At 39.0% G+C, this 57,671-nt stretch carries 53 protein-coding genes, 1 tRNA gene and 2 pseudogenes (2 of these 56 cut by a window edge); 17 read left to right on the top strand and 39 right to left on the bottom strand.

From position 1 onward, the window contains the following. Positions 1-769 (bottom strand): annotated as a pseudogene (locus tag C3V44_RS11445) (Gfo/Idh/MocA family protein) (it extends 655 nt beyond the left edge of the window). Between the two features lie 354 nt (positions 770-1,123). On the opposite strand from C3V44_RS11445, the gene C3V44_RS11440 reads away from it, so the two are divergent. After that, a complete protein-coding gene (locus C3V44_RS11440) occupies positions 1,124-3,367 on the top strand; it encodes a helix-turn-helix domain-containing protein (RefSeq protein ID WP_106096546.1) in 2,244 nt (747 codons plus the stop codon). A gap of 46 nt (positions 3,368-3,413) precedes the next feature. Here the strand turns inward: C3V44_RS11440 and C3V44_RS11435 are convergent, their stop codons facing one another. From C3V44_RS11435 to C3V44_RS11380, 12 genes are all read right to left on the bottom strand, one after another. After that, positions 3,414-3,923, bottom strand: a complete 510-nt coding sequence (locus tag C3V44_RS11435; protein ID WP_106096545.1) for an outer membrane beta-barrel protein — start codon at positions 3,921-3,923, stop codon at positions 3,414-3,416. 118 nt (positions 3,924-4,041) lie between these two features. Next, on the bottom strand, positions 4,042-4,521 hold the full coding sequence (locus C3V44_RS11430) for a biopolymer transporter ExbD (protein WP_002673265.1): 480 nt from the start codon (positions 4,519-4,521) through the stop codon (positions 4,042-4,044). A 12-nt stretch (positions 4,522-4,533) separates the two neighbouring features. After that, entirely contained in the window at positions 4,534-5,148 is a 615-nt protein-coding gene (locus tag C3V44_RS11425) for a biopolymer transporter ExbD (protein ID WP_002673266.1), read from the bottom strand. Positions 5,149-5,154: 6 nt separating this feature from the next. Then, entirely contained in the window at positions 5,155-5,586 is a 432-nt protein-coding gene (locus tag C3V44_RS11420) for a hypothetical protein (protein WP_009410901.1), read from the bottom strand. 28 nt (positions 5,587-5,614) lie between these two features. After that, positions 5,615-6,346: a MotA/TolQ/ExbB proton channel family protein gene (locus C3V44_RS11415; RefSeq protein ID WP_106096544.1), complete on the bottom strand. Its 732-nt coding sequence runs from the start codon at positions 6,344-6,346 to the stop codon at positions 5,615-5,617. Positions 6,347-6,417: 71 nt separating this feature from the next. Beyond that, positions 6,418-6,505: transfer RNA gene (locus tag C3V44_RS11410), tRNA-Ser, on the bottom strand. 69 nt (positions 6,506-6,574) lie between these two features. Continuing rightward, positions 6,575-7,603 carry an asparaginase gene (locus C3V44_RS11405; protein WP_106096543.1) on the bottom strand — a complete coding sequence of 343 codons (1,029 nt, stop codon included), beginning with the start codon at positions 7,601-7,603 and terminating at the stop codon, positions 6,575-6,577. Further along, complete coding sequence (locus C3V44_RS11400; RefSeq protein WP_106096542.1) at positions 7,590-8,723, bottom strand: 1-acyl-sn-glycerol-3-phosphate acyltransferase; 1,134 nt, start codon at positions 8,721-8,723, stop codon at positions 7,590-7,592. Before C3V44_RS11400 ends, C3V44_RS11405 begins: the two co-directional genes overlap by 14 nt. Positions 8,724-8,795: 72 nt before the next feature. Further along, positions 8,796-9,557, bottom strand: coding sequence for a TatD family hydrolase (locus tag C3V44_RS11395; protein WP_106096541.1), 762 nt, complete (start codon positions 9,555-9,557; stop codon positions 8,796-8,798). Positions 9,558-9,806: 249 nt separating this feature from the next. Beyond that, positions 9,807-11,027, bottom strand: a complete 1,221-nt coding sequence (locus C3V44_RS11390; protein ID WP_106096540.1) for a DUF6051 family protein — start codon at positions 11,025-11,027, stop codon at positions 9,807-9,809. A gap of 67 nt (positions 11,028-11,094) precedes the next feature. Then, complete coding sequence (locus C3V44_RS11385) at positions 11,095-12,603, bottom strand: RagB/SusD family nutrient uptake outer membrane protein (RefSeq protein ID WP_106096539.1); 1,509 nt, start codon at positions 12,601-12,603, stop codon at positions 11,095-11,097. Positions 12,604-12,612: 9 nt separating this feature from the next. Then, entirely contained in the window at positions 12,613-15,669 is a 3,057-nt protein-coding gene (locus C3V44_RS11380) for a SusC/RagA family TonB-linked outer membrane protein (RefSeq protein WP_106096538.1), read from the bottom strand. 396 nt (positions 15,670-16,065) lie between these two features. On the opposite strand from C3V44_RS11380, the gene C3V44_RS11375 reads away from it, so the two are divergent. Together C3V44_RS11375 and metK are read left to right on the top strand one after the other, a co-directional pair. Further along, on the top strand, positions 16,066-16,680 hold the full coding sequence (locus C3V44_RS11375) for a hypothetical protein (protein WP_106096537.1): 615 nt from the start codon (positions 16,066-16,068) through the stop codon (positions 16,678-16,680). A gap of 277 nt (positions 16,681-16,957) precedes the next feature. Continuing rightward, positions 16,958-18,211, top strand: coding sequence for a methionine adenosyltransferase (gene metK, locus C3V44_RS11370; RefSeq protein WP_106096536.1), 1,254 nt, complete (start codon positions 16,958-16,960; stop codon positions 18,209-18,211). Between the two features lie 162 nt (positions 18,212-18,373). Here metK and C3V44_RS11365 read toward each other — a convergent pair whose 3' ends face one another. Together C3V44_RS11365 and C3V44_RS11360 are read right to left on the bottom strand one after the other, a co-directional pair. Then, positions 18,374-19,630 (bottom strand): hypothetical protein, encoded by a 1,257-nt coding sequence (locus tag C3V44_RS11365; protein ID WP_106096535.1) that lies wholly within the window; start codon positions 19,628-19,630, stop codon positions 18,374-18,376. 48 nt (positions 19,631-19,678) lie between these two features. After that, positions 19,679-20,818: a TlpA disulfide reductase family protein gene (locus C3V44_RS11360; protein ID WP_106096534.1), complete on the bottom strand. Its 1,140-nt coding sequence runs from the start codon at positions 20,816-20,818 to the stop codon at positions 19,679-19,681. Between the two features lie 713 nt (positions 20,819-21,531). On the opposite strand from C3V44_RS11360, the gene carA reads away from it, so the two are divergent. The 9 genes from carA (at position 21,532) to C3V44_RS11315 (ending at position 29,337) form a co-directional block, all read left to right on the top strand. Further along, positions 21,532-22,632, top strand: a complete 1,101-nt coding sequence (gene carA, locus C3V44_RS11355) for a glutamine-hydrolyzing carbamoyl-phosphate synthase small subunit (protein WP_106096533.1) — start codon at positions 21,532-21,534, stop codon at positions 22,630-22,632. 108 nt (positions 22,633-22,740) lie between these two features. Next, a complete protein-coding gene (locus C3V44_RS11350; RefSeq protein ID WP_106096532.1) occupies positions 22,741-23,211 on the top strand; it encodes a DinB family protein in 471 nt (156 codons plus the stop codon). Positions 23,212-23,300: 89 nt separating this feature from the next. Next, positions 23,301-24,593: a phosphopyruvate hydratase gene (eno, locus tag C3V44_RS11345; RefSeq protein WP_106096531.1), complete on the top strand. Its 1,293-nt coding sequence runs from the start codon at positions 23,301-23,303 to the stop codon at positions 24,591-24,593. Between the two features lie 72 nt (positions 24,594-24,665). Continuing rightward, positions 24,666-25,424 carry a carboxypeptidase-like regulatory domain-containing protein gene (locus C3V44_RS11340; protein ID WP_009421677.1) on the top strand — a complete coding sequence of 253 codons (759 nt, stop codon included), beginning with the start codon at positions 24,666-24,668 and terminating at the stop codon, positions 25,422-25,424. Positions 25,425-25,528: 104 nt separating this feature from the next. After that, a complete protein-coding gene (gene rpmH / locus C3V44_RS11335; protein WP_002669412.1) occupies positions 25,529-25,687 on the top strand; it encodes a 50S ribosomal protein L34 in 159 nt (52 codons plus the stop codon). A gap of 83 nt (positions 25,688-25,770) precedes the next feature. Continuing rightward, complete coding sequence (locus tag C3V44_RS11330) at positions 25,771-26,532, top strand: MBL fold metallo-hydrolase (protein ID WP_106096530.1); 762 nt, start codon at positions 25,771-25,773, stop codon at positions 26,530-26,532. 71 nt (positions 26,533-26,603) lie between these two features. After that, complete coding sequence (locus C3V44_RS11325) at positions 26,604-27,098, top strand: lipocalin family protein (protein ID WP_009421674.1); 495 nt, start codon at positions 26,604-26,606, stop codon at positions 27,096-27,098. 23 nt (positions 27,099-27,121) lie between these two features. Further along, positions 27,122-27,814, top strand: a complete 693-nt coding sequence (locus C3V44_RS11320; RefSeq protein ID WP_106096529.1) for an OmpA family protein — start codon at positions 27,122-27,124, stop codon at positions 27,812-27,814. Between the two features lie 272 nt (positions 27,815-28,086). Continuing rightward, positions 28,087-29,337: an aspartate kinase gene (locus C3V44_RS11315; RefSeq protein WP_106096528.1), complete on the top strand. Its 1,251-nt coding sequence runs from the start codon at positions 28,087-28,089 to the stop codon at positions 29,335-29,337. Between the two features lie 109 nt (positions 29,338-29,446). Here the strand turns inward: C3V44_RS11315 and hisS are convergent, their stop codons facing one another. The 17 genes and pseudogenes from hisS to C3V44_RS11230 all read right to left on the bottom strand — a co-directional run bounded on the left by hisS (position 29,447) and on the right by C3V44_RS11230 (position 43,317). After that, positions 29,447-30,823 (bottom strand): histidine--tRNA ligase, encoded by a 1,377-nt coding sequence (hisS, locus tag C3V44_RS11310; protein ID WP_106096527.1) that lies wholly within the window; start codon positions 30,821-30,823, stop codon positions 29,447-29,449. 8 nt (positions 30,824-30,831) lie between these two features. Beyond that, complete coding sequence (locus C3V44_RS11305; protein WP_106096526.1) at positions 30,832-31,440, bottom strand: nucleotidyl transferase AbiEii/AbiGii toxin family protein; 609 nt, start codon at positions 31,438-31,440, stop codon at positions 30,832-30,834. 7 nt (positions 31,441-31,447) lie between these two features. Beyond that, entirely contained in the window at positions 31,448-31,750 is a 303-nt protein-coding gene (locus C3V44_RS11300) for a hypothetical protein (RefSeq protein WP_106096525.1), read from the bottom strand. A 56-nt stretch (positions 31,751-31,806) separates the two neighbouring features. Further along, positions 31,807-32,589, bottom strand: a complete 783-nt coding sequence (gene mazG, locus C3V44_RS11295; protein WP_106096524.1) for a nucleoside triphosphate pyrophosphohydrolase — start codon at positions 32,587-32,589, stop codon at positions 31,807-31,809. Continuing rightward, complete coding sequence (locus C3V44_RS11290; RefSeq protein WP_106096523.1) at positions 32,586-33,794, bottom strand: ROK family transcriptional regulator; 1,209 nt, start codon at positions 33,792-33,794, stop codon at positions 32,586-32,588. The genes mazG and C3V44_RS11290 overlap by 4 nt, the downstream gene beginning before the upstream one ends. Positions 33,795-33,910: 116 nt before the next feature. Continuing rightward, the gene (locus C3V44_RS12085; RefSeq protein WP_164996616.1) at positions 33,911-34,063 is read right to left on the bottom strand and encodes a hypothetical protein; all 153 of its coding nucleotides are present in this window, start codon (positions 34,061-34,063) and stop codon (positions 33,911-33,913) included. A gap of 52 nt (positions 34,064-34,115) precedes the next feature. Continuing rightward, the gene (locus C3V44_RS11285; protein ID WP_106096522.1) at positions 34,116-34,790 is read right to left on the bottom strand and encodes an SMI1/KNR4 family protein; all 675 of its coding nucleotides are present in this window, start codon (positions 34,788-34,790) and stop codon (positions 34,116-34,118) included. A gap of 6 nt (positions 34,791-34,796) precedes the next feature. Further along, positions 34,797-35,345, bottom strand: coding sequence for a hypothetical protein (locus tag C3V44_RS11280; RefSeq protein ID WP_106096521.1), 549 nt, complete (start codon positions 35,343-35,345; stop codon positions 34,797-34,799). Between the two features lie 9 nt (positions 35,346-35,354). After that, complete coding sequence (locus tag C3V44_RS11275) at positions 35,355-35,909, bottom strand: alpha/beta hydrolase (RefSeq protein WP_254425438.1); 555 nt, start codon at positions 35,907-35,909, stop codon at positions 35,355-35,357. Between the two features lie 212 nt (positions 35,910-36,121). Continuing rightward, positions 36,122-36,760: a peptidase E gene (locus tag C3V44_RS11270; RefSeq protein ID WP_106096669.1), complete on the bottom strand. Its 639-nt coding sequence runs from the start codon at positions 36,758-36,760 to the stop codon at positions 36,122-36,124. A gap of 181 nt (positions 36,761-36,941) precedes the next feature. Then, complete coding sequence (locus C3V44_RS11265) at positions 36,942-37,694, bottom strand: DUF6261 family protein (RefSeq protein WP_106096519.1); 753 nt, start codon at positions 37,692-37,694, stop codon at positions 36,942-36,944. A 134-nt stretch (positions 37,695-37,828) separates the two neighbouring features. Next, positions 37,829-38,368, bottom strand: coding sequence for an NAD(P)H-dependent oxidoreductase (locus C3V44_RS11260; RefSeq protein WP_106096518.1), 540 nt, complete (start codon positions 38,366-38,368; stop codon positions 37,829-37,831). 69 nt (positions 38,369-38,437) lie between these two features. Further along, a complete protein-coding gene (locus tag C3V44_RS11255) occupies positions 38,438-39,178 on the bottom strand; it encodes a hypothetical protein (protein ID WP_106096517.1) in 741 nt (246 codons plus the stop codon). A gap of 73 nt (positions 39,179-39,251) precedes the next feature. Continuing rightward, positions 39,252-39,991, bottom strand: a pseudogene (locus C3V44_RS11250) (hypothetical protein). A 116-nt stretch (positions 39,992-40,107) separates the two neighbouring features. Then, complete coding sequence (locus C3V44_RS11245; RefSeq protein ID WP_106096516.1) at positions 40,108-41,505, bottom strand: efflux transporter outer membrane subunit; 1,398 nt, start codon at positions 41,503-41,505, stop codon at positions 40,108-40,110. A gap of 136 nt (positions 41,506-41,641) precedes the next feature. Further along, complete coding sequence (locus C3V44_RS11240; protein WP_002673355.1) at positions 41,642-42,742, bottom strand: efflux RND transporter periplasmic adaptor subunit; 1,101 nt, start codon at positions 42,740-42,742, stop codon at positions 41,642-41,644. A 242-nt stretch (positions 42,743-42,984) separates the two neighbouring features. Further along, positions 42,985-43,317 (bottom strand): hypothetical protein, encoded by a 333-nt coding sequence (locus C3V44_RS11230; RefSeq protein ID WP_106096515.1) that lies wholly within the window; start codon positions 43,315-43,317, stop codon positions 42,985-42,987. Between the two features lie 414 nt (positions 43,318-43,731). Here C3V44_RS11230 and C3V44_RS11225 point away from each other — a divergent pair, with 414 nt between their 5' ends. Then, positions 43,732-45,126 (top strand): DUF5723 family protein, encoded by a 1,395-nt coding sequence (locus C3V44_RS11225; RefSeq protein WP_106096514.1) that lies wholly within the window; start codon positions 43,732-43,734, stop codon positions 45,124-45,126. Positions 45,127-45,216: 90 nt separating this feature from the next. Here the strand turns inward: C3V44_RS11225 and C3V44_RS11220 are convergent, their stop codons facing one another. The 3 genes from C3V44_RS11220 to C3V44_RS11205 all read right to left on the bottom strand — a co-directional run bounded on the left by C3V44_RS11220 (position 45,217) and on the right by C3V44_RS11205 (position 51,955). Then, positions 45,217-48,204, bottom strand: coding sequence for a VIT domain-containing protein (locus C3V44_RS11220; protein ID WP_106096513.1), 2,988 nt, complete (start codon positions 48,202-48,204; stop codon positions 45,217-45,219). Positions 48,205-48,291: 87 nt separating this feature from the next. Beyond that, the gene (locus C3V44_RS11215; RefSeq protein WP_106096512.1) at positions 48,292-50,574 is read right to left on the bottom strand and encodes a GH92 family glycosyl hydrolase; all 2,283 of its coding nucleotides are present in this window, start codon (positions 50,572-50,574) and stop codon (positions 48,292-48,294) included. Positions 50,575-51,088: 514 nt separating this feature from the next. Next, positions 51,089-51,955 (bottom strand): lysophospholipid acyltransferase family protein, encoded by an 867-nt coding sequence (locus C3V44_RS11205; RefSeq protein ID WP_106096511.1) that lies wholly within the window; start codon positions 51,953-51,955, stop codon positions 51,089-51,091. A gap of 202 nt (positions 51,956-52,157) precedes the next feature. On the opposite strand from C3V44_RS11205, the gene C3V44_RS11200 reads away from it, so the two are divergent. Further along, complete coding sequence (locus C3V44_RS11200) at positions 52,158-52,958, top strand: DUF4476 domain-containing protein (RefSeq protein ID WP_106096510.1); 801 nt, start codon at positions 52,158-52,160, stop codon at positions 52,956-52,958. 107 nt (positions 52,959-53,065) lie between these two features. Next, complete coding sequence (gene trxA, locus C3V44_RS11195; protein WP_002673363.1) at positions 53,066-53,386, top strand: thioredoxin; 321 nt, start codon at positions 53,066-53,068, stop codon at positions 53,384-53,386. An 83-nt stretch (positions 53,387-53,469) separates the two neighbouring features. Here trxA and C3V44_RS11190 read toward each other — a convergent pair whose 3' ends face one another. Genes C3V44_RS11190 through greA form a run of 3 tightly spaced genes read right to left on the bottom strand, consistent with a single transcriptional unit; the run spans position 53,470 to position 54,550 of the window. Further along, positions 53,470-53,856 carry an HIT family protein gene (locus C3V44_RS11190; protein ID WP_009410100.1) on the bottom strand — a complete coding sequence of 129 codons (387 nt, stop codon included), beginning with the start codon at positions 53,854-53,856 and terminating at the stop codon, positions 53,470-53,472. Between the two features lie 31 nt (positions 53,857-53,887). Next, positions 53,888-54,028, bottom strand: coding sequence for a hypothetical protein (locus C3V44_RS12080; RefSeq protein WP_009410099.1), 141 nt, complete (start codon positions 54,026-54,028; stop codon positions 53,888-53,890). 48 nt (positions 54,029-54,076) lie between these two features. Then, positions 54,077-54,550, bottom strand: coding sequence for a transcription elongation factor GreA (gene greA / locus C3V44_RS11185; protein WP_002673366.1), 474 nt, complete (start codon positions 54,548-54,550; stop codon positions 54,077-54,079). A 362-nt stretch (positions 54,551-54,912) separates the two neighbouring features. On the opposite strand from greA, the gene C3V44_RS11180 reads away from it, so the two are divergent. Both C3V44_RS11180 and C3V44_RS11175 read left to right on the top strand, forming a co-directional pair. Further along, positions 54,913-56,235, top strand: a complete 1,323-nt coding sequence (locus C3V44_RS11180) for a lytic transglycosylase domain-containing protein (protein WP_106096509.1) — start codon at positions 54,913-54,915, stop codon at positions 56,233-56,235. A gap of 29 nt (positions 56,236-56,264) precedes the next feature. Beyond that, positions 56,265-57,131: a geranylgeranylglycerol-phosphate geranylgeranyltransferase gene (locus tag C3V44_RS11175; protein WP_106096508.1), complete on the top strand. Its 867-nt coding sequence runs from the start codon at positions 56,265-56,267 to the stop codon at positions 57,129-57,131. A 176-nt stretch (positions 57,132-57,307) separates the two neighbouring features. On the opposite strand, the gene C3V44_RS11170 is transcribed toward C3V44_RS11175, so the two are convergent. Continuing rightward, positions 57,308-57,671: the final stretch of a tetratricopeptide repeat protein gene (locus C3V44_RS11170; protein ID WP_106096507.1), read on the bottom strand. The gene runs 2,072 nt beyond the window's last position; the window shows 364 of its 2,436 coding nt (coding positions 2,073-2,436); its start codon lies beyond the right edge, outside the window — the gene reads right to left on this strand; the stop codon is at positions 57,308-57,310.

Below are 57,671 nucleotides of genomic sequence, written 5' to 3'. Positions count from 1 at the left end.
GGACCTATACCGTGCGTGGGGTATATATCTCCACGATTTTTAGCATTGTAGTCTAAACGCCAGTTGTTCCAATACTCAGTCCAAAAGTCGTCTAAGTTATGAATATAAGAGCCTTCGCCGTGAATCACTTCTCCCAAGAGGCCTTGTTGTGCCATATTAAGAGTAGTAATTTCAAAGTAGTCATACACGCAGTTCTCAAGCATCATACAGTGTAGGCGTTTCTTTTCACTCATATTAATCAATGTCCAAATCTGTTCCATATCAAGAGCTGCGGGCACTTCTATCGCCACGTGTTTACCGTGTTCCATAGCATAAAGCGCCATTGGTACGTGGTGTTTCCAGTCAGTTACTATGTACACGAGGTCTACATCTTTGCGCTCACATAGCGCTTTCCAAGCATTTTCATCACCTGTGTACTGGGCTACACGCTTATGCCCTGCTTTTTCAATTACTTGTTGCGCTTTTTCTACCATTTCAGGACGTATATCACAGATAGCTGTAACTTTCGCTCCGGGCACGTGCATATAACGTTCTACCGCACTATGTCCGCGCATTCCAAGACCGATGATTCCTATACGCACCGTATCCATTTTAGGTGTAGTAAGGTTTAGTACATCTGTTTGTCCAGCTGGACGAGGGGGGTAGTTACTTTAATTTGATAAGAACTTCTACTCTTATTCTCATTAGAAGTAGCTTGATTGCAGTTACAAGCCACAAAGCCAAGACATACAGCAATGCCTATGGCTACTTGATAGATTTTTTTAATCATAGCTGTGAATATTTTTAAAGGTTGATTATTAATGTGACAAAAGTAGCAAAAAAAATTAATAGTAACAAAAGAAAAGTAAAAAAGATTTATTTATCCACTCCTTTACAATTACTTTTCAGTACCTTTTTTACAAAAAAACGTTCACTCTTAACCATTCACTTTCAACTATTTATATACCCTTTCTATACCAATCGTCCAAGATTCGTATAAGCTTCCTATAAGCTTTCTATAAGCTAAACCTACCCTCCTTCCTACCAAAATTTGGCTGTGTAGTTCACACCTAATTTGTTAATTTGCTAATTAAAATAAGTTTCGTATCTTTGCGTTTTAAATGATAACAACCAAACAAATGGTATGGAAGAGTACATACTTACACTTGTAAATCAAACAAATAGAAATATTTTTCTCACAGGGAAAGCAGGAACAGGTAAAACTACTCTGCTACACAAAATCATCAATACTTGTTATAAAAATACGGTGGTAGTTGCCCCTACGGGTATTGCTGCTCTCAATGCTGGCGGGGTAACTATTCATTCGATGTTCCAACTCCCTTTCGCTTCTTTCTTACCAACACTGAGCAATCCCCCTATTGTGAATGAATTCTTGCGCTTTGAAAACCGATTTTCTTTGCGGAAACACTTCCAAATGCACAAAAATAAACAGCAGGTTATCCGCAATATGGAGTTGCTAATTGTAGATGAAGTGAGTATGCTCCGTGCCGATGTGCTCGATGCTATGGACTATATGTTGCAGTTTATCCGAAAAGACAAACGACCCTTCGGAGGCGTACAAGTACTCTTCATCGGCGATTTGTTACAGTTGCCCCCCGTAGTAAAACAAGAGGAATGGGAAGTGCTTAAACATTATTATAAAGGAATGTATTTCTTTCAGTCCGAAGTCATAACTCAAAATCCTTTGCTATATGTAGAACTCGAAACCATTTACCGACAAACCGATAAGCTGTTTATTTCCATTTTAAACCACTTGCGTGAAAACCAACTTACCTCTGAGGATATCAAACAGTTAGAAAAGTATGTACAGCCAGATTTCCCTAAAAAACACCTAAAAGATTACATCACCCTCACCACTCACAACGCCAAAGCCGATGCAATGAACCAACGCGAAATGAGTAAACTCTCTTCTCCCCTATTCTCTTACGAGGCTGATATTGTTGATGATTTTCCGGAATACCTCTACCCTATCGAAAAAGTCATTCAGCTAAAAGAAGGCGCAAGAGTAATGTTCATCAAAAATGACATTTCAGGAGAACATCTGTTTTTCAACGGAAAGATGGGTACAGTAGTCTCTCTTTCCGAAGGTGAAATTACCGTGAAATTAGACGGTGGAAGGGTCATAAACGTCGAACGCTACGAATGGGAAAACGTACGATATAAACTGAATGAAACAACCAAAGATATAGAAGAAGAGCGCCTGGGCTCGTTTACCCAATACCCATTGCGTTTGGCGTGGGCAATTACCATACACAAAAGTCAAGGGCTCACTTTCGAGAAAGCCATCTTAGATTTGGCAAGCGTATTTGCCTCAGGTCAAGCCTATGTAGCATTTTCGCGCCTGCGCTCGTTAGACGGCTTGATTTTGCTTTCCTCAGTAAGTGCTAATGGTATCAACAACAATGGTGAAGTGATAGGTTATGCCGAGAACAAAGCCTCCGAAAAAGAAGTACAAACCGCTTGTTATACAGGAAAAACCGAATTTTTGCAGGAGAATATTCTAAACACTTTCCAATGGAATACTCTTTTAGAAGAATGGGTGCTACACCGCAATAGTTATTCAGGTGAAATTGGCAATAAAAACCTATATAAAGATTGGGCATCACAGCAGTTGGTAAGAGTGCAAGAACTCGTTACCGTCTCCGAGAAATTCATCAAGCAACTCAAAACACTTTTCAATAATGCAACCGATGTTCAGCATATTTTCGAACGCGTAGCCAAAGGTATCACTTATTTTACACCGCTCTTAGAACAATTGTGGTATGAAGTGCTATTAGTTGAAGGAAAGATAGCTAATCAGAAAAAAGTCAAGCAATTTTTCACCGAACTAAAAGAGTTAGACAATAGCCTTTCCGAGACGCTAAAGAAGCTCTTCCGCTTAGAACAAATGATACAATTAGCACAATCCGACCAACCTTTTGATAAAGAAAAGATACATTCAGCCAAATTAGAAACTTTGTATACTGAACTCACCGGAAAAATTAATAATATTTTAAAGAACGAAAAACTCTTTATAGGCGAATATCCTCTCTCCAAAGATGATAAACCCAAGAAGGAAAAACGCTCTACTTATGATATTACACTCCAGCTTTGGAAAGAAGGCAAAACAGTAACCGAAATAGCCAAAGAGCGTACACTATCACAGGCTACTATCTATTCTCACATAGCCAAATGCATAGAACAAGACAAAATTGCTATTACTGAGGTACTTCCTGAGGAAACTATCAATGAACTGAATACAATTTTTAAAGAAAACGAAGAACTTACTACCCTGAAAAGTCTTTATGAAAAGACAGAAGAAAGATACAGTTGGGACGAATTGCGTTTATTCAGAGCCTACTTACTAAAAGAAGCTAAAAAAGCATAATAAAAAAGGGACTTCCTCAGAAGTCCCTTTTTTCATTTTTAAGTTATTAAAATCTATAAGTAACACCTGCTTTAAAACCTCCTGTTGCAAAAGAGTTGTGTTCTACAAATAACTCAGCATTCACACCGAAGTTTTCTGTAAAGAAGTAACGCCCTCCTGTTTGAAGACGCACTGCAAGCCCTGAGTCATATTCGGGATTATTATTGTACCAATTATCTCGGTCATTATTCCAATTGTAATATCCCAAACTTAAACCACCGTACAAATCTACGTTTGAAGGAAGTCTTCTTATAAGTTTATTGAAGTGGTAATTACTCGTAGCTAAAACACCTATATTATTGTATTTTACGCTATTGTAGTTTCTACCACGGTAAAATAACTCACCTCCTACAGTTATTCGGTCGTTAATTCCAACGTCCACTGAACCATATATCATAGCTCCTGGACCTGAAACACCAAGACCTCCATTAATTTGTACATCACCAGCCCCAAACGACTGTGCTGAAGCTACTCCTACACTGAGGAGTAATCCAAAAAGTAAAACGATTTTTCTCATAAATAATTACTATTAACTTGTTTTAATAATGCAAAGGTAATATTTTTATTGATAATAACAAAAAAAGACTACCTTAAAAATTAGGGTAGTCTTTTTAACACAGAAATATGTTTCTTATTTATTTTTGATTTAAAGGAGAACCTTCACGAGCAATATAAGTCAATTTCAAGGCATTAACATCTTGCAATTTCTCACGAATATCACTCACTAATCCCATATTGGTATCAGCATCTACTTTCAAAGCGGTCATAAATACATCTTTTAGTGCATCGCGTAAACCTTCTCTATAATTCAATATATAGTGGCTTACCTCCGAAACATCAATGAATTTATCGTTCACTTGGATTTTAGCGTTTACACCAAACTTAGCCTGATACTTAGGAAGTGGTTTCCCTGCATAAATGTACACAACTGGGTCTTTCTTGTCCAATTTTTGTACCTGGTCTGCCACTGGCAACTTATTTTGTACCATCAAATCACTGTCTTTAGATTCTGTTACTGTCATAAAGAAGAACAAAAGCATAAAGATGATATCTGGCAAAGAAGCCGTAGAAACAGCGGGCGTTTCGCCACTTTTCTTTTTTGTAAATTTTGACATATCCTTCTAATTTTAGTGTTTCTTAGGTGCTGTTTCAAGCAATTTTCTTGGGAATAGCTCCTGTAATTTCACGATTTTAGGTTCTAACGCATCTTTCCTGTCTTTAGGAGTACGAGCTGCGTTAAATTCTTCCTCTATCTGAACGTAAGGTACTTCGTTAGGGAACAAACGTCTGCGTTCACGCTCACGTAACTCATTATATGCCTTAATCAATTCATTTTGTACAGCTATATAAGTGTGATATGAAGTTTCACGGTCGTTGCGCAAAGAAATAACTGCTTTATCTGGGTTGTCAGATGATAGAGGGTCTCTTTTACCTTTACAGTAAGTACAAGAACCATCTCCATTGTTATCCAAGAAATTAAGCGCTGTTTCTTTTACGTCTTTAAGTTCCTTAACTTCGTTGTTTATTAACAACTGGTTGTACTTGTTCACTACCACTACCAATACGTTTTTCTCTTTTACTGGTGGAGGTGGTGGCGTATTTTCTTGTGGTTTAGGAGGTAACTTTACAGTAATCCCTGAGTTACTCTCAATAGTTGTTGTTACCAAAAAGAATATCAACAACAAGAAAGCAATATCAGCCATTGAACCTGCATTTACCTCGGGTGCGGAACGTTTTGCCATAATTTCTTATTTCATTAGTGCTTTTTTCACATTGGAAGCTATAAGAGCTACTACGGCTACCGCTACCAATATGTACAAAGCGATTAAACCTGTGCTTACCCATCTTCTTACAGATTCGCTGGCTTTCTTCACTTCGTCACTGGCATTAGCTTCTACAGCTCCTGATGAGAAGATATAAGCTAAAAGAAGAACTACCACAAATCCTCCTGTATAGATAAGCGTTTTCTTAAGTGCTTTTGGTGAAGCTAAAATGTTTTGTGCCGCTGATATGATTACTGCTAACAAAGCTATTCCTAAAAGAACATATGTGAGCACAAACAAAGCTTGCATAGTACCGTTATTGGGATCCTCTGCGTTTGTAAAGAAAGACAAAACAATCCATAGAACTACCCCAATTACGCCCAAAGCAAGAGCTCCATATTTTGCTATTTTATACATACTTAAAGTTGTTTAATGGGTGAATAAATTATTTCATTTTTCTTGCTACTAAAAGGTCTATCAATGAGATAGAAGCATCTTCCATATCATTTACGATAGCGTCGATTTTAGCAATGATGTAGTTGTAAAATACTTGTAGAATCATCGCTACAATCAAACCAAACACTGTAGTAAGCAAGGCAACCTTGATATCACCAGCAATCAATGATGCGTCCAAACCACCAGCTGAACTAATCTTATCGAACGCTTCAATCATACCAATTACCGTACCCATAAACCCTAACATCGGTGCAATAGCAATAAAGAGCGAAATCCAAGATACGTTCTTTTCTAATTGACCCATCTGTACACCTCCGTAAGATACTACTGATTTTTCAACCATATCAATACCTTCTGATGAACGGTCAAGACCTTGATAGAAAATAGATGCAACAGGACCTTTTGTATTACGGCACACTTCTTTAGCTGCCTCAATACCTTTGCTATCCAATGCCTCTTCAATATTGGCAATTAGCTTTTTAGAATTGGTAGTCGCCATATTGAGATAAATAATTCTCTCAATAGCTACTGCCAAACCAATAATCAAGCAGAGCAAGATTGGAGCCATATAGGCAGGACCCCCTTCAATGAAACGCTCTTTAAATACTTGGTGGAAGCCTTTGCTTTGTTGCATCGCTTCAGTTGCTTCCTGAGCGCTAACCATAGCCACGTTTAAAATTAACATTGCTACTAGAAGTAGCTTAGATGACATTTTTTTCATTTGTTTAATCTTTTTAAATTGTTAGTTAATAATTTAATGTTTAATAATTATTCTGTTTTTTTAGAAAGAAGCAGAGAGGAAGGGATTCGAACCCTCGATACGCTTGTGGCGTATATACACTTTCCAGGCGTACTCCTTCGACCACTCGGACACCTCTCTCTATGCTGTTTCTGAATGCCAAAGTAACAAATTATTTTTCTATCCCACAAGTTTTTTCTTAATTTTTTGCTAAATTTCTCCAGCTATATTTTCTTCAAACTTGATTTTGAATAGTTTATGAGAAATATTTTTTTTAAGCAAAAGCATCAATTTTGTGATTGCCGACTCGGTTGTGAGGTCTTTTCCGTCTATCACTCCCATCTTTTTGAGGGCTTCACTCGCTTCATATTTGCCCATCATCACACTACCTCCAGAACACTGGGTAACATTCACTATATGTATTTCTTTATCAATAGCACTCTGCAAACTCTCTACAAACCACGCATCGGTAGGAGCATTACCTGAACCGTAGGTTTCTAACACTACCCCTTTCAGATTTGGGATATTGAAAATACCATTCAGTATAGATGCAGTAATGCCTGGGAACATCTTGATAATCGCTACGTTAGTTTCAAAATCTTTCCACACTTCTAAATGTTGCTTTTGCTTACGGGGTAAAAGGTTCTCTTTCATTACCTTTAAATGTACACCACTTTCTACCAACAGCGGGTAGTTCAGCGAGGCAAAAGCTTGAAAGTGCTCGGCATTTATTTTGGTAGTGCGGTTACCTCGGTAGAGCTTGTACTCGAAATAGAGTCCTACTTCTTGTATCACCGGCTCGCCATTCTCTTTCAACGCTGCCAGCTGTATAGAGGTAATGAGGTTCTCTTTGGCATCGGTGCGCAAATCGCCTATCGGCAGTTGCGAACCGGTAAATATTACAGGTTTAGTAAGCCCTTGTAGCATAAAGCTTAAAGCCGAAGCCGAGTAGCTCATCGTATCACTGCCGTGCAACACTACAAAACCATCGTAGTGATTATACTCTCTTTCAATCACCTCAGCAATTTCAATCCAATGCTGGGGGTTCATATCCGAGGAGTCTATCACTTTCTCAAACGAGTGCACCGAGATTTCACAATCTAAGTGCGAGAGCTCAGGAATACGCTTGTAAAGATTATCAAACTCGAAAGCACGCAAGGCTCCTGTTTGGTAGTCCTTTATCATCCCGATAGTCCCCCCCGTATAGATGAGGAGCACTTTTGAATTATTGGTTTCCATCGAGTTTGTTCTTTACAGGATTAGCGTACATCTCTAAGAACTTCTTTTGTGAAAGGTCTTCAGAATTGCTTCGGTTGTTCATTCGGCGTTCAAAACGTCGAAAATCTTTTTCGTTGTAGTATTCCTTATATATAGAGGTGTCGTTCAGCAAATCATAAGCAATATAATTCGCAGGAAACAACTTGTACTGTTGATGAATAGCTCTGTCCAAACATTCAGCTAAGGCTTGCAATTGCTTGTTAAGATGCTGATGTATGGCTTCTATTGTGTCTATCTGGTCGTACAGCGGTTGTCCTACCGAAATATGCACACGCCCTTTTTGTCCCAACAAGCCTTGAATGATGTTTTCAAAATCCTCTTTTTTAGATTTCACGTATTCTACCCCGTTATGTTGGGCAATAAGAGCAGGCAACTTCAACAGATCAGTAGGGTCAAACTCATAGGAAATCGACATCGGTACTAAATTAAGTGTTTTCAGGTACTGCAAAGGTGATATATCTTCGGGAGCATTAAGGGTGAGCATCTTCAAAACCCCTTGCTGGGTACGGTCGTCGCCGTTCTTAGTACGCCCTTCTCGTTGCGCAATCCACACATTGCGATGCTCTTCTGTAATGCAGTGGTAAATATATTCCGATACCAATTTAGAATGCTCCAAAGCCTCTCGTGGGGGCAGACTCCTATATATAATAATATTTCTGTTGAGCATCGCCAATATCTTCAAATACTTTTTCCTAAGCAAATTGTCGCCCATCGCCGAAGCCGTCATCGAAAGGTGATTGTCGTATAGGGCAACGTTTAATAAGGAAGTATCTAAAACAATATCGCGGTGATTGGAAACAAATACATAAGCTTTGCGGGGGTCTAAACCGTCAAACCCATCACAGGTAAATTCCGAAATACTTTTCTCAATCGCCTTAGTAACCACTTGATACATTATATCCTCCTGAAAATCGGACACCTTTTGGCAAGCAAGCAGTCGTCGCTCTCGCTCCTCGGGAGTTTCATCAGGAAATGCATAAGCCATCATCGCTCGAATCAAAGGATTATCTTTAATTTGCGACAAGGCACGTGCTACTTCGTTGTCGTTAAACGGACGTATGGACTTGAAATAATCGGTCATTTCAGATACTCTATATTCTCTTGTTTTGGATAACGAAAGGCAAAGTAACGAAATATATTTGATAATACCTAATTAAATCTTAAATATATTTGTAGCATTTTCGTCAGTAAGGCGTATAATCTCGCTTTCGGGCAAAGCATATATATCCGATAATTTCTCTACAACTTTCACTATATAAGCACTTTCGTTGCGTTTCCCGCGGTAAGGTACTGGTGCCAAATAAGGTGAATCGGTTTCTAAAACGATATGCTGTAAATCTATATTTTTTAAAAACTGGTCTATCTTTCCGTTCTTAAAAGTTACCACTCCGCCAATACCTAAATGTAAGCCGTAGCCAATAGCGCGCTGAGCTTGCGCTTCTGTACCCGTAAAGCAGTGAAAAATGCCAAAAAGTTCGTCACTTTTTTCAGTTTCTAAAATCTCAAACACTTCGTCAAAAGCCTCTCGACAGTGAATAACAATAGGCAACTGATGTTTTTTAGCCAACTGTATTTGCCTTTGGAAAGCCTCTTGTTGCTCTTTGAGAAAAGTTTTATCCCAATAAAGGTCGATGCCTATTTCGCCAATAGCACAAAAGAAATGCGATTGCATCAAATTCTCAACGTGCGCAAGTTCCTCCTGATAGTTTTCTTTCACACTACAAGGGTGCAGACCGTTCATTAGGAAAACGTAGTCAGGATAATCGTTTTTCAGCTGAAACATTCGCTGGGTATAGCTCGCATCAATAGCTGGGATAAAACAACGGGTTACGCCAGCTGCTTTGGCTCGTGCGATCATCTCGGTACGGTCAGCGTCAAATTCTTCTGAATATAAGTGTGTATGTGTATCTATCATCAGTTGTTAGCCGTTAGTGTTTAGTAGTTATTTACAATTATATAGGTTAAATACATCACAAGTGCAACTCCTAATAGCCTATATTTCTATAATCTTTCTTCACCTTATCTTCGGTATAGATTCGTCATTTGTTCGTCTTTCCTTCGTCTTTTGTTCGTCCTTTAGCCACTGTAGACCCACTGTAGACCCACTCTTCGTTCACCTTCCCTTCGTCTTTTGTTCGTCATTCGTTATTCCTGTACTTCCCTTTTACCTTTTACCTAAATAAAACGCTACTGCCGATGTTACAAACCTCTCAAAAGCCTCGGTTACTTGAGGAGCGTTCTTGGTGGTGAGGGCAAACGGACTCATATGGGTATACGGATAAGGAAAATCTTCTATTTGTACCTCTATATTGATATTTCTGTAGCCTCCTTTAAGGGTGTTGAGTGCCTCAATAGGAGGTGTTACCTCGTCCTTCTCCAATACTAAAGCTTTGATTTGCTTCTCCAACTGCAAAAAGCGCTGTTCACGTTCTTTCTGGTAATAGTTGTAGCGCAACATCGTTTTGAACCAACCTTCACCAAAATGAAGGTTACTGTCTTGATAATGTCTTAGGCGGTCGTCGTTCTTGAAATTGGTGCTGAGCAGTTCGGCAAAGGTTTTCTGCATTGTTATCGCTGCACGTCCGTCCATTATGTATTTAGAGATGGGGAACATACGGTCGATAGTCATACCTCCGCAGAAGCAAAAGAGCTTGGAATTAGTAAAATAGTCTTTGGGATTTGCCATCATCAATATTACAGAAAGGAAAGAACCTATGGAATACCCAAAGAGGTCTACCGTAGCCGTAGGTGCAATGGTAGGGAGCAAGCCCGCTTTCAGGTCGGTGATGAGCTGTACTATGTCGTTATACGTTTGCAAACCCGACCAAAAGAGACGTTGAGGAAAGGCATCTAAACGCGTAGAAGTCGCCGCATTCACATAAGAGGTTTCCGAATTATCCGGAAACTCATTCATACGCTTTTGTGCAATAATGTACATTTCTTGGCGAGAGCTCCATCGCTCAGGGGCACGACTCATATGGAAGGCTATTGGAAAGAGCATTACTGCCTTACCTGTTTGTGTTGCCAATCCATAAGCCCACGGTAAGTATTTATCCCATTTCTTTTCGTTCAGTCCGTGGAATACAATAATCACCCCTTCAGCTTTTGGAGTACCCAAAGGTTGTATTATATGATACTGAAAATGAATATTACAATCCACATCATAGTCAGCCCAATGGAGGTCGTCTTGCGCATCATTAAGCTGAGAAGGAAACGATAAGTTATGTTCTTGACAAAACAAATGCGGACTTCCTGGCAAGTAATACTTAGCCCCTTCGGAGAAGAAGCTATTATGCAAAATACGAATACCCAGCTCGGGTAATTCGGTATCACGCTGGGTATCGAAAACTGTTTTTAGTTTTTTGTATAATTCGCAATATTCCATATTTTTATAAATTAGAAAATTAGCAAATTAGCAAATTTCCACATTTACTAATTTGCTAATTATAGGATTACCAATTAGGATTTTGTTTCCAATTGCCTTGTTCGTAGTCTATATCATCTACTGGTACAGGCCATACTATTTTGTAATAGTAATTACTTCCTACCTGAATATTGAGTTCACTATAATCAGAGGCAGGAGTATTCCTAATAGCCGTTACATCCTGAGGAGTGCCTCTTTTTACAGGCAATCCCCAGCGATTAAGGTCATACAGGCGGAAATCTTCAAAAGCTAACTCTCTATTGCGCTCGTTTTGTATGTCGGCAAAAAGGTTGCTTCCTGAGGTAGTAATAGCACTGAGCCCTCTTGCAGCACGTAATAGGTTTAAGTACTTTTTAGCATTAGTTTCATCATTGTTTTTATAGGCAGCTTCGGCTGCTATAAGGTAAGTTTCAGCTATGCGAAAAAGCTTAGCCTTATGCCCATAATAAAAATTATAACTATCAATAGGTTCTAATTCTCTATTTCGAGGGTACTTGTTTACAGCATAAAGAGAGCTAAACCCTACGGTTATTTCTTTCAAGAAAACATCTTTTCGCCAGTCGTCAGTAGTAAATAAATCTATAAAATCCTGAGTGGGCAATACATTAGGATTGGCGTCTATCTGTCCTGGGAAAAAGAAACTTTCACTTTCGCCTAAATAGAGCTCATTGGTATTATCAGAAGTTTCATAAACTCCTGCATTAACAGCTGCGTATAACTGAATAATACTTTCGGCATTATCATCTTCTGTCCATATTTTTTTGAAAGCATCGGCAGAGGCAGCCAATGGATAGCGATTAGTACTGATAAGTGCTACTGCTACTTGGTAGGCTTGTGCCCAATCATTTTTATAGAGCAAGACCCTTGCTTTGAGAGCTCTGGCAGCATCGAGGGTGAAAGTATCAGCTCCTGCTGCTCCTGTTTGGTTTGCCAATAAGGTTTCGGCTTTCTGAATATCACTGAGTATAAAATCATAGGTTTCGGCTACACTACTGCGCGGAGGGAAGTTCTTGAGCGTAGGAGCTGTAAGCAGAGGTAAACCTAAATCGGTAGTTGCTGTACTACTGTTATAAGGCTTGCAGAAGTGCGTAACCAAATAGGTATAGCAATAGGCTCGCCCTAAGTAGAGAGCTCCTGTAAGTTCTTGTATTTCTGATTGCTCAGGTATATTAGGGAAGCCCTTAATACCCGTGTTTATATCTTGAATGATAAGAAAGCGTTCTTTCCATATAGAGGCAGTAGCGTGCTCTGAAGAAGCAAACGTAGACCACCGATGCATATCGGGCAACTTTTCCATCGCTCCCGCAGCTGCGTTGAGATAATCGGCTTGGAGGTCTGAGGCATACATCTGTTGCCCCTGATTGTAATCACGCAAAGCGTTATACATCCCGTTTACCCACATCTCGGCATCGCGCTTATTCTTAAAGCTGGTATTCTCACTGGCGTAATTATAGGGGTCTAAGTCCAAACGAGCACAACCCGTAGGCAACGACACCAAAAAAGAACATAAAAGTGATATATATATTATTTTTTTCATTTTCCCTTTTTAGAATTTAAGTTCTACACCTATAGTAAATTGACGAGCAGGCGGATAACCTCCTCTTGATAACGTATTAGAAAACTCAGGGTCGGCTCCTGAATATTTGGTAATAGTAAAAATATTACGTGCCGATGCATATAGGCGCACTCCTGAAAAGAATCTCATTTGGTCTATTACCTCCTGAGGAAGCGCATAACTTAAACTTATACTCTTCAAGCGCATATAAGAGGCATTTTCGAGTAAGCGAGTGTCTTTGCGCATATAATAAGCACTGCTGAGTTTAGGCAACTCTGTATCATCACCTTCTTGTTTCCAATAGTTAAACAATTCTCTATTAAAATTCTTACCTCCAAAAGTGCTTTGGTTTAAAGTATAGTATCGGTCTTCATTGATAAGCCATTTGCCCAAAGCATAAGAAAATGCCAAATCGAGTGATACATTCTTATAAGCAGCGCTTAGCCCAAAACCACCATTGATAGGTGCAAACATTTTCTTACCTGTAGTTTGTATTAGGTCTTCACTGAATTGGGTTGTAACTTTGGAGTCGTCTTTTTGTTGTATCATAGGGTTATCTTCGTTTCGTTGATACCATTCGGCATCTCCGTCTTTATTGATACCCTTAAATATTGGCAATGCCCATTGTAATGGTTCATTTAGCCTATATCCATTATTAAAAAGTCTATTCACAAAATTATCTTTGCTCAAGAATAGCGAAGTTACCTTCTGTTCATTGTAATTCATATTGAAATAAGGACGTATGCTTAAATCATTGTTCTTACTTCTATATGTAATCGTTGAAATAGTAAGGTCAAAACCTCTATTTTGCATATCACCTATATTATCCGGAATAGAAGTAAAGCCCGACGCTGAGTTTATATAACGTTGTGCAAGAGTTTTATGGGTATTGCGCTCATACACTTCAAAATTGATAGTAGTACCTTTGGCGATACCGATGTGCAAGCCGAGTGTTGTTTTCTGTTGTTCTTCCCACATAATATCGGGATTACCGAGCATCGCGATAAAATAACCTGGGGTTTGTTTATATAATTTTGAAGCATCTACCAAGGTTCTATTGCGATAATCACCAATAGAAGAGTTGCCCGAAATACCAGTGCTAAAACGCAAATCTAAGCTGGTAAGCCATTTTACCTTTTGCAAAAACTTCTCCTCTTTGAGTTTCCACATTCCTCCTATCGCCCAGAAATTGGCATAGCGATTATTTGAGCCAAAGGCTGATGAACCATCACGGCGTGCTGATAGGTCTATAAAATAACGGTATTTATAAGAGTATTCCAAACGGGCAAAATAGGAATTAAATCCTGATTCAGACTGACTATCTCCTACATTATATTCTTTAGTTCCGTGACTGAGCATTGATAAAGCATCAGAAGGTTGCCCCTTAGACGATGCGTTGAATGAGCGCCACAGCGTTTCGATAGATTCTTGCCCCAATAAGAAATCAAAATCGTGTAAGTTCTTTATATTCCATTTGTATTGCAATAGGTTAGTATAAGTACGCTGTATGTATTTATTGAGATAGCGAAAGGTTTGTGCTACCGTTTTGCTACTATCATTACTATAACGATAATCTATATAAGAAGGTAGAGGCCCTTTGCTTTCAGTTTCATTTACATTATACTGTATCCCTACTTGGCTTTTAAATGTCAGGTTCTTGATAGGTTCTATTAATAAATACCCTATAGGCAATATATCCTCAGTATAATCAATAGAAGGGTATTTTTCAGCCATATAATCAGGGTGAAAAAAGCCATTTTGACGATTAATAAAAGAAGGAATGTAATTCTTTCTCTTCCCATCGCTCTCTTTGGGAGAATAAATAGGGAGCGACAATATATCGGTTTCACTACCAGCATTCGATACTCCTTCGGCAGTAGTAGTTCCTAAGGAGATTGAAAGCCCTGCTTTAAGCCAATCGGTTACTTGAGTGTCTAAATTAGTATTGAGATTATAGCGCTTGTAGTCCGAACGCGCCTTGATACCCTGTTGGTCTAAGTAGCCCAACGAAATGTAATAAGAGGTCGTATTACTTCCTCCCGAAATAGACACATCGGTGCGTGAGATAGGAGCGAAATCGCGAAAGAAAACTTTATCCCAACGTGTATTATAAGGATTTGCCGCCAAGATACTATCGGCGATAGCTCTTGCCGTAGTTTGAGTGTAGCCCGAACGCCTACCGAAAGCCACAATAGCATTGGGGTCTTTTTTTACCCAAAAGTCCATATACTCTTGTGGGCTCGCCATATTATCAAAGAATTTGCGAGTTACATTGGTGCGCATTGAGAAGCCCAACTGATGATTAATAGTAATATGAGTGCGCTCATTGCGTTTACCTCTTTTGGTAGTAATTAAAATCACCCCATTGGCAGCACGAGCTCCATAGATAGAAGTAGAAGCAGCGTCTTTGAGTACTGTTACGCTTTCTATATCGGTAGGGTTATACATCGTCATTATATCGCCACTTACAGGGGCACCATCTATTATATACAAAGGTTCTGAGACTATCGTCTTATCAAAAACTGACATAAACGTGTTGAGCCCGTGAATGAGTACCGAAGAGCTTGCCCCAGGTCTTCCGGACTCGGTAGTTACCACCATACCTGCCACTTTACCTTGTAGCGCATCGGTGATATTAGCATTAGGGGTTTCGGCAAAATCTTTGCCTTTTACAGTAGCTACCGAAGCCACTGTGCGACTGGCTATTTTCTTGCCTCCATAGCCAGTTACCACTGTACCCTCTAATTGCTGAATATCGTCTTCAAGGACGATATCTATTTGGGTTACACCTACCGTTACTTTCTTTTCGACAGATTTCATTCCCAAGAATGAATATTTGAGTACATCGCCTACTTGGGCATTGAGAGTATAGTTGCCATCAAAGTCAGTAGAAGTACCGTGTTGGGTGCCTTTTATAAAGACAAAAGCACCCATCATAGGTTCACCCTTCGTGTCTTTCACCGAGCCCTTAATCGTTACATTTTGCGCTAAGGAAGGTAATACCCAAAGGAAAATACCTACAAAAACTAATAAATTTTTCAAATTCATAAATCGCTTTATTTTTCAGTGCAAAGTTTTCTAAAAAAAAATGAGAAAAACAAACAAAAGAAAAAAGAGATTCCTCTTTTAGAATATTTTTCTAAAAATAGAACTCAAAACAGAAAATAAATATGTTTTATAGCCTCTTTATTGACAAAATGGCGTTTTTAGAACTTTGAGAGTTTATATACTGAAAATGTGATGAATATATTTTTTATGAGCGTTTTTTTGGGTAAAAAAATTTTTATATGGAGCTTATAGGAAACTTAAACGAATCTTGGACGATAGATATAGGAATGTTAATGAAAGCCTTTGTACACCTTGGCTGAGCGCTATAAGGTAGTTACACTTATGTTCTGTTATTGGTTTTTCTAAAAAAGTATTATCTTATAGAAAAATACGCCATTGCTTATTGATAAGGTAAGATTTGGCTATTTGCAATTATTTATTATCTTTGCCGAAAAATATAAACATATGAATATGAAGCGCTTTTTATCAGCCATCACACTCCTTGTTATGAGTCACTTAGCTTGGTCACAAAATCCTAATATTTTAGACCCTGATTACCAAAACAGCCGTCCTAGCCCTTGGACTTATGGGGGAAATATAGGTATTGGCTACTCTACTTATGGATTGGGAATTGATGTATCGCCACGCTTGGGGTACAAAATCACTGAGGATTTGGAGCTTGCTGCTGTAGTGAATGGTTCTTTTCAAAACTCGGAATACTACCGTAGTTTGCTAGTGGGCGTAGGTCCTGCTTTAACCTATTACATAGGTAGGGTGGCGTATGTGAGTAGTTCTTATCAGCATTATTTTATCTCTCAGAAGCATAAAAGCTCCAATTACAAATACAATACTGAGGAAGATGTCTTGTATGTGGGAGCTGGTTATATGCAAAATGTGGGGGGTAATGTGTATATACAGATAGGTGTGAGCTACAATGTGCTCTACAAGAAGGACAAAAGTGTTTTCAGCAGTGGTTTTATACCGAGTGTTGGGATAGTGATAGGACTTTAGTGTGAGCCACACAGTGAAGTGCGAGTCGCACAGGCAATTAGCACGACAAACAGGTGTGAGCGAATGAACAGTAGAGAAATTTATTTATTTATAATTGTTCATTTATAATTATTTTATACCTTTGCACCGAAAAACATAACAAGAGGACAAATTTGTACTGATTGCAACCTCTTGGGGTACTCCCCGAAAAATGCTAAAACAGTAATCTTTACTTGCTTTTCACGTCGGTTCCCCATTCTTCTTTACAATTGCGTCCTCTACTAAATCATAATTACCAATGGGATATTTATTCACCTCTGAGTCCGTTTCTGAAGGACACCCCGACAAAATCGCAGACCAAATAAGCGATGCTCTAATCGACAACTTTCTTGCTTTCGACCCTCATTCGAAGGTGGCGTGCGAGACTTTAGTTACTACCGGTCAGGTAATATTGGCTGGGGAAGTAAAATCGAACACCTACATAGATGTACAGCAAATTGCGCGCAACGTAATTGAGAAAATTGGCTATACTAAAAGCGACTATATGTTTGAAGCCAAATCGTGTGGTGTGCTTTCGGCAATTCACGAACAATCGCCCGATATCAATCAGGGGGTAGACCGCGGTAACCCCGAAGAACAAGGGGCTGGCGACCAAGGAATGATGTTTGGTTATGCGGTAAACGAAACCGAAAACTATATGCCTCTTGCCTTAGACCTCTCGCACGCTTTGCTGAGAGAATTAGCTGATTTACGTCGTGAAAACAAAGAGATTACCTATTTGCGCCCCGATGCGAAAAGCCAAGTAACCCTTGAATACAGCGATGACAACAAACCGGTGCGCGTGAACACGATTGTGATTTCTACCCAACACGACGAATTCGACACGGAAAAGAAGATGCTTCAAAAGATAAAAGAAGACATTGTGAACATTCTCATACCGCGTGTGATTAAAAAGTATCCTCAATATGCGCCATTCTTTGACGACAAGATTATTTACCACATCAACCCTACGGGTATCTTCGTGATAGGAGGTCCTCACGGCGATACAGGCTTGACTGGTCGTAAAATTATCGTAGATACATATGGCGGTAAAGGGGCTCACGGCGGAGGCGCTTTCTCCGGCAAAGACCCGAGCAAGGTAGACCGCAGTGCAGCTTATGCTATGCGACACATCGCTAAGAACTTAGTAGCCGCAGGAGTAGCCGATGAGATATTGGTGCAAGTGAGTTACGCCATAGGGGTAGCCGAACCTACGGGCGTGTACGTAAATACTTATGGTACAGCTAAGGTAAACCTCACCGATGGTGAAATAGCGAAGAAGATACAAGAAATCTTCCCTTTGCGCCCGTATGATATAGAACAACGCTTGAAACTACGCAATCCTATTTATAGCGAAACAGCATCTTACGGACATATGGGACGTACTCCTAAGGTAGTAACCAAAGTGTTCTCATCACCTTATCACAAGACAAAAAAGATAGAAGTAGAGCTTTTTACTTGGGAAAAGTTAGACTTTGTAGAGAAAGTAAAAACCACTTTTTTTAATGATTAATGATTAGCAGTTAATGTTAATATTAATATAAAGAAGGCTGTCTGATAGAAAACAGACAGCCTTCTTTTATTTGTTTAGAAGATGATATACAATGCAAATTAAATAGTTGGAAGGGTGAAGAGTTTGATAGAAAAGCGACTTTTCACTATCCAATATTCTCTCTTAAAGCTCTATTTGGTATTGCAATACAAAAGTACCTAAGCGAGTACTTACCTTTTTATCAGTAGCATCGAAGATAGGGCGGTTCTCATAGCCTAAGGAGAGTTTGCTCTTTTGTCCGTTAAAATAAGTATTCACACCTACTGAATAGATATTCACGTTGCTGTTGAGGGCTTTATAGTTAGCAAATCGCCAGCCTGCATTGGGTTGTACACGGATATTACAATTTTCCCATTTAGGAAGCAGATAGCCTAATTGCAAGAATAAGGTACTACCTGTACCTATGGCGGGAGTAGCATTGCCAGCCCCATTAAGAGAGGTTCCTCCTCCAAAAATGCTATTAGCACCCACACTTCTCACATAATCACTACCAAAATGAGTGCTGTTAAAGCCTAAATAAGCGGTAATAGCGTCGTTGCGTTCAGAAATAGGAGTATCTATAAAGAAGTCGATTCCTAAATTGAAGTAATCGCGATAGGAAGTATTAGTTCCATCAGTGATTTCTCTCATTTTAGCTTGATATTCATAGCCAATACCGAGATTCATTATATGTTTAGTTCCTAAATAAGTGCCATTACCTCCGCTAGTAGGCAATTTGTTGCTCTCATCGTCCCAAAACTCATATTTTAGGTAAGAGGAAGTAAGCACTTTGGGTTGCCCTTTGCTATAATTAAAAGCTGTACGAACATTATCAGAGGGGGCAGGTGAATTTTGCAAAGACACGAAATAATCAATCTTTCCTAACTGACCTTTGGCGTAAACACCTATCCTACGCCCCATATCATCGAAATGATTAAGGGTGTTAAGGTAATAAACGGAAGGGTCGAGAGTGAGCATAGAGCCATTAGAGAAGGTGTTGGAAAAACGACCAGCTCCTGCAAAGGTGGTCTTGGCTACCCCAATGCTCAATTTTTCACTAAAAGTATACTGACCGAGCACGTCAAGCAGACGAAAATCGGAGCTTTGGAGGGTACTTTGGTTGAGATTGTTATTTCCCATTAGGATATAGAACAACCATTTCTTTTCTACTTGGGCGAAGAAGCCTAAGCGATAACGCCTTACAGAAAGGTCGAATACCTTATCGGCAGGTTCACCTTGTACGGTAGTACCAGGGTTTGTTTCGGTAAGGCGAGCCCAAAACTGTCCACGCACAATACCTTGAATAAAAGTGTCGCCTTCTTCATCGAAATTATGACGAAGCAACTGAGCTGAGGCAGGAATTGCCATCAATAAAGCTACTAAAAATAGAATTCTTTTCATTTTATGGTATAATATTGGTTTAAAAAATATATTCTTAACGCAAAGTTTTTATTTAGCTTTGGGATTGGTAAGAGCCATTAAACTCACATCTATCAATTCCTTCAAGTTTTTATCGGAAGGCATTGGTGCATTGCTGTTGATGATATTACCCTGCGCATCGATAAGCATATAACGAGGAATACTTCGCAAGTCGTACAAAAACTTATAAGTATCTTTCACTTCTGGGGTGGTATACAGATGAATACCACTTAGTTTATCATTCTTTACCATCTCTTTCCACGCTTCTTTATCACGGTCTACTGAAATACTGAGAAAGACAATAGGCTTACCTTTATAGGATTGCTGTAAGGCTTCTAAGGCGGGCAACTCTTTACGGCAATCAGGGCAATAAGTAGCCCATATATCTACAAATAACAATTTGCCTTTGAGGGGTAAACTCTCATATTTCACTTCTTTATCGTTCAAGTCGGTAAGACCTTTAAAAAGAGGGAAAGGTTGTCCTGCTTTAAGTCGGTTTACTGTAGCAATGCGTCCTGAAAGAGCGTTTAACAGTTCGTTATCTTTCACTGCTTTTTGCACTAAGGCTATAATCTGTTCATTGGTAGTCTCAGCGGAGGTAGCCGATACGCCTTCGATGAGCAAAGGGGTGAGGTCTTCTTTAATATTTTGTGATTTGAGCGTATTGAAATCGGCTAAAATCTTACCCCACGGGTCGTTGAACTCATACTGCACTTGATAGCGATAGATTTTCAGTTGGAAGCAATTATGCACTAAGGTTTTATAAGCATTATACGCATCGAAATCGGTAGCGTTATCTAAATCTACATCTTTAAGAGATTCTTCCAAGGCTTTGATAGCAGGGGCTTCTTCTTCGGTATATTTGCGATGATTCAGTAAATAAGCAGAAGTAAGAGACAAAAGTTCGTATTGGTTCTCTTTCTCTTCTTTAACTATAAAATCAGAAGGTAATCCTTTAGCGTTAGTTAACACCTCAGCGCATTGTTTACTTATCGCTTGTAGGTTCTGCTGAAAAGCAACGGGGTTCTGCCCTAAAAGTTCATTTTGCTTTTCGGGAGTTTGCAAACCTATAGCTTCCTTTTGTTGCTGATACGCTTTTATAGCTTCTTCAGGATTGGTACAAGCACTCAATCCTAACACAATGAGAAATGCAATAAATAGTTGTTTCATAGCTTTAGAATTTAAAATAATGACAAAGGTATAATATTTTTTTGGAAATAGGAACTTTTTTTATGAATATTTAAATAATGGTTAATGATTAATGAAGGGGTTAAAAGGTAAAAGATAAAAGGTAAAGGGTAGTACAAGGGTAGGTACTATTAGCAAATTTGAAAATTAGTAAATAAGAAATGAAGTGTGAAAAGTTTTTAGAAGAAGGGAATAAGGTTGCAAATTGAAGATTATTGGAAGCTAGGAGGAACAAAAGACGGTGCGAGCTGCACGGGCAAATGAACAAAGAACGAACAAAATATCCTCTCCCCAACCCTCTCCCAAGGAGAGGGAGTGTTGTAACGGAAAAGTGAGACGAACAAATGACGAACAATGAACGAACAAAAGACGAACAAAAGACGAACAAAAGACGAACAATGAGTGGTCTTTCAGTGGCTCTACAGTGGCTCTACAGTGGCTCTACAGTGGCTCTACAGTAGCTCTACAGTGGCTCTACAGTAGCTCTACAACGAACAATGAACGAACAATAAACGAAGAATGAACGAACGATGAATGGAGATAAGGTGAAGATAAGATGGAGATAAGATGAATATTGATTGTATTTTAGGGTAATATTGAAATAATTTTAATAGGTTTAGGCTAAAAAATATCATTGATTATTTATATTTCAAAAATATTTTGTACCTTTGCAGTCGATTTAAGGAAATAGCACAATGAAGTATCAACAAAAGAAAAAAGCGGTATTACTCCTTGCTGATGGCACTGCCTTTTATGGTAAAAGCGTTGGCTATGAAGGTACTGCTTTTGGCGAAGTGTGTTTCAATACGGGTATGACGGGCTATCAGGAAATATTTACTGACCCTTCGTACTTTGGTCAGATTATGGTGATGACCAATGCTCATATCGGCAATTACGGTATCTGTGAAGACGACAACGAATCGAATGGTATGAAAATTGCAGGGCTGGTATGTAGAAATTTTAGTTATGATGCCTCCCGTGCTGTTGCCGAGGAAACCTTGAAAGACTTTTTAGACCGTAACCACTTGGTAGCCATTTGTGAAGTAGATACTCGCGCTTTGGTGAGTTATATTCGTGATAATGGCTCGATGAACGCTGTTATTTCCACAGAAACTGACGATTTAGCACTGCTCAAAGCTCGCTTAAATGAGATTCCTAATATGAAAGGTTTAGAATTGGCATCGAAAGTGTCGGTTACTGAACCTTATTTTTTTGGCAATCCAGAAGCGAAGTACAAAGTAGCAGCGCTCGATTTCGGCATCAAGAAAAACATCTTACGCAACTTGGCAGCCCGTGATATGTACATCAAAGTATTTCCGTACAACACGCCTTTGGCTGAGCTTAAAGCGTGGAACCCCAATGGCTATTTCTTGTCTAATGGGCCTGGCGACCCCGAACCGCTCACCGAGGTAATTGCCCACGTAAAGCAGATGATAGCAGAAGATTTGCCTATCTTTGGTATTTGCTTAGGACATCAGATTATTGCACTGGCAAACGGTATTAGCACTTATAAAATGCACAACGGTCACCGTGGTATTAATCACCCTGTGAAGAATTTGCTTACAGGTAAGGACGAGATTACCTCTCAGAATCACGGTTTTGCTGTGAATAGAGCAGAGGCAGAAGCTAACCCTAATGTGGAAATCACGCATACCCACCTAAACGACAATACTGTGATGGGTTTACGAGTGAAAGGCAAGAAGTGTTTCAGTGTGCAGTATCACCCCGAAGCCGCACCTGGTCCTAATGATGCGACGTATTTGTTTGACCAATTTGTGGAACAATTGGGGAATTAGAAAATGTAAAAATTGCCCCCGAACCCCCGAAGGGGGACAAGCCGTGAAAAGGATAAGAAGAGTACAAAATATAGGCTAAAAACTAAGGACTAAACACTAACAATTAATATGAAAGAATTACTTACACCCGAAGCACTGCTCACTAATTTAAAAGATGTACGTGCCCTCACTCGCAAGGTGATTGAGGCTTTTCCCGAGAAAGACCTCTTTGAGTTCAACATTGCAAACCTGCGTCCGTTTTCAGGAATGGTAGAAGAGTTTTTGAGAGTTATGGACTATCTTTTTAAAGAAAGATTTCAGGAGCAACACACGCTTTTCTTGGAAGGAGCCTTTCCTACTACCAAAGCGGAAGTATTGACTTTGTGGGATAGAGCTACTGAAATTCTCGACCGTGAATGGCAAAAAGTAGGTGATTATACCCAACCATTCACTATTTATCAAATGACTTTCAGCTTTGCCCAATGGATATTATACTTCATTGAAAACGAGAGTCACCACCGCGGACAAGGGTATACTTACCTCCGTGCTTTGGGTATCGAACCGCCTTTCTTTTGGGGAAGAGAAAGCTTTAACAATTGATAATTGACAATTGACAATTAGCATTATAAAGTCGATAAGTCCGATATCCCTAACCCCTAAACAAAGTAAATAATTAAATAACAAAATATATGAGTATTATTGTAAGCGTGCACGCACGTCAGATTTTGGATTCAAGAGGAAATCCAACCGTAGAAGTAGATGTAATGACCGAGAATGGTTTCCTTGGTAGAGCTGCTGTTCCATCAGGAGCATCGACAGGTGAATACGAAGCCGTTGAATTGCGCGACGGTGGTAAAAGTTATATGGGTAAAGGCGTACTCAAAGCCGTTGCTAATGTAAACGATATCATCGCAGAAGAAATCGTAGGTATGGACGTTTTCGAACAAAACCTTATCGACAAAACAATGATTGGGCTCGACGGTACTCCTAACAAATCTAAATTAGGAGCTAACGCTATTCTTGGGGTATCATTGGCAGTAGCAAGAGCCGCTGCTGAAGAGCTCGGGTTGCCTTTGTACCGTTATGTAGGTGGGGTAAGTGCTCACACTTTGCCTGTACCGATGATGAACATCATCAACGCTGGGGCACACTCCGATGCGCCTATTGCTTTCCAAGAGTTTATGATTATGCCTGTGAACGCTAAGAACTTTTCACAAGCTATCCAAATGGGTTCAGAAGTGTTCCACAACCTTAAAAAGGTATTGCACAAAAAAGGATTGAGCACTGCCGTAGGTGATGAAGGAGGTTTTGCTCCTAACTTTAAAGATATCGAAGACGCTCTCGATTCTATTAAAGAAGCTGTAAAAGAAGCAGGCTACAAATGGGGTGAAGATATCAAAATCGCCTTAGACTGTGCTTCTTCTGAGTTCTACAAAAATGGCAAATACGATTATACTATCTTTGAAGGTGCTAAAGGTAAAGTACGTACTTCAGCTGAACAAGCTGACTACTTGGCAGAATTGGTAGCTAAATACCCTATCATCTCTATCGAAGACGGTATGGATCAAAACGACTGGGACGGATGGAAACTCCTTACTGACAAATTGGGCAAAAAAGTACAATTGGTAGGTGACGATTTGTTCGTTACTAACGTATCTATCCTTGAAAGAGGTATTGCCAAAGGTATTGCCAACTCTATTCTCATCAAAGTAAACCAAATCGGTACTTTGTCTGAAACTATCGCAGCCGTAGATATGGCAAACCGCGCTGGTTATACTGCCGTAATGTCTCACCGTTCAGGAGAAACAGAAGACAACACTATTGCCGACTTGGCAGTAGCTTTGAACACCGGACAAATCAAAACAGGTTCGGCTTCACGTTCTGACCGTATGGCGAAGTACAACCAATTGCTCCGCATCGAAGAATCTTTGGGTTCAGTAGCTTACTATCCCAAAGAAAAAGCCTTCAATGTAAAGAACTAATGTTTTAATATGATTAGGGTGTTCGAGGGCACTCCTCGAACACCCATTTTTTTACCCTTAAAAGAAGTAAGTATGATGAAGAAGATATTATGGTTTTGTATGTTTTTATGTGTGACGACACTTGTAGCTCAGGAAACAGTGTTGCACGGACATATTTACAGTGTGCAAAACAATAAACCAATGCCTAATGTACACATCTTAAACCTCAATAAAGTAAGAGGTACTACTACCAATGACAAAGGTGATTTTAGTATCAGAGTAAGTGCTAACGACACGCTATACATTTCTTTTTTAGGGTATAAATCTACCAAGATACGCATAACAAACGATATGATAAAATATCAAGGGTTGAAAATAGGAATGACAGAGCTTGCTTATACTTTACAAGAAGTGGTTGTAACTCCTTATAAACTCACAGGTTATTTGGATATTGACGCTAAAAATGCACCTATCAATGACAATACGCGTTATAGCATTTCGGGGTTAGATATAGGTTATGAAAGTAGAGCTAGTGCAAGTGCTGTGGGTAGAGTGCTAAGCGCTGTAATGAACCCTGCCGACTTGCTGAGTCGCTCGTTTGGTGCCAAAGGGAAAGAAATGCGCAAACTGAGAGAGATGCGCAAAGACAACGAATTGAGCGATGCTCTTTCCACCCGTTACGACCGCGAAACCCTATTAGAACTTTTGCAAGTAGACCGTAGTGAATTAGAAGATATCATTCGCTCTTGCAACTATTCTAACGATTTTATAATGACGGCAAACGACCTGCAAGTGCTTGAAGCCATCAGTCAGTGTTACGAAGAATATAGGGTTTTGCACAAGAAAAAATAAAAAATATTTTGTCATTCCAAAAAATTGACGTACTTTTGCCGCGCTATTGATAAAATAGAGAGATAAAGTATCATTTTTAATAAGATTTTAAAGATTAACAAGCAATGAAAAGAACATTTCAACCTTCAAAGAGAAAAAGAAGAAATAAACACGGATTCAGAGAACGTATGGCAACTGCCAATGGTAGAAAAGTGTTAGCACGCCGTCGCGCTAAAGGACGCAAAAAACTTACTGTATCCTCTGAGCCAAGACATAAAAAATAACAATTTTAATTGTTTAAAGATTAGTGGTTAATGATTAATGACTTGTGAAATTAATCATTAACCATTAATCATTTATCATTATTATGAAGATTACTTTCCTCGGTACAGGTACTTCACAAGGGATTCCCGTAATAGCAAGCAACCACCCTGTGGGGCAAAGTACCAACCCCAAAGATAAGAGGTTGCGCACTTCGGCACTTATCAGTTGGGAAGATACCAATATTGCAATAGATTGCAGTCCTGATTTTAGACAGCAAATGCTCACCAACGATGTACAGCATTTGGAGGCTATACTGTTCACTCACGAGCACGCCGATCATACCGCCGGAATGGACGACATACGCCCTTTTGTACGCTTGCAAGGCGATATGCCTATCTACGGACTAAAAAGAGTAATCGATGAGCTGAGAGTGCGTTTTGGTTATATCTTTGCCACTGAAAACCGATATGAAGGAGCTCCCTCGGTAATACCTCACGAGATAGACGAAGCACCTTTTACTTTGTGTGGTAAAACAGTAGAACCTATACACATAATGCACGGCAATTTGCCCATCGTAGGCTATCGGATAGAAGACTTGGGTTATATTACCGATGCCAAATATATAGACAAGAGCGAAAGAGAAAAACTACGAGATTTAGATGTTTTAGTATTGAATTGCCTAAGAGATGATGTGCACCCTACACACCTCAATTTAGCGGAAGCTTTGGAAATTATAGGAGATGTACAACCTAAGCGCACCTATCTCACACACGTGAGCCAAACCTTTGGTTTTCACGATGAGATACAAAAAAGATTGCCTAAAAACGTATTTTTGGCATATGATAACTTAGTAATAGAATGTTAATATTTAGTTAATTATTAGGTGGGCGAGAAAAAAAAGTTTATTTTTGCCCTCGTAATCAAAAACAATTAAAGATGAAAAAAATTGCACTTTTACTTGTAATGGCAGTATTGGTAATGGCTTGTAAGAGTTCTTCAGGCTCAATGACTGCAAAACCCAAAGAAACAAATATAGCTAATAAAGCTATTAAAGGTGAATGGACATTGCAATCCATCACATATAGCGAGAAAGGTAAATATGAAGTTACCTTGTTAAACGATACTTCCAAAGAATGCTTTGAAGGCAGCACTTGGAAATTCGTTCCGAATAACAATCGTGGACACTATACTATCAACGCGAGTGGTTGTTCAACAGGACAAAGAAACTTCATTTTTATTGTACAAGAAGTAGATAAATCAACAGGATACTATGATTTTCTCTTGAAACCTACTAATGAAAAATACGTTTCAGAAACTAGACAAGGTATTCGTTTGCATTTAGCAAGTATTTCTGACGACTCAATGGTATGGGAACAAACCGTGAGAGTAGATGGCAAACCTTTTGTTATCTCAATGAATTTTGTAAAATAATTAAAGATTAATACAAACAGAAGATGAAAAAAATCGTAGTTTTAGCCTTATCGGCAGCTGTATTGCTTACTGGTTGCGAGGCATACAACAACTCTAACAAAGCACAACGCGGAGCTGTAATTGGTGCTGCTGGTGGAGCCTTATTAGGAGCTATTTTAGGGAACAACGTAGGTAACGGACAAAACAGCGAACTCGGTGCTGTACTCGGTACAGTAGTAGGAGGTGCTGCAGGAGCTGTTATCGGTAACCAAATGGATAAACAAGCTAAAAAAATAGAAGAAGAAATCCCAGGTGCCGATGTTAAACGTGTAGACGATGGTATCGTGGTTACTTTCGACGAAAATAACGGAGGTGTATACTTTGATACTAATAAGTATAACATCAACGACAAATCAAGACAAACACTTGATAAACTATCTGCTATTCTTAAAGAATATCCTGATACTAATGTGATAGTAGCCGGACACACTGATAGTGTGGGTAAAGATGAGTACAACTTAGGTCTTTCACAACGCCGTGCACAAGCCGTTACTAACTATTTTAAAAGTAAAGGTTTAGCAGGTAGCCGTTTTACTACCAAATGGTATGGCGAAAGAAACCCTGTTGCAAGTAACGAAACTGCTGATGGACGAGCTAAAAACCGCCGTGTGAATGTAGTAATCGTTCCTAATGAAAAGATGAAAGCAGACGCTAAAAAACAGGCTGGAAACAAATAAAAATAGTTTGATACTTGACTATACAAATGAGTGTTGAGAAGTACTTCTCAACACTCATTATTTTTATTAAATATCTAAAACGAGAGATAAAAAAGAACGTTAGAAATATAACAATATCACTTCCAAATGACATTTTTTTAATCTTCACTTTTCTCTTTTCACTAAAATACACTACCTTTGCACTGTTAATCTTGGTATTTTGGGTATTTAGGTTTATTACTTACCTCTTACCATACTCTGCTGTCGCAGACTTTACCTCATATCTAAAAGAAATGCAGATATTTAAATTTGGAGGCGCCTCAGTAAAAGATGCTGCAGGTGTACGCAATGTCGCTAAAATATTAGAAACGGTAGGCTATGCTAATACGCTCATCGTGATTTCAGCAATGGGAAAAACCACTAATGCTTTAGAAGTAGTGGTAAATAGCTATTTTAAGGAACAAGAAAAACTTTCGGAAAGCGTTCAGCTGATAAAAGACTTTCATTACCATATCATTCGCGAACTATTTACCGATGAAAATCACCCTGTGTATTGGAAAGTAGATGGCTTATTTGCAGAACTCACTTCGTTTTTAGAACGCAACAAATCGCCGAAACACAGTTTTGTATATGACCAAGTGATTGGCTTTGGTGAACTCATTTCTACTACTATTATCAGTCAATATCTGAATGACAATGGTATTAAAAACACGTGGATAGATGTCCGTAATCTCGTAAAAACAGATAGTAATTACCGTGATGCCTCTATCGACTGGGAAGAAACACAAAGTAACATTCGCACGCATATTAACAAATCATTACTGAACATCACACAAGGTTTCTTAGGAAGCGATGCAAATTTTTTCACTACTACCTTAGGACGTGAAGGTTCAGACTATACAGCGGCTATTTTTGCCTATTGTTTAAACGCTGAAAGTGTAACGATATGGAAGGACGTACCTGGCGTTCTCAATGCCGACCCTCGATATTTTCAGCATACAGAGCTCTTGCATAAAATCCCTTATAGGGAAGCTATAGAACTCGCTTTTTATGGCGCTTCAGTAATACACCCAAAAACCCTACAACCACTCCAACAAAAGGAAATCCCTCTTTATGTACGTTCGTTTTTGAATCCTACTGCTGAAGGAAGCGCTGTGTGTAACGTAGCTGAATTATCTCCAAAGGTGCCTTGCTTTATCCTCAAGAAAGAACAAATACTGCTTTCTCTCTCTTCACTTGACTTTTCATTTATAATGGAAGAGGGTATTAGCTATATTTTCAAGAATTTGCATAAGACTAAGATGAAAGTAAGTGTGATACAGAACTCGGCTATTAGTTTTTCAGTATGTGTAGACAACAAATTCGATACCTTAACTGAACTTTTAGAAAAGTTGGAAGAACGCTTTAAGGTATCGGTAACTGAGAACGTAACACTTTATACCATTCGCCACGCTACGGAAGAGGCTATTAAAGAAGTGGAAATGAACAAAGAAGTGCTGCTTAAACAAGTGGCTTCAGATACGGTTCAGATAATAGTAAAGTAAATCTATCCTCTTATTATCAGTTATTGTTTAAACAACAATCAAACAAAGCATACAATAAAAAAGGGACTGATGATATATCAGTCCCTTTATATATATTCTATGATTCATATTATTGAAATAATGCTTCATTTACCTCATTAAAATTATATTCTTTTTGAGTGCCTTTAAACATATCTTTCAATACAAAAGTATTTTTGGTAAGCTCGCTTTCCCCAATCATCACTACAAACGGAATGCTTCGCTTATTAGCATATTCCATTTGCTTTTTAATCTTAGCTGCATCGGGGTAGAGTTCTGCTCTTTTTCCGAGTTTACGCAACTCTTTCAATAGTTTCATACTCTGTAAAGCTTCGTTATTGCCAAAATTTATACAAAGCACTTCTATGCTATTGCTTAGTGATTCAGGAAAAAGATTCAGTTCTTCCATCACCAATCCTATGCGGTCTAAACCAAACGAGATACCTATACCACTTATCCCCTTCAATCCAAAGATGCTCGTAAGGTCGTCATAACGTCCACCTCCACCAATAGAACCCATTTGTACTCCCGCTGGAGCAGCAACCTCAAAGATAGCTCCTGTGTAATAATTCAGTCCACGTGCGAGGGTAACATCGAGGTCTAAAATAGCTGTTTGTAAGGTAAGCCGCTCTATTTGTTGTGCTATAAACTCCACCTCTTCAATACCTTTCAACCCCGTTTCAGAAGTCTTTAGTATCTCTTTCAGAGCAGTGAGCTTTTCAGCAAGAGCTCCTTTAAGTACAAAGATAGGTTGTAACTTGCTAATAGCTTCGTGGCTGATACCTCTTTCCATCATTTCTTTGATAACACCCTCTTCGCCTATCTTATCGAGCTTATCGAGAGCTACGGTAAAGTCGATGAGTTTGTCACTCTCCCCTATCACTTCGGCAAAACCGCTGAGAATTTTGCGGTTGTTAATCTTAATAGTCACCCCTTTAAGATTGAGCGCTGTGAACACGGTGTCGTAGAGCTGTACGAACTCCACTTCCTGCCACAAGCTGGTACTGCCTACTACATCGGCATCGCATTGGTAAAACTCTCTGAAACGTCCTTTTTGCGGACGGTCAGCGCGCCAAACAGGCTGAATTTGATAACGTTTAAAGGGGAAAGTCAGCTCATTTTGGTGTTGTACTACATAGCGTGCAAAAGGAACTGTAAGGTCATAACGGAGTGCTTTTTCTGATATTTGGGGAGTGAGCTTCTGAGTATTCTTAGTTTCCCAATCGTCTTGTTTAACTCCTTGTGTAAAATCACCTGAATTGAGTATCTTGAAGATAAGACGATCGCCTTCTTCGCCATATTTACCCATCAATGTATCGTAATTTTCAAAGCTGGGCGTTTCGATAGGCTGAAATCCAAAAGCGTTAAAAGTATTTTTAATAGTGTTAATAATAAAGTTGCGTTTGGCCACATCGGCTGGTGAAAAGTCACGAGTGCCTTTAGGTATGCTTGGTTTTTGTATTGCCATTATCGTTATTATATTAGGGGAGTGTTTTTCTTTAATAAGTCGTTATAAACTGTTTCTATATTCTCTTTGATGGTGTCCCAATCTTCATCTTTAAGACTAATTACATCATTATTTTTAAACTCTTTGTCATCGGCATCATCAAAATAAATAAGAGAACGCATTATCATTTGCATATTATCAATATGATATTTTTTCTTATACAACTCAATTAGTTCATCAAGGGTATATTCTTTCAATAATTGATGCAAATCATAAAAGTCTTTTCGGCTACCTCTTCCTATGATAGCATTTATTTTCATCGCACAAATATCTTCTTTTGAAGCCAAACGTATGCCGTCAATAGTCTCTATGTTAAAAAAAGAATAGGGATATTCTATGATATCCACTTTAACATCGTCGATATACATAAAAATACCTATTTTAGAGATATCATTCAATATAACTAAATCACCAAAAACATCTTTTATCTCACCAAAAAGAGCCATATTGGCATCTTTATTAGAGTTCTTATTGAACCTAAATATATCTAAATCTATTGAAATGCGATGCTGATACCGAAAAGCTAAATTAGTACCTCCTGCTAAACAATAATCATCAGATAAGATATCTAATGTCATTAACTCTCTAAGCAATTTTTTCTGAGGTTCTCCTATCGCTTTGCTTTCTTTTAGTAACATAATTATAAATGTATCTATAATAATTTCTGCATACGGCATCAGCTTCGGGAGACTTCTCTACTGCTTTTAAAATATCCTCTAACGAAAAATGAGTTTCGATGAATTGTATTTCTTTATCTGTACCTCGCATTAGGGTACGAGCAATCATAAAGTACTTACTTTTTTTAAGACTTAACTTATCGAAATGGCAGTCCCAAAACACTCTTGAGTGTACATTTGCTTTGAATTCTTTATCTAAATCAGTGTTCATAGTTTAGTTTTTTCTTCACAATACAAAGATAAGATTTATTAACAAACATAGAATATTCAATCACTATTCTTAGCGTCTCCTTTAGCTTCTTGCCAATAAGTTTCCATTTCTTGTAAGGTCATATCTTTGAGTGATTTTCCCTTTTCATTGGCTCGTTGTTCCAAGTATTGAAACCGAGTTATAAACTTACGATTAGTGCGCTCCAAGGCATCTTCAGGATTTACTTTCAAAAATCGGGCATAGTTAATAAGACTAAAAAGAACATCGCCAAACTCACTCTCAATATTTGTCTGTTTTTGCGCTTTTACTTCGGCGTGTAGTTCATCTATTTCCTCTTTTATCTTCGCAAAAACATCGTCTATATTATCCCAATCGAAGCCTACACCTGCCACTTTGTCTTGTATACGAGTAGCTTTTACTAATGCAGGCAAACTTTTAGGCACACCTCCCAGTACGCTCTTGTTACCTTCTTTGAGTTTTATTTTTTCCCAATTGCGCTTTACATCGTCTTCGTTGTCTACTTTCACATCTCCATAGATATGCGGATGTCGTTCAATGAGTTTTTCACACACACCATTTGCCACATCAGCAATATTAAAATCACCCGTTTCACTACCTATTTTGGCATAGAAAACGATATGAAGTAACAAATCACCGAGTTCTTTTTTCACTTCTTGCAGATTGCCACTGAGGATAGCATCGCCCAATTCATAAGTTTCCTCAATAGTGAGATGGCGCAACGATTGTATTGTTTGTTTCTTATCCCACGGACATTTCGCACGCAGGTCGTCCATTATATCGAGAAGTCTCCCAAAAGCCTGAAGTTGTTGCTCTCTCATATCAATCCTATAAATTTACTACGGGCGAGGAGACTTGCACCTAATAGACCCGCCTTATCACCTAATTTTGATACTTTTATCGAAGAGTCTTTATTCACTAAATTCAAAGAATACTTCTTGATAGCACTGCGCAAAGGCAATATCAAATAGTCGCCTGCATTGGCAAGAGTACCACCAATAATCACCAATTCAGGATTAAATAGGTTGATGAGACCCGCCACGTGTTTACCTAACGTATTTCCCACCTCTTCAATAAGTTCTATAGCCAATATATCTTCCTGCAAAGCTACATCTATGATATCGTTGAGTGTAATTTCGTCTTCATTTTCCTTCTGTTGAGTAAGTAAAGACGATTGACCGTTATGAAGTTTTTCCAAGAATTTACGATAAAGAGCAGAGCCCGAAGCCTCTGTTTCTAAGCAACCTTTCTTACCACAGTGGCATAATATCTCGTTTTCAAAGGCAGTAATATGCCCAAACTCACCTGAAAAGCCCGATTTCCCATAATATAGCTGCCCATTAACGATGATTCCTAAGCCTAATCCCCAACCTACATTCACGTAGATGATATTTTTTTCAGCCTGTACGCGTCCTTTAATATATTCACCATAAGCCATCGCACGCGAATCGTTATCAATAGAGACATCTATACCCAATTTTTCTTCAAACATTTCAGTAAGCGGACGTTCATCGAAATAAAAGAAACTATAACTATGCCCCGTTTGAGGGTTCACACGCCCTGAAATATTAATGCCAATACTCAGTATTTTGTCCCTAGGAACCACTGTATGGCTCATAAAATCTTCAATTATTTCACATAAACGTTCAAAACGCTCGTGAGGATGCGCTTCCTCAAAAGAGATATCCATCTGTTCATCTATCAAATCTCCCTTAAAATTGACAAGCCCTATATGAACGCGTTTTTGAGAGATATCTACACCTATAAAATATCCCGAACTTTGGTTCAATCCATAGATATTAGGACGTCTACCTCCTGGGGTTTCCATCTTCCCAAAGTCCATCACTATACCATCTTCTATCAGTTCGCCCACCATTTTAGTAACGGTAGGAACACTGAAGTTCAGTTCCTTGCCAAGGTCAGCAAGTGTATCATCTCCGTTATTGATGTAATAACAGATAATATCCTTTTTCAATGAGGCGCTTCTGATGCCTTGTTTAATTTCTTCTAAAAATTTTAGTCCCATAGCATTTTAATCTTAATCATTATTGTAAAGGTAAGGCAAAATTACTAAAAATATTTTAATAAGAATGCAATAATAAAAAATAATTGATGTTTGTAATTAGTATTTAATGCTTTTCTCTACGGATTAATAGTAACGATTTTACCCTCACGGCGCACCACAATCTTTTGATTATTCTTCCGCTTTTCGGCTATCATTCGTTCGTAAGCAACGTCTAAACCTTTTAAAAGTTTGTCTCGAAATAACTTTCTTTCTGTATTTCTATCTTCCATAGCTGTTTTTCATTTGATTATAGGTAGCATAAAGATGCATAATCACTTCTTATTACTCATCTGTCATCTCATAAAACCAATTTAAAAAAGGGTCATCGGTCGCTTCGTCGTCCATACTATGAGGGGTTACCACTTCTAATCCTATTGCGGGGATAGTGGTATGAAACGTATTTTGCACCCACTCTTGGTATTGTGTATTGGGGTGGACGAACATTTCGTTCTTATCACTGTTAGGAGGGAGTGGATAATACTCGTCCCAACAAATTTCATCATAGCCAATGGCTAAAAGGCGCAAGAAATCCAAGGCGTTTTTCACCAATATACAGGTCATCATAGAGCCTGAACCCGACCCGATATGCACGATTTGGGTACGCCCTTCATCGTCGAGCCACAAGGCACATTCCGAACCATCGGCACCACTGCGTGCAAAGACGAGCAAACGGCGCTTTATCTTCTCGGCGTGCTGTTTGTATTGTATTTCTAATAGCTCATTACGATAGGATTCTTCATCTACATTGAAAGTAATAATGGTACCTCCTTCTCGCTCATCATCTGTCCAGCTTTCTTCTAATTTATCCCACGGATATAGATAGCCATAACGCACGCCATCTCTGTCCTCATAATAACCATTGTCCTCTATCCACTGATAGAGTTGGCGGAGTTCCTCAGGGATTTGCATTCCCTCAGGGAGGGTATTTTCTAATTGTTGTAATAAAATATTTTTCATTTTTCTTTACGGTTCATACATCATCGCATCATACCAACCTTCAAAATCATCATTTAAGCCACTATCCTCTGAGCCCATTGGTACAAAAATATCTATTCCTTTTGCGCGAATAGATACTTTATTGAAATTCAATTGCTTTTTTACCACTTCCCAGTTGCCTGTCTCTTCAACCGTATTCACACAACGGACTATTTGGGTTGTTCCTCTGTAGTCCAACCACAAAGCTACCATAGAACCATTATATATATTTTCGGCTATTTGCAAAAAACGCTGAGCGGCATCGTCGGCATTCTTACCAAAAGAAATGGTTAAGAGTTCTTTACGAAAGTTTTCTTCTTCCATATAAAAGGCAATATCGATATCTACGTTTACGTCATCTAGGTATGTATTCCTAAAAGGATTTTTAGGATACAGATATCCGTAACGTACACCATCGTCTCTGTCCTCATAATAGCCTTTACCTTCTATCCACTGATAGAGTTGGCGGAGTTCTTCGGGGATTTGCATTCCTGCGGGAAGTGCGTTTTCTAATTGTTGCAATAAGATGTTGGGCATAATTTGTTGTTATTTCTCCTTAAAGATATCTAATACTTTATCTCTCACTAATGGAAATTCAGTATATCCTCCTCGGTCAAGAAAGTGTTTCCCTTGTGGAAGACGAATAAACTCACAATTGAGCAAGCGAGAGAGATTATCACTTAGCTGAGTGGGTACTATATCGTCATCTATAGCTGAAATAACCACTGCTTTACCTACCATTGGCAAATGTTTGAAACTTGAAAACTTCTCTACAAATGAGTTTAAGCTCTCGAAATTGGGTACTGGTTCATAAAATCCCGATACGAGTACGATACCTTTAGGTTCTTTTTTGCTCTCCAATAGGAAATCCAGAGTAGTAATCGTACCCAAGCTATGCGCTACTATTACTGTTTGAGGTGTTACATTCACCTGTTTTTTAAGTGTTGCTATCCAATCATCAACGTTTGGATTATCAGGAGAAGGCATTGCAATACGATAAGCTTTAATTTTATGCTTTTTTAATTCTTCTTCTAACCACTTAAACCAATGATTATCAGTCGTGGCGCCATATCCGTGTACTATATACACTTGTTTTTCCATTTTTTTAGTATTTTTATTCTGTGCATAACTTAGAGAAAAGACACTTAAAACTAATATTAATAATATATTTTTCATATAAATTATTTATTTAATAGCAATTTTTGACTTTTTTCTACGCTTTCATTTTAGTAAAGTGTAAAGGAATATATTAAAAAACCTTCCTCTAATAAATTTCAAAGGGGAATATTGAGAAACTAACACAACAAAACTTTCTATTTCTTAGTTGCTCGTTTAGGTTTTTCAAGTGTTTTTATTTCATTACCTAAAACCGTAATTACTTGATTGTTAGAAATAGGTCGCAAATCTACTTTCTGTGAATATTCATTTACTATTTTTTGAGTAACTTCCTTATATGGAAAGTTCAAATAATGAGGCAAAAAGTAAAAATCTACCAAATGTAATCCTGAATAATCAGTTAATTCTGGAGCTTTTTTAGTTTCATCCATATCACTAACGAACTCAATATTAGGAGAAGCAATGATAGAACCTGCCGAAGTACCTATGTACAACTTTCCGTTATTAATTTGTTCCATAAGTAGTTTGTCAGCTCCTTTCTTTTTTAGTTCCTGCATTAGGTAGAACGTATTCCCTCCAGAAATGAAAATATAATCATTTCGTTCTAATGCTGTGGCTATTTCTTCAGTAGTAGCGGTAGAAACTTCTAATTCTTCTATGATAATCCCTAATTTTTCAAAGGCTTTTCTATCATCATCGACATAAAAACGCACTTTTTCTACCAAACTTGCTGTTGGAATAAATACGATTTTCTTTCCATTTACTGGTTCTCCTGCAAAATCTTCAAACAATTTGGCTACTGAACTGAATGATGAGGTTAAAAATAATCTTTTCATATTTTCATTTTCGTTATTCGATAGTGTATTTTGTCCCATAGAAAGATAAAAAACACCACATAATATTGTTGTTAGTATTAATTTCATTACTATTTTTACAAAATCAACGTATCGTAAAGGTACGTAAATTACTCCTTGTTGAATAATTTACGTACCGTTGATACGTGTAAATGAGTTATTTTTAACTCTCTTTGGTGCCATTGCTTGCCGTTTTTGGATTCTTTTTGGCACGTGTAGACCTACTTGCTTTCAGCGCTACGAGCTTATCAATATGAATATTGATACGTGCAATAAGCTGATTAAGGGTTTCAGTGGGTTGTATCACAGCAAGAGCATTGAGATGCATAATGATTTCGCGATATACCACATCGATGTCTTTGCGAATGAGCCTGAGTGCGCGAGTCCCTGCGATAGTAGAAGCCCTCTCATCGCGGCGTGTTCGGTAGAGCTCCATAAAGGTGTTCTCGGCTTCTTCAAGCCAATTCACCCATCGCGCTAACGAAATCTTCTTAACCGCTGCCGCATACTTATCGGTGCGAAGGTCTTGAATGAGGTTTTGTGTCTTGCTGTGTTGCGACTCGAAACTCTCGGAAATGATATTGCCATAGGTTTTGAGCAATATCTTAATAAGCACTGCCGCCTCGCGTTCCTCTTTCGTAGGACTGTAATAGGCTTCGTTCACGCAAGCCGAAAGCCCTCGAAACATATTGTCGCGATTGCGGTCTAATTCCTTCAAGCGATGCGTGTGCTCACTCTTGGCAACCACCTCAAGCGATTTGTTTTCCTCCTCTACCAAAGGCGTAAACTTACCCAAAAGGGTAGCGAGCGATTCAATATTGGCTTGTTCTAACGCCAATTTCACTTCGGTTACGAACCCGTAATGTTCGTGGTTCTGTAAACTTGCAATAGCAAGTCCTTTAATTCTTTTATTCATAATGAATCTCGGTTATAATTTGTTAAGAAATAATGCTACAACAAACGTACCAAAAGCCTTGATTTTCTGTATAAATTAGCCGTCAGAAGTGTTAAACTTTAAGATTTAAAACTTTGAAAAGATATATAAACTAATTATTGTTTAGCAAATTCTTCTAAAAACTTCCTATATAATGGTACACTTCTCTCTATCCATTCGATTGTACTGTTCATCTCGATGCCGTAATAGGCAAAAAACGGACGATAATCGGCGTGAATGTATTCGAACGTGAGTTCAAAAGGACGCAACAATTCCTTAAGGGTGTATTTATATTTTTCGTTATGCGCATATTCACGCTCATCAATACCTGCCGAAATGGCAAGCGTTACCCTTTTTCCACCTACTTTATAGCCGCTTTTGCTTCCGTAAGCCCAACCGTAGGTAAGGACTTCGTCTTGCCATTTCTTTAACAATGGGGGCATACTAAACCAATAGAGCGGAAACTGAAATACAATGTGGTCGTACTGCTCTATCAGTTGTTGTTCCTTCCTGACGTCGATATGTTCGTCGGGGTATGCTTTGTACAACTGATGTATGGTATATTGCTCTGGGTATTTCTCGAGCTCCTCAATCCAACGTTTGTTGATGAGAGAATCCTCTATATGAGGGTGTGTTATTATAATGAGTGTTTTCATTCGATATGAGCCGCACGGGCAATTAATGATTTAATTAAATTGTTAATATATTTAAATTGCTTAATCAATTCACGAATAATCAAAAGTGAATAGTACGATACGGCTTACAGGCTCGTAAAGCATAATGATAGCATCGATACCGCCACCATACCAATCGTAACTTGCCGTTTCTGCAATAAAATAGAAAGGGTTTCCTTGATAGGTTATACTAATCCCATCGTTAGGGAGGTTATTACCTATTTCTATTTTCATATCAAATGCTTTCGGATATTCATCACTTTCAATAGTTGTAGTCCAATTTCCGTCCCATATATCTCCCCCAAATCTGTTTAAGTAGTTCACTTTATTCAGTTTTCCGTCGTATTCAGGAGAATATAAATTAATTAATGACCCGTATTTTTCAAAATTTGCTTTGCTTTTCTCGTAGCCTTTCTGCATTTCCTGAAATTCCTTTTCTTCTTCGGAATTGAAATCCCAGTCGTGAATGGCTGTTCTTTCAAAAAATCCTTCTTTTCCCAGAAACTCAAACTTATTATCATCAGTCAGTTTAAAGGCTAACCAATTCGTAGCAGTATATTCATTATGATATTCAGTAGTATTATAGCCTATATAAACCTCGTAAGGCTCAAATGGACTGAGCATATATACCTTTTGTCCTGCCCATTCGGGGTTGATTTCTGCCAAATCGATACTCATCAGGGGCAAAAAATGCTTTTTGAGCCATTGTTGGTCTTTCGTAAAGATGTCTTCTGCCTTAGGGAACGCCTGCAAATGGTCGTTCAATTCTTGAATGTTTTCTCTTGATTGCATAATGATAATTATTTAAGGTTTATGAATTTAAGGCAAATTGTCATTCGCCCCTACGCATACCACAAAAACGATGTTATGAATAATCAAAAGTGAATAGCACGATACGACTCACGGGCTCGTAAAGCATAATGATACCATCGATATGCCCATCACACCAACTATAGTTAGGAGTACTTGCTACAAAGTAAAAGGGGTTTCCTTGATAGGAAATTTTAATCCATTTATCAGAATCTTCATCTTCATAATCTAATTTCATATCAAAAGCCTTTGGATATTCTTTGCTACTAATTGTACCTACCCAATTTCCTCCTATTATATGTCCTCCTAATATATCTAAAAATTTAGTAAAGTTAGGTTTCCCATCATATTCAGGAAACTGTAAGCTCACCAATGAACCGTATTTCTCGAAATTTGCTTTACTTTTCTCGTAGCCTTTCTGCATTTCTTGAAATTCCTTTTCTTCTTCGGAATTGAAATCCCAGTTATGATATTTAGTTCTTTCAAAAAATCCTTCGTTCCCTAAGAACTCAAACTTGTTATCATCGGTGAGTTTGAATGTTATCCAGTTAGGGGCAGTGTATTCATTGTGATATTCGGTAGTGTTTCCCCCATATATCCTATATTCGCCTCAAAAGGGCATAACATATATACCTTTTGCCCTGCCCATTCGGGATTGATTTCTGCCAAATCGATACTCATCAGGGGCAGAAAATGATTTTTGAGCCACTGTTGGTCTTTCGTAAAGATGTCTTCTGCCTTTGGGAACGCCTGTAAATGGTCGTTTAATTCTTGAATGTTTTCTCTTGTTGTCATAGTATTTTGTTATTTATAAGACTTGTCGGATGAATCAGACTAGTCAGACGAGTCAAATAACGACTTTGACAAAGTTTAAAACTTTGCTAAAGTGTTGGGCGAACAGCCATTCGCCCCTACCTCCAGCCACCACCAAGGGCTTTATACAAGGTAATGCCATACTGCATACGGGTAAACTGTGCGTTGGCTACACTAAGCTCGGCATTGAGGCGGTTTACTTCGGCTGTAATGACCTCTAAATAATTCACCATACCGCTATCGAACAGTTGTTTGGAATAGTCGGTAGCTTCTTGATAGGCTTTCATTTCTTGGGTTTTGAGTTGAATGAATTCGTCTTGCGAACTAAATTGACGCATTGCATCGGATACTTCCTTGCCCGCTGAAAGAATTGCTTTCTTGAAATTCAGCAAAGCGGTTTCTTGAGCAGCTTTCTGCACTTCGTATTGGGTGCGAATTTGTCGGCGATTGAGAATAGGTTGTGCCAATCCTGCTATAAAATTAGCAAACATTGATTTGGCAGAAAACCAAGTATCGAGTTCGGTACTACTGATACCTCCACGAGCGGAAAGAGTAAGCGTAGGATAGAAATTGGAACGCACTACATTCGTAAGTTCAAAGGCGTTGCGCAAGTTCAGTTCGGCACGTGCCACATCAGGACGATTTTCGAGCAGGCTTACCGCATACCCTTGACGAAACTGTGTTGGGAATTGTTGCTCAGCAAGCGTGCTTCGTTCTATCGTATGAGGCTCTTCACCCAAGAGTACACAGATGGTGTTCTCCAATGCCCAAACGCTATTGTTGATTGTAATGAGTTGCGCCTGTGCGTTGTACACGAGTGCTTCGATTTGTTTGGTTGCTACTTCGGTAGTAGAACCTGCTTTTTTGAGTTGTTTGGTAGTTTCTAAACTTTTGGTGCGAAACTCAATAGTTTGTTCGAGTACTTTTTTCTGTTCGTCGAGCATCAGTAGTTGGTAATAAGCGGTTGCCAAAGTAGCGACCACTTCGGATTGTACTGCTTTTTGGGCTTCCAAAGTTGCTAAATAAGAGGCATAAGAAGCACGTTTTTGAGCGGATAGTTTACCCCAAATGTCGGCTTCCCACGAAGCGTTACCTGTGATATCGAATAGATTGTTGTAAGTACGGTCGGGAGCACCACCTCCAGCATTTAATGATGAGGTGCTACGAGTATAGTTAGCTCCCACCGAGAGGGTAGGAATAAAAGCTGCCTTACTTTGTTTGAGGTAGGCTTGTGCTGAAACCACATTTTGCATCGCTACACGCACATCGAGGTTATTGGAAAGTGCCTTGCTGATGTGTTGTTGCAAGAGCGGGTCGGTGAAGATATTGCGCCACGAAAGGGTAGCATCGCTTTGGGCATCGGTAGCGGGGCTTTCAGTACGGAAGAGTTTTTCGTCTATGGCTTGTGGACGCTCATAGGCTTTGCGTCCTGCACAAGCGGTAAGGGTAAGGGCTACGGTTACTATAGCCAGTGATTTATAAATGATTCTGTTCATACAGTAATGTTCAATTGACAATTAATATTTAACATAGACTTTTGCCAAAGGTCGTAGCACGACAAGCAAATCGTAGCACGGTAAGCACTAAAATTTTAGCAAGGTTTACGATGCAAAGGCGACTTTTCAGTCTTCACTAAAATATCGGTTGTATTTTCTTGACAAGGCTATCCATTGAGATAGGTTGAGGTTTGATAACCGTACCCGTACGCACTTTGTTAAGTCCTTGCGCGAGAATGACATCACCGTTTTTAAGTCCGCTTTCTACCACAGCATAGTTATCGGCGCGGCTTTTAAGGGTGATGATAGCTTGTTTGAGGGTGTCGTTCTCTACTTTGTACACAAATACCTTTCCTTGTTGCTCAAAAGTAGCAACTTCGGGGATTACAAGTGAGTTACTAAAATGTTGCGGTATCTTGATAGTCCCACTGTTGCCATTGGTAAGCAACTTGTTAGGGTTAGGGAAGGTAGCACGAAATTGTATGCTACCGGTAGTAGGGTCTATTTGTCCGGTTACGGCTTGTATTTTGCCTTTCTCGGCATATTCTTGTCCGTTAGCTAATACCAAAGAAGCCTCAGGTAAGTTTTTAAGTTTCTCGGCAGTGGTTTTGCCTTGGGTATTGTCTAAGAAGTCGAGGTATTCTTTTTCGTTCATTGAAAAATAGGCATACACCTCTTTCACGTCGGATACGGTAGTGAGCACAGTGTTATTGGCAGTTACCAAAGCACCTTCACGGTAGTTAATCGCACCTACCACGCCGTTTACAGGTGCTTTTACTACGGCAAAACCAATGTTGCTGGCTACCTCGTTATAAGTAGCTTGGGCGCGTTGTAAGTTGGCTTTGGCTGTGGCGAGCTGGATAGGGCTCACAATGTTTTTCTGTACCAAAGGCACGAGTTTATCTACCTCTACCTTAGCGACCTCTACGGCTGCTTTGGCTGAAGCAGCTGACTGGTTAAGGGTTTGTGTTTCTAACTTGAAGAGCGGTTGCCCTTGGGTAACCACCTGACCTTCGTCTACCAATACTTTGGTAATATAGCCTGATATTTTGGCTTGTACGGCGCTGTTCACTACGCCTTCGATATTCACGGGGTAAGAAAGGTTAGACACGGTATTTTGTTCGCCTACGATAATCACAGGGTAAGGCACAGCACCTTGTGGTCGCTGTTGCTGTTGGTTTCCATTATTACAAGCTACCATTGCGATAGCGGTTGCTACTAAAAAGATTTTATTCATAATGTTTGTTATTTTAGATGTTAGAGGTTTTAGTTATCAAACAGGTCGGATAGGTCTGAGAGATAATTTTATTAAAAATAATACACTAAAAAGGAAGCGTTTGCAAAAAACACTTCCTTGTTTTTGTGGCGTTGTGAGGTCTGCTTTTACAATGCAAAAGTACACTAAAAAATTTTATAGACAAGTGCCGTGAGACGTTAATCTTTTGTTAAAGTTAGCTTTTAATGATTGATGGTTAGTGATTAATGGTCAATATGGTTTATCTGGTCGTATTCCACATTTGTTACGCCTTTAAGATTAGAAAAATAGGCTTTTGCCTGACGAATATCTTTATCTTGGGGTACTTTGATAGCTATTCCTTTGATAATTTTGTATTCATAAAGCATCTCTGCACCATATTTTTGTACTTCTTTTTTCAAATGAACCAATGTTTTTTGATTTTGATAGCTAATAATAAGATTATGCGTAATATTTTTAAGCATTTCTTCTTCAGAAGAGGAAGATTGCGCTACTTTTTGTGTGGTGAGACAGGAGAGCGCAAGGAGGCTCAATCCTACGAGAATTATCTTTTTCATAAGAAATAACAATTTTAAAATCTTCTACAAAATAAAGATTACGATTTATGTATTATAACTTTCGTGAACTTCCGTTAATAGGTTGTGTTTAAGTAACTAATACCTTTGATAATCAGCGCTTAGATATAGGAAGCTTATACGAATCTTGGAAGATTGGTATAGAAAAGACGAATGTATGCTCTACTAAAAACATAGGTGAAACGAAACTAAAACGAAACTCAGGTAGTGAACTATGCAAAGCAGACAAGACTGTATATGGTTTTTCAAGAGGTAGCTCAGCGGTAAATGGCAGTATAGAAAGGGCGAAGATAACGATTATAAATTAATTCTACAAATAATTTTGACCTTCTTTATTTGTTATTTGATAAAATATTGTACTTTTGCCACGCAATTTAAACAAGTGTTTTTTATAGAATGAAAAAAGTAATTTTATCAGCATTGTTTCTAACAACAATAGCAGTGGAAGCTCAGCAATCGTATGTAGGGCTTCGAGAAAGCAATTATTCGGGTATTTTTCCTGTAACTTCTAATCCTGCGAATATGATTAGTAGTAAGCGTTCTTGGGACGCTAATATTGCTACAGTGAACTTTGGTTTTGGCAACAACGCTATTAAACTCACGCCTAATATCACTGATAGCTTTAACGAGTACACACGCGTTGATACTCAGAATGCTATTTTTGGTTATAACAATATCAAAGCGAAGATAAATGTTGATGTGTTAGGACCCTCGGCTTTTGTGAAGATAAACGACCAGCATACAGTAGGGATTTTCTCTCGTGTGCGCCTTCTGGGCAATGTACGCAACGTAGATGCAAAAATGTTACAATCATTTGTTAGTAATTTAGATAAATTGGAACTCAAAACCCCTTACCAAGTGAACCTTAACGACCAAGAGATAGTGGTAAATGCTTTTTCGGAAGTAGGTTTCTCGTGGTCAGGTGAAGTGTATTTTGACGGTACTAACACGGTGAAAGTAGGAGCAAGTGCTAAATTGGTACAAGGCTCTGGTAATGTTTACGTAGGTTTTAAAGACTTTGAAGGTTCGGCTACACTAACGCCTAACACTGATAAGGACAAAGTAAACTTGAATATTCAATCGGCTAACGGAACTTTGGAAGTGCTTAACGGTGGAATGGACTTGGTTGATTTCGACAATGTAAAGGTAAACAAGTTGTATTTTAATTCAGAAGCTACTACTTTGGCTTTCGATTTAGGAGCTACGTATGAGTTTCGCAAGGACGGTTGCCCTCGTTGCCACAACAATCCTCACGATTTGCGTGTAGGGATTTCGCTAATGGATCTCGGGCGTTTACAATACACTGCGAATAAGAACTCTTACCGTTACAGAATGCCTGCAACACAAAGCACGACTTTAAGTCTAGACGACCTATCAGAAGAAAATTTGAAGAATCACTTTGATGGAACAAAGGCTACAGGCTCTAAATTGAGGTCATCACTACCTTCTACTTTTAACCTCAGCGCCGATTATCGCGTAGTTGATGCGTTCTACTTGAACTTATCAGGACAAGTGAATATAGCTTCTACAAAGGACAAAGAGCTTTACAACGCTACTTATGCCAATGAACTTTCACTCACTCCTCACTACGATACTAATAGTTTTGGGGCTTATTTGCCTATTTCATACAACCAAATATCAAAAGCTAATGTGGGAATTGCCTTGCGCTTAGGCCCATTAGTATTAGGGTCAAGCACTATTTTAGGCAATGTGCTTACCCGCTCAGCTAAAGAGTTTAACTTCTTCTTTGGGCTTCGTTTCGGTCACCAATCTTACCCCGTAGACCTTTAATTATTAATTTAATTTTACAACTTCATAATGGAAAAGGCTGTTCAGCATTTACTGAACAGCCTTTTATCTTTAATTATTAAGCATTAATTATTAAAATTCAAAACTTCCTACTTCAATCACCTCCTTAGCATTACTGAGGCGTACCGTGGTTTCTTGCTGTTTTTGCTGAGGCGTACCATAGTGAGTATAGAAAGTAATACGCAAGTTCACAGGCATCAGTTGCTTTTGTGAGCGAGTGCCAAAGTAATCCACTTGCACTTTGTACTTGCCTTTTTCAGCTTTCTTGAGCATAAATTCTTCAGGTCCGTAGCCTTGAGTAACATCACGTGAGATTTTACCTCCAAGGTAAGTAAGAGTGTTTCGGTAGTAACACTTCTCGTCTTTGGGGTCGGTTACCCATAAGTCCATATCGCAACTATCAGTATCCCAACTGAGCACTACTCGCACATCTACGGATTCTTTTTTGAGCAAACGTTTGTCGATATAACTCACGTCTATACCCTTGTGGCGTGCGACAAGGCTATTGATATCGTTCATTGTTACGATTTGTACATCGCCAAAACGACTGCTCCACTCGCTTGTAACTACTTTATAAAGGTTTTTCACGGCTTCGTTATAGGCACCTTCTTCGGCAAGTGCTAAGCCCAAATCACGAAAAGACTGTGGTTCTTCCTCACGCAGAGTTACCACCTTACGGAATACCCATACCGCTTCTTTCTTAGCATTGTAGTTACTGAGCTTGTAGCCTAACATACGCAACAACTGAGGGTCGTCTAAACCGAGCTCTGCCAAATTGGAAACTATCAAGATAGCTTGCTCACGATTACCTTTCTTAAAGAAATAGTCGGCTACATCTACATAAAAGGAAGGTGTGTTACCGTATTCTTTTTTGAGTTTGTAATAGGTTTCTACCGCTTTTGCTTCCTCAGTGTACTCCATTACCTTTAAATAAGGCGTATCAGGGTTATAGGCGTTGAGCTCTATTTTTGAGGCAGGTACAGGAACAGGACTTGCTGGGTTGCGTGATAAAGAAACATCTTTTTTAGCAGTAGTGTTACCACTAGGAGAATCAGCAACTCTACTATTTATAGCTCCCGTCATAGCTGCTTTTCTTTGTGGAGAATAACCTACTACAACTACTTCTTTTAATTCTGCACCTTCGTCAGCTTCTATAGCAGCAACCTCCTCACTTCTAACTTCCTGTGCTACCCCAGAAGCCACCCCTCTTATTCTTACAGGAGTATCATTAGAGTTATTAACATTTTTCTTAGGTTCAGTGCCTTTCACAGGATATTCGGTATGCCACCATTTACTTTGCTTTTCCGATTGCTCTACGACTCTATCCAAAATACGCTTAGCAGTATCCTCTTTTTGCTTTTGCTCATTTGCTAAGCGTTTGGAGTACTCCTGCTGTAATTCGGTAGGTGGCGTAATACGGTAACGTACATAATCTTCTACGGTTTCTAATACTATCAGCGAATTGCCTTCGGTTACAATGCCGTAATCACGTCCTACCGCATCTATTTGTTTTTGTTCAACACCTTCTCGTTGCAGTTGTGCAATTTGCTTCTCTGCCCATATACGGCGCAAAAGGTTGAACTCACTTTCAGAAGCATCGGGGTTTGCTACAAATTTTACTTCTTTTTGCACCATTACCTTTTTAGGGTAACCAAAACTAAGTACTAAGGTTGCTTCCTCACTTTGCAATTCACCTGCAAGGGTGAAATTACCTTTGCTAATAGTAGCTCCTTTCTCTGGGAAGATTTTGGTTACTTTACCGCTTTTCACTTCTATATCTAGCAGTTGGAAAGGTACAGTGCGTGCTACTTTTATTGCTTGCTCGGTAGTGAGGGTGGTCAAATCTATAAAGCTACCACCCGTAGCATTAGCGAGGTATTGCATTTTTGGAGTATTGGCAACCGCCGAAGCATTCACCACACTCACCGGTATTTTAGCTTGTTTTACCACTTCGTTTACAGAAAATTCTTTACTGCCAAAGTTAAAAATACCGTCGCTAAAAAGTAATATTTCATCTGTTTTGAGGTTGAAATCAATAGCATTACCATCGGTAGCACCATCGTATTGCAAACTTTCTAAATGCGATTTCAGTGCTTGCCAATTACCGTTTTTCACCTCAAAAGTAAGCGGTTTAGCAGAACGAATATTAAAAGTACTAAGCACTACCTTAGTGTCTTTAAGTTCCTTAAAATAAGCATCTAAGAAAGCAAACTCTTTTTCTCTATCGCGTTGGATTGCTGAGTGCGATACGTCCCATAAGAGTCCTATTTCCTTAGGAGTGGGGCTACTTTTAGCTTTGGTATCGCTCAAAGCTATATTGCCATAAAAATAGCTTTTACTGCCTTGGGTAGCGCTAATGGTTTGTGGTTTCTCAATTTTCGGGAAAGTAAGTGCAATGTTCTGGTTGAGCGTGAAGTTTTGCTTGCTTACCTCACTGATATAGCTATTGCGCGCTTGTTTGAAGTCTAATTGCAGACTGTTCTGAATATCTGCCTTTACAAAGCGTGATACTACCTCAGTACGCACCTTGAAGTTTTTAAGGGTTACGTTAGCCGTGATAGGCAAGAAGTAGTAATCTTGTCCGCCTCGTTCGTGTAGTTCTTGTTCAAAGGCGATGAGTACACGGCGAGTGCCTTTGGCAGGCATAGGGTATACACGCGCTTTAAAGTTGTTGCCTTCAGTTTTTTCTAATAAGCCTGGGTCTACACCCCTGCGCACAATATCCTCAAAGGCTTTGCGCCCTAAGGCTTTGTCTACTACCACACCTTCACGCAGTTTGCCATTGATATCTAAGGCAAAGCGCGACACCTGCTGTCCGTCGGCAAGCGGAAACTGAAACTCGCCTTCCATTACGCGGGTGTTGGGGTTGTAGAAGGTCATTTCCATAGTAGTAACAGCCGTTTGTCCTACCACTAATATATCTACTGAAAGGTCTTGCAATACCATCGGGTTGGCATTGCGCTCATTCACTACCTTCACCTCTGGCACTACCGATTTCTGTGCGGTTAGCAGTAAGGGAAGTAGTAAAGCTGTTGCTGATAAAAAATGCTTGATTCTCATTACTAAACAATGGTTTTGATGAAACTACTGTCTGTAAATCAAAGAGCGTACCAAATTTGCTAATCTACTAATTTTCACACTTGCTCATTACCTGAAAAACGTCAAAGTCCCATTCTCTCTAAATGCGCCAAACGGCACTTCAAAACCTTCTATTTTCTTACCATTGAGCTGTACGTACTCTACTAAGTTGTTATCCGAATCGCGAGCCACACTCTTTATTAAAAACTTCTTGCCCTCAGGCAGTTGCAAGCTCACCGTTTTAAACAGTGGGTTACCGAGTATGTAGTTATCACTGGCAGGGGTAACAGGGTAAAAGCCTAAGGCTGAAAATACATACCAAGCCGAGGTCTGTCCGTTATCCTCATCACCGCAATAACCGTCGGGCGTAGGGGTATAGAGTTTCTCCATCACTTCCCGTAGTTTAGCTTGTGCTTTTTGGGGTTTACCAGCGTAGTTATATAGGTAGATAAGGTGCTGTATGGGCTGATTGCCGTGCGCATAGTTCCCCATATTTATGAGTTGCATCTCGCGTATTTCGTGTATGGTAAAACCGTAGTACGAATCGTCAAACAGCGGTGGCATCTCAAACACTTCATCTATCTTCTTTTCAAAAGCCTCTTTGCCACCCATTAGCTGTATAAGTCCTTCTATATCCTGAAATACCGACCACGTGTAGTGCAAACTGTTCCCTTCGGTAAACGCATCGCCCCATTTCAGCGGATTAAATGGCGACTGGAACTTACCGTCCTTATTCTTGCCTCGCATCCACTTAGTTTCGGGGTCAAACACATTCTTATAGCGTTTCGATTGTTCGTAATACTGTTTAGCAACCTCCGCCTTACCCATCTTTTCTGCCATACGAGCAATGCAATAATCAGCGTAAGCATACTCCAATGTGCGGGCTACACTCTCGTTAATCTTCACATCATAAGGCACATAACCCAAACTATTGTAGTAATTCACCCCCTCACGCCCTACCGATTTCACTGGTCTACCATCGTTTTGGGTAGCGTTCTTCAGCATCGCTTCTAAAAGAATTTCAGCATCAGCCTCGTCTATATTCCCTTTCAGGTAAGCATCAGCAATGATAGAAGCCGAGTTCGACCCTATCATACAATCCCTATGCCCCGGACTTGCCCATTCGGGTAACCAGCCCGATTCTTTATAAGCGTTCACCAATCCCTTCATCATCTGTTGATTCATCTCAGGATACAACAGATTGAAAAGCGGAAATACTGCCCGGAAAGTGTCCCAAAAACCGTTGTCAGTAAACATATACCCCTTTTCCACCTTACCGTTATACGGACTGTAATGCACCATTTCACCTTCTTTGTTGTATTCGTAGAAAGTGCGTGGGAAGAGCAGTGTACGGTACAAACAGGAGTAGAAAGTGCGCAAATGGTCTATATTCTCATCTTCCACTTGTATTTTGCCTAGTTCACTCTCCCAAAGGGTAAATGCTTTTTGTTTTGTCTGTTCAAAAGTGTCATTACCCAGTTCCGTTTGCAAGTTCAATAGGGCTTGATCAGGCGAAATAAACGACGAAGCTACTCTTACGGTTACCTGTTCACCTTTTTTCGTGCGGAAACCTATCACTGCCCCTGTGTGTTCGCCCTTGCTTTCAGCATTTTTTGTCAGCTTAAAGCCGTCGCTCCACGTCTGTACACTCTCAAAATCCTTGTCGAAAGTAAGCACAAAGTAATTGTGAAAATTCTCAGGTACTCCCCCACTGTTGTTGCGGGCATAGCCTATAATTTTGCGTTCTTTGGGCAACACTTGCACCATCGAGCCTTTAAAATAAGCATCTAAAACCAAATAAGCCTTATCGCTCTCAGGGAAGGTAATGCGGAACTGCGCTGCTCTACTGGTAGGCGTAATCTCCACCGATGTATCATAATCGGCTAAATACACTTTGTAGTAGTGAGGCTGAGCCGTTTCTGCCTTATGAGAGAACCACGAAGCGCGTTCTTCCTCTTTAATTTTCAAGTCACCCACTACCGGCATCAGTGCAAAAGCCCCATAGTCATTAATCCACGGACTCGGTTGGTGGGTTTGCTTAAAGCCTACAAGCTTATCAGCGTGATATTGATATGCCCAGCCGTCGCCCATTTTGCCCGTTTGGGGTGTCCAGAAGTGCATACCCCAAGGCACCGCAATGGCAGGATAAGTATTCCCATTCGATAAACTAAACTTTGAGTCCGTACCCATCAGTGGGTTTACATACTCAGTGTAAGAGGTTTCGGGCACTGTCGAAGTAGTATCCTGTTTAGTTTCTTCTTTTGAAGTGTTTGCCTGCTTATTACAAGCCATCATCAAACACAAAAACACAAAGTATAATATCTTTTTCATCTTAATAATTATAATTTTCATTCAATTAGATGTTATTTTATAATATGAATCAAGGATTAAAAATTAATAACATATGGTCTATAATGAGTTATGATAATCGTCATACATCCGCTCTTTACCTTCACTTTTCCCGTCACCACACTCCCCCTCTCTTTCATACTTTTCCCTAGTGCCTATGGCCTAAGGCCTATTACCTCTTCCTCTTTCTTTCGCCTCGAAACCCCGTTTTTAACATTTTTAATGCTGTTGTCTTATAGTATGAATCAATCACTTATATACCCTTTCTATACCAATCGTCCAAGATTCGTATAAGCTTCCTATAAGCTCTCTATAAGCTAACCCCACCCTTCTTACAGCCTTTTTTCACCAAAACCCCTCTCTTCCTCCTTCCGAACTTCTTCGATATCTTTCGGATATTCCTAACACTCCCAACTCATCGCTTTTTCATCTCAAACTTTGCCAAAGTTAATAGCCCGTGCGGCTCGCACCTCATTTCCTCATTTGCTAATTTCCTCATTTTCTCATTTTCCAACTCTTATTGCATTCTCTTAAACCTATTATGCGTCCACAGGTAAAACTCTGGTTTGTCGTAAATCTGCCTATTGATACGTTCAAAAAACATATCTGTAATCTGAAAATCCACGTATTCAGTAGGATTTTCCGCCAATACTTCAAAGGTCGTTTGGTAATAACCGCGCTTTACTTTCTCTATTTTAGCAAATACAATCACCGTATTGAGTGCCTTTCCCAAGCGTTCCGCCCCTGTAAATACAGGCACATTAAGCCCCAAAAACGGACGTCGATAATTCTTCTTATTATTAGGAATCTGGTCAGAAGCAAAACCATAGCAATACACCCCGTGCGCATCTTTGTGTTTTTTCATTTCTCTATGCGCCGTATAGCGAGGCAAAAGGTAACTGTGGTGTTTCATTCGTATTTTTTGTAACAATCTGTCAAAATACTTATTGCTCAGCGGAGTATAAAGCGCATACGACTTGTGTTCAAGAAAATAAGCCAAAGACAACAACCACTCATAACTCGCATAATGACTGCACATAATGAGGATATTACGCTCCTCTTCTTCATACTTTTTGAGCACTTCAAGATTAGGATACACCATACGCTTCTTCATCTCTTTTTCACTCATTCCGTATGATTTCACCATTTCTAATAAAATATCACAAAAGTGATGGTAAAATTTGCGTTCTATCGTTCTAAGTTCCGCTTCTGTTTTAAAAGGAAAAGCCGTATGGAGGTTCTTGCGTACCACTTTCACCCTGTATTTCAATAGAGTATAAAGTATAAAATAAAAGAAATCCGATACTCTGTAAAGAAGGCAAAAAGGCAATCGTGAAATCCCCCAAACAATAGGATAAGCAATAATATAAATTAATAAATTCATTCTGTCCCTAATTTTGTGGCAAAGTTAATAATTTAATATTATCCAAAAAAGTAAATCTGTGATTTTTGCATTTTCTCAAGGAAGGAAGTTCGTAGCAAACTTTACCAAAGTTTTAAATTGCTTGTCGTGCTACAACTTGCCTGTCGTGCTACGACTTTGGCACGAAATTCGCTACACATAGTTCATAAAATACTATACACTTATGAAAAAGTTATTATTACTTTGCTTAGGGGTTTTAACCTCAATAAGCTGGGCACAAGAAGTAGGCTCAGCAGGTCGTTTGTTGCAAAACGAATACCACCCAAACAAACAAGCGCGCGCTGTCATTGGGCGTGGTGGTATCTCAGTAAATATCGATTGGGAATACGACTATAACGGCGGTTATGCCGAAGTCTTTATCCGTATTCCTGAACGCGACCGCTTTACAGTGAGTATAGGCGACCAAGAAATCACCAGTACTACCGGTATGTACCGCTTCTTCGACGTAACAGCTGCCCCGCAACCACTCAGCATTTGGCAAGGACGTACACTCATTTATCGAGTAACTATCAATCCCCGTAACAACACCCGTATGATAATGGACTTCTTTTCACGAGAAGGACTTTATTTGTTAGACGAAATTAGCTTGAACAACAATCAGCCCTCCTATCACGGTCGTCAATGGAATGATGTGTGGAATCGCTCATACGGTGGAGGCTATGGAGGTGCTCCTATGATGCGTCAAGGTGATTTTAATAACTTCTTTAAGATGTACAAGGACGAAACTTTCGATAAAGATAAGTTGGCTTTCTTCCGTGCCCAAAAGAATATCGTATCGTTTACCACTGAGCAAATAGGTGAACTGATGGAAGAACTTTCTTTTGACGATAATAAACTCATCATCGCACAAGAAGCCTATCCTAATGTAGTCGACCCTCAAAACTATTACCAGTTGCAAGCCAAATTCACTTTCCCATCTGGTAAAAAGAAACTATCAGAGTTCCTACAATCAGTGCGCAGATAACAAACGTTATAGTAGTATAACAAAAAACTATCACCGTGAGGTTTTGTATTTTTAATAAAGTTTGTATCTTTGCCTCAAATTTAATTACAATATAAAAACATATTAGTATGGCATTAGAAATAACAGATGGAAATTTTGAAGACTTGGTACTTAAAAGTACCCAGCCTGTATTAGTAGACTTTTGGGCAGTGTGGTGTGGACCTTGCCGTATGCTCGCTCCCGTTGTAGAAGAAATATCTAAAGAATACGAAGGTAGAGTAGTAGTAGGCAAAGTAGATGTGGATAACAACCAAGAATTTGCTGCTAAATATGGCATTCGCAATATCCCTACCGTATTGGTATTTCAAAATGGAGAGGTAGTAGGTCGCCAAGTGGGAGTAGCTCCTAAAAAGACTTACACCGATGCATTAGACGGATTATTGTCTTAATTGCTTGTCGTGTTACAACAAAAAAGGCTATCAACAACTTATTGTAATTGTTGATAGCCTTTTTTGTATTGTCTTCTTTAAGGCTAAAACGCTTCTCTTACTTTCTGTGCAAGCGCTTTAAACTCTTCATCAGTAAGTTTTACTTTGTGTTGGAAGGTCATTTCCTTCATCTCGCTGATAGGAATGAGGTGCACGTGTACGTGAGGCACTTCAAGACCTACAACTGCTACGCCTATACGCTCGCAAGGCACTACCTTTTCAAGAGCTTTGGCTACACGTTTCGAGAAAGCCATCAAGCGCAAGTAATGGTCGTCATCCATATCAAAAATATAGCTGATTTCTTGTTTAGGCACACAGAGGGTATGTCCTTTGGCATTAGGGTTGATATCGAAAAAAGCGATAAACTCATCGTCTTCTGCTACTTTGTAGCAAGGAATTTCCCCATTGATAATTTTTGTAAAAATACTCATTTTTTTTATTTGTTAGTTCAGGTTTTAGGACTTAGCCAATCTTTAAGTATAAACCAATAATCATAAGGGCAAGAGTAATAAATAATCCCACCACCCATTTTATGATATCTAATTTAGCTTGCGCTAAATCTTGCTTTGTTGCAAGTTTATCTTCTGATTGGGGTAAAATCATATTTTAGTAATAAAAAACTATATTTAGTCATATGTTCTTACCTCTTATCTATCTTGAGATTTCTAAAATCTCCAATTTAAGAGTGCCATTAGGTACCTTAATCTCAGCTATTTCACCTACTGATTTGCCCAAGAGTCCTTTGCCAATAGGCGAACTTACCGATATTTTCCCTGCTTTTAGGTCGGCTTCACTTTCTGCTACAAGGGTATAAGTAATCTCCATCTTGTTAGCCAGATTTTTCAACTTTACGGTAGAGAGCACAAGCACTTTACTCACATCAAGCTGTGATTCATCGATAATGCGAGCATTAGCTACCAATTCTTCGAGTTTGGCAATCTTCATTTCCAATAAACCTTGCGCTTCTTTAGCAGCGTCGTACTCAGCGTTTTCTGAAAGGTCTCCTTTGTCACGTGCCTCAGCAATAGCTTGAGAAGCACGAGGGCGCTCCACATCTTTCAGCTGATTGAGCTCATCACGAAGCTTTTTCAGCCCTTCAGCAGTGTAATATGATACTTTCTTCATAATATCCTTTTAATGTTGTTATGTTTATATAAAAATAAAAAATCCTCAAATAGTCTCTCTGAGGATTTCTGCGGGCAAAGGTAATACTTTTTTTTAAACTGACAAACTTTTTATAACAAAGTAGTATGCTTTTCTTCTTTTGGTATCAAATATAAAATCACTAATGCTAATTAACATAAGTTTTGTATAAGTTACCTCTTATCTAAAAAACACCTCTACACAAAACAAACAAATCTTGGCACACTTTTGGTGTCAATTCAGTGAGGATTTTGAAAAAAATAACTATATATTTGTTGCATTTCAATATTTTTAATAACTTTGTCCCCTTGCTAAATCTAAGTTAAAAAACACTCAACAATAATATGACACTTAAAAAATATACATTGGGAACTCTTTTTTGTTTTTTAATCGGTAGTTTATCCGTTGAAGCACAGAGCTCGTTCTCCAAAGATACCATCAATCAAACTATTGCTAACAACAAACGCGAAGCTCTTCGCAAACTAAATGACAACCCTAAGGCAAGAAAATACGATGAAAAATGGCTAAAAGAACTCTCTAATTCCGATTTATTCGAGCAAATGAGTGAAGATATTGCTACTACCCCCACCGATGTAACCTACGACGAACTTCCCACTGAAGTCCTCAAAAAACGATTAGAGAAACTTAACCAGAAAACTCCTTTCAATGTAGAGTATAATCCTATCTTGGAACAGGTAATCAAGTCGTTCCTCAAAAATCGCCGTTCTTCTTTAGAGCGCCTAATGACTCTTAGTGATTATTATTTTCCGATGTTTGAACAAGAGATGAGTAATCAAAAGATTCCTTTGGAGATGAAGTATTTAGCCATTATCGAGTCGGCTCTAAACCCTAAGGCTCGTTCGCGTGCAGGGGCTACAGGCTTATGGCAGTTTATGTATAGCACAGGCAAAGGTTATGGCTTAGAAGTAAACAACTATGTTGATGAGCGTAGCGATCCCATTCGCTCTACCAAAGCAGCTGCAAAATATCTAAATGAACTCTATAAAATATTTGGCGATTGGGATTTAGCTCTTGCTGCCTACAATTCAGGACCAGGTAATGTAACCAAAGCCATTCGCCGTTCCAATGGCAAGACTAACTATTGGAATCTGCGTCCTTATCTCCCCAGAGAAACCGCTGGATATGTACCCGCTTTCTTGGCTACCCTCTATATTTTTGAATATGCCAAAGAACACGGCTTCAAACCTCAAAAGCGCGCCAATCACGTTTTTGAAACCGATACTATCCGCGTAAAGCAAGCTATATCTTTTAAAGATATTTCCGATATTACAGGTATGGACGTAAAAGATATTCAGTTTTTTAACCCTTCCTATCAATTAGATGTTGTCCCTTATGTTGAAGGTCGTAACTACGCCGTGCGCTTACCTATTTCCGAGATAGGTAAGTTTGTAGCCAACGAAGAGGCTATCTATGCTTACCTTAATGAAGAGAAAGCAAACCGTGAGCAACCTCTCCCTCAAGTAGTAAAAGGCGACCAATATGCAGGAGGGAGATCTTCTAAGAAAACAATATACACAGTAAAGAAAGGAGATAATTTAGGAAAGATTGCTACACGGCACGGTGTAACGGTTTCTAATCTCAAACGCTGGAATCGTATCAAGGGTAGTAATATTCGTGTAGGACAACGGCTCTCTATCTATAGGTAACGGCTAACAAGCACAAAACATACGCATAAATGAGGAGAACTACCTTATTAAAGCTCATCGGAATTTTTTCGGTTGTACGAGGTTATAATATAATGATAGTATGCCTCGCCCAATATTTAGCTGCTATCTTTGTGCTTTCACATAAACCTTGGCGTGAGGTAATTTTTGACGATTCTTTACTGATGCTCGTCATTGCAGGAGCCTTGGCTATCGCAGGGGGCTATATTATCAATGGTTTTTACGACAAAGAAAAAGACCTTATCAATAAGCCTACCAAAACAATGATAGACCATCTAGTAAGTCAAAATACTAAACTCACTCTTTACTTTTTGCTTAACTTCCTTTCAGTAATTGTAGCCAGCTATGTATCGTTCAGAGCAGTAATTTTCTTCTCAGGATATATTTTCACAATGTGGCTCTATTCCCACCGTATCAAGAAGTTATTATTTTTTGGCAACCTCACTTCAGCAGTATTAGCTATTATACCCTTCTTTGCCATCTTTGTATATTACCGCAACTTCGAGGCGATAATTTTCGTACACGCCCTACTCATCTTTCTGCTTATCCTTATCAAGGAATTTATTAAAGATTTACAAAATATTAAAGGAGATTTGGCTCATAACTACGCTACTATACCCGTAGTATATGGAGAGTCCTTCTCCAAAAAGCTCATTACCCTAAGCGTCGTGTTGTGCACCTTACCTATTTACGTATTGCTCAATTATTTTTCGATAGGGAATCTAACCTATTTTCTATGGTTTATGCTTATATATTTATGTATTTTTGTATGTCTTCTTTGGCGAAGTAAAGACCAAAAACATTATGTATTGCTCCACAATATGCTTAAATTGATATTAGTAGCAGGCATATTCAGCGTAGCACTTACTGTAAAATAATATCAGTTCAATGTAACGATTTATTAATATTCAAACACTTTTGCGGTTACACTACTTTACCAAAATAATCCCTTTGGATAGTTACTTCTCTCTTACATCAAACTCTCGCTAAATAACAAAAAGAGCTGTCTTAATAAGACAGCTCTTTCCGCATTTATTATTTGAAAAAGGAGAGTTTACTTTTTAGCGGTAACTACTTTCAGCATATCGCAAGCTTTCTTCTCACCGTTATCGCAAGCTTGTTCAAACCAATCGGCAGCCCTACTATCCGATTGTTCTATGCCTTCACCGTGATAATAGCAGTGTCCTAAACGGAATTGCGCAGGAGCATAATCCTTACGTGCAGATAATTTGTAGTAATTAGCGGCTTTCTCATACGAACGGTCTATACCATTCCCATTGTAATAACAGTTAGCTAAGTTGTATTGTCCTTGAGCGTAATCACGTTGTGCCGACTTTTGGAAGTTAGCCAATGCTTGACCAAAGTTTTGCTTCTCAAAATAATAAGAGCCTAACTCATTAAGCGCTTCCACATTGTTT

Origin of the sequence: Capnocytophaga sp. oral taxon 864, assembly GCF_002998835.1 — a bacterium.
GTDB lineage: Bacteria > Bacteroidota > Bacteroidia > Flavobacteriales > Flavobacteriaceae > Capnocytophaga > Capnocytophaga ochracea.
Note: the sequence above shows the minus strand (reverse complement) of the source record. Positions and strands in the feature narration are given on the sequence as shown.

Coding starts and splice junctions, on each gene's coding strand:
- C3V44_RS11440 (WP_106096546.1), top strand. CDS start 1,124: ATGGAAGAGTACATACTTACACTTGTAAATCAAACAAATAGAAATATT.
- C3V44_RS11435 (WP_106096545.1), bottom strand. CDS start 3,923: ATGAGAAAAATCGTTTTACTTTTTGGATTACTCCTCAGTGTAGGAGTA.
- C3V44_RS11430 (WP_002673265.1), bottom strand. CDS start 4,521: ATGTCAAAATTTACAAAAAAGAAAAGTGGCGAAACGCCCGCTGTTTCT.
- C3V44_RS11425 (WP_002673266.1), bottom strand. CDS start 5,148: ATGGCAAAACGTTCCGCACCCGAGGTAAATGCAGGTTCAATGGCTGAT.
- C3V44_RS11420 (WP_009410901.1), bottom strand. CDS start 5,586: ATGTATAAAATAGCAAAATATGGAGCTCTTGCTTTGGGCGTAATTGGG.
- C3V44_RS11415 (WP_106096544.1), bottom strand. CDS start 6,346: ATGAAAAAAATGTCATCTAAGCTACTTCTAGTAGCAATGTTAATTTTA.
- C3V44_RS11405 (WP_106096543.1), bottom strand. CDS start 7,603: ATGGAAACCAATAATTCAAAAGTGCTCCTCATCTATACGGGGGGGACT.
- C3V44_RS11400 (WP_106096542.1), bottom strand. CDS start 8,723: ATGACCGATTATTTCAAGTCCATACGTCCGTTTAACGACAACGAAGTA.
- C3V44_RS11395 (WP_106096541.1), bottom strand. CDS start 9,557: ATGATAGATACACATACACACTTATATTCAGAAGAATTTGACGCTGAC.
- C3V44_RS11390 (WP_106096540.1), bottom strand. CDS start 11,027: ATGGAATATTGCGAATTATACAAAAAACTAAAAACAGTTTTCGATACC.
- C3V44_RS11385 (WP_106096539.1), bottom strand. CDS start 12,603: ATGAAAAAAATAATATATATATCACTTTTATGTTCTTTTTTGGTGTCG.
- C3V44_RS11380 (WP_106096538.1), bottom strand. CDS start 15,669: ATGAATTTGAAAAATTTATTAGTTTTTGTAGGTATTTTCCTTTGGGTA.
- metK (WP_106096536.1), top strand. CDS start 16,958: ATGGGATATTTATTCACCTCTGAGTCCGTTTCTGAAGGACACCCCGAC.
- C3V44_RS11365 (WP_106096535.1), bottom strand. CDS start 19,630: ATGAAAAGAATTCTATTTTTAGTAGCTTTATTGATGGCAATTCCTGCC.
- C3V44_RS11360 (WP_106096534.1), bottom strand. CDS start 20,818: ATGAAACAACTATTTATTGCATTTCTCATTGTGTTAGGATTGAGTGCT.
- carA (WP_106096533.1), top strand. CDS start 21,532: ATGAAGTATCAACAAAAGAAAAAAGCGGTATTACTCCTTGCTGATGGC.
- C3V44_RS11350 (WP_106096532.1), top strand. CDS start 22,741: ATGAAAGAATTACTTACACCCGAAGCACTGCTCACTAATTTAAAAGAT.
- eno (WP_106096531.1), top strand. CDS start 23,301: ATGAGTATTATTGTAAGCGTGCACGCACGTCAGATTTTGGATTCAAGA.
- C3V44_RS11340 (WP_009421677.1), top strand. CDS start 24,666: ATGATGAAGAAGATATTATGGTTTTGTATGTTTTTATGTGTGACGACA.
- rpmH (WP_002669412.1), top strand. CDS start 25,529: ATGAAAAGAACATTTCAACCTTCAAAGAGAAAAAGAAGAAATAAACAC.
- C3V44_RS11330 (WP_106096530.1), top strand. CDS start 25,771: ATGAAGATTACTTTCCTCGGTACAGGTACTTCACAAGGGATTCCCGTA.
- C3V44_RS11325 (WP_009421674.1), top strand. CDS start 26,604: ATGAAAAAAATTGCACTTTTACTTGTAATGGCAGTATTGGTAATGGCT.
- C3V44_RS11320 (WP_106096529.1), top strand. CDS start 27,122: ATGAAAAAAATCGTAGTTTTAGCCTTATCGGCAGCTGTATTGCTTACT.
- C3V44_RS11315 (WP_106096528.1), top strand. CDS start 28,087: ATGCAGATATTTAAATTTGGAGGCGCCTCAGTAAAAGATGCTGCAGGT.
- hisS (WP_106096527.1), bottom strand. CDS start 30,823: ATGGCAATACAAAAACCAAGCATACCTAAAGGCACTCGTGACTTTTCA.
- C3V44_RS11305 (WP_106096526.1), bottom strand. CDS start 31,440: ATGACATTAGATATCTTATCTGATGATTATTGTTTAGCAGGAGGTACT.
- C3V44_RS11300 (WP_106096525.1), bottom strand. CDS start 31,750: ATGAACACTGATTTAGATAAAGAATTCAAAGCAAATGTACACTCAAGA.
- mazG (WP_106096524.1), bottom strand. CDS start 32,589: ATGAGAGAGCAACAACTTCAGGCTTTTGGGAGACTTCTCGATATAATG.
- C3V44_RS11290 (WP_106096523.1), bottom strand. CDS start 33,794: ATGGGACTAAAATTTTTAGAAGAAATTAAACAAGGCATCAGAAGCGCC.
- C3V44_RS12085 (WP_164996616.1), bottom strand. CDS start 34,063: ATGGAAGATAGAAATACAGAAAGAAAGTTATTTCGAGACAAACTTTTA.
- C3V44_RS11285 (WP_106096522.1), bottom strand. CDS start 34,790: ATGAAAAATATTTTATTACAACAATTAGAAAATACCCTCCCTGAGGGA.
- C3V44_RS11280 (WP_106096521.1), bottom strand. CDS start 35,345: ATGCCCAACATCTTATTGCAACAATTAGAAAACGCACTTCCCGCAGGA.
- C3V44_RS11275 (WP_254425438.1), bottom strand. CDS start 35,909: ATGGAAAAACAAGTGTATATAGTACACGGATATGGCGCCACGACTGAT.
- C3V44_RS11270 (WP_106096669.1), bottom strand. CDS start 36,760: ATGAAAAGATTATTTTTAACCTCATCATTCAGTTCAGTAGCCAAATTG.
- C3V44_RS11265 (WP_106096519.1), bottom strand. CDS start 37,694: ATGAATAAAAGAATTAAAGGACTTGCTATTGCAAGTTTACAGAACCAC.
- C3V44_RS11260 (WP_106096518.1), bottom strand. CDS start 38,368: ATGAAAACACTCATTATAATAACACACCCTCATATAGAGGATTCTCTC.
- C3V44_RS11255 (WP_106096517.1), bottom strand. CDS start 39,178: ATGCAATCAAGAGAAAACATTCAAGAATTGAACGACCATTTGCAGGCG.
- C3V44_RS11245 (WP_106096516.1), bottom strand. CDS start 41,505: ATGAACAGAATCATTTATAAATCACTGGCTATAGTAACCGTAGCCCTT.
- C3V44_RS11240 (WP_002673355.1), bottom strand. CDS start 42,742: ATGAATAAAATCTTTTTAGTAGCAACCGCTATCGCAATGGTAGCTTGT.
- C3V44_RS11230 (WP_106096515.1), bottom strand. CDS start 43,317: ATGAAAAAGATAATTCTCGTAGGATTGAGCCTCCTTGCGCTCTCCTGT.
- C3V44_RS11225 (WP_106096514.1), top strand. CDS start 43,732: ATGAAAAAAGTAATTTTATCAGCATTGTTTCTAACAACAATAGCAGTG.
- C3V44_RS11220 (WP_106096513.1), bottom strand. CDS start 48,204: ATGAGAATCAAGCATTTTTTATCAGCAACAGCTTTACTACTTCCCTTA.
- C3V44_RS11215 (WP_106096512.1), bottom strand. CDS start 50,574: ATGAAAATTATAATTATTAAGATGAAAAAGATATTATACTTTGTGTTT.
- C3V44_RS11205 (WP_106096511.1), bottom strand. CDS start 51,955: ATGAATTTATTAATTTATATTATTGCTTATCCTATTGTTTGGGGGATT.
- C3V44_RS11200 (WP_106096510.1), top strand. CDS start 52,158: ATGAAAAAGTTATTATTACTTTGCTTAGGGGTTTTAACCTCAATAAGC.
- trxA (WP_002673363.1), top strand. CDS start 53,066: ATGGCATTAGAAATAACAGATGGAAATTTTGAAGACTTGGTACTTAAA.
- C3V44_RS11190 (WP_009410100.1), bottom strand. CDS start 53,856: ATGAGTATTTTTACAAAAATTATCAATGGGGAAATTCCTTGCTACAAA.
- C3V44_RS12080 (WP_009410099.1), bottom strand. CDS start 54,028: ATGATTTTACCCCAATCAGAAGATAAACTTGCAACAAAGCAAGATTTA.
- greA (WP_002673366.1), bottom strand. CDS start 54,550: ATGAAGAAAGTATCATATTACACTGCTGAAGGGCTGAAAAAGCTTCGT.
- C3V44_RS11180 (WP_106096509.1), top strand. CDS start 54,913: ATGACACTTAAAAAATATACATTGGGAACTCTTTTTTGTTTTTTAATC.
- C3V44_RS11175 (WP_106096508.1), top strand. CDS start 56,265: ATGAGGAGAACTACCTTATTAAAGCTCATCGGAATTTTTTCGGTTGTA.